The 55,388-nt window shown below is 71.7% G+C and carries 58 protein-coding genes, 1 rRNA gene and 1 riboswitch (1 of these 60 running past the window's edge); of the genes, 25 read left to right on the top strand and 34 right to left on the bottom strand.

The features are described from left to right. A protein-coding gene (gene lnt / locus ACIBG6_RS00295; RefSeq protein WP_399220200.1) for an apolipoprotein N-acyltransferase crosses the window boundary here: on the top strand, positions 1-293 show its 3' portion. 1,480 nt of this gene lie to the left of the window's left edge; the window shows 293 of its 1,773 coding nt (coding positions 1,481-1,773); its start codon lies beyond the left edge, outside the window; its stop codon occupies positions 291-293. Here the strand turns inward: lnt and ACIBG6_RS00290 are convergent. Both ACIBG6_RS00290 and ACIBG6_RS00285 read right to left on the bottom strand, forming a co-directional pair. After that, positions 217-1,122, bottom strand: a complete 906-nt coding sequence (locus tag ACIBG6_RS00290; protein ID WP_399220199.1) for a Gfo/Idh/MocA family protein — start codon at positions 1,120-1,122, stop codon at positions 217-219. The two genes, lnt and ACIBG6_RS00290, sit on opposite strands and share 77 nt — an antisense overlap. A 68-nt stretch (positions 1,123-1,190) precedes the next feature. Further along, positions 1,191-2,384 (bottom strand): FAD-dependent monooxygenase, encoded by a 1,194-nt coding sequence (locus ACIBG6_RS00285; RefSeq protein WP_399220198.1) that lies wholly within the window; start codon positions 2,382-2,384, stop codon positions 1,191-1,193. Positions 2,385-2,486: 102 nt separating this feature from the next. Here ACIBG6_RS00285 and ACIBG6_RS00280 point away from each other — a divergent pair, with 102 nt between their 5' ends. From ACIBG6_RS00280 to ACIBG6_RS00270, 3 genes are all read left to right on the top strand, one after another. Continuing rightward, positions 2,487-3,137 carry a TetR/AcrR family transcriptional regulator gene (locus ACIBG6_RS00280; RefSeq protein ID WP_399220197.1) on the top strand — a complete coding sequence of 217 codons (651 nt, stop codon included), beginning with the start codon at positions 2,487-2,489 and terminating at the stop codon, positions 3,135-3,137. Between the two features lie 64 nt (positions 3,138-3,201). Next, positions 3,202-3,729: a DinB family protein gene (locus ACIBG6_RS00275; protein WP_399220196.1), complete on the top strand. Its 528-nt coding sequence runs from the start codon at positions 3,202-3,204 to the stop codon at positions 3,727-3,729. Positions 3,730-3,834: 105 nt separating this feature from the next. Continuing rightward, positions 3,835-4,347: a hypothetical protein gene (locus ACIBG6_RS00270; RefSeq protein WP_399220195.1), complete on the top strand. Its 513-nt coding sequence runs from the start codon at positions 3,835-3,837 to the stop codon at positions 4,345-4,347. A 134-nt stretch (positions 4,348-4,481) separates the two neighbouring features. Here the strand turns inward: ACIBG6_RS00270 and ACIBG6_RS00265 are convergent, their stop codons facing one another. From ACIBG6_RS00265 to ACIBG6_RS00235, 7 genes are all read right to left on the bottom strand, one after another. Continuing rightward, the gene (locus ACIBG6_RS00265) at positions 4,482-4,955 is read right to left on the bottom strand and encodes a hypothetical protein (protein WP_399220194.1); all 474 of its coding nucleotides are present in this window, start codon (positions 4,953-4,955) and stop codon (positions 4,482-4,484) included. Between the two features lie 70 nt (positions 4,956-5,025). Then, positions 5,026-5,709 carry a uracil-DNA glycosylase gene (ung, locus tag ACIBG6_RS00260; protein ID WP_399220193.1) on the bottom strand — a complete coding sequence of 228 codons (684 nt, stop codon included), beginning with the start codon at positions 5,707-5,709 and terminating at the stop codon, positions 5,026-5,028. A gap of 87 nt (positions 5,710-5,796) precedes the next feature. Beyond that, positions 5,797-7,374, bottom strand: a complete 1,578-nt coding sequence (locus ACIBG6_RS00255) for an ABC transporter substrate-binding protein (protein ID WP_399220192.1) — start codon at positions 7,372-7,374, stop codon at positions 5,797-5,799. 148 nt (positions 7,375-7,522) lie between these two features. Further along, positions 7,523-8,290, bottom strand: a complete 768-nt coding sequence (locus ACIBG6_RS00250; protein WP_399220191.1) for an SDR family oxidoreductase — start codon at positions 8,288-8,290, stop codon at positions 7,523-7,525. A 29-nt stretch (positions 8,291-8,319) separates the two neighbouring features. Then, on the bottom strand, positions 8,320-9,081 hold the full coding sequence (gene fabG / locus ACIBG6_RS00245; RefSeq protein ID WP_125743463.1) for a 3-oxoacyl-ACP reductase FabG: 762 nt from the start codon (positions 9,079-9,081) through the stop codon (positions 8,320-8,322). A gap of 188 nt (positions 9,082-9,269) precedes the next feature. Next, positions 9,270-9,653, bottom strand: a complete 384-nt coding sequence (locus ACIBG6_RS00240) for a DUF3037 domain-containing protein (protein WP_399220190.1) — start codon at positions 9,651-9,653, stop codon at positions 9,270-9,272. Then, positions 9,650-10,495, bottom strand: a complete 846-nt coding sequence (locus ACIBG6_RS00235) for a HipA family kinase (protein WP_399220189.1) — start codon at positions 10,493-10,495, stop codon at positions 9,650-9,652. Before ACIBG6_RS00235 ends, ACIBG6_RS00240 begins: the two co-directional genes overlap by 4 nt. A gap of 224 nt (positions 10,496-10,719) precedes the next feature. On the opposite strand from ACIBG6_RS00235, the gene ACIBG6_RS00230 reads away from it, so the two are divergent. The 4 genes from ACIBG6_RS00230 (at position 10,720) to ACIBG6_RS00215 (ending at position 13,643) form a co-directional block, all read left to right on the top strand. Beyond that, on the top strand, positions 10,720-11,208 hold the full coding sequence (locus ACIBG6_RS00230; RefSeq protein WP_399220188.1) for a DUF1269 domain-containing protein: 489 nt from the start codon (positions 10,720-10,722) through the stop codon (positions 11,206-11,208). Between the two features lie 107 nt (positions 11,209-11,315). After that, complete coding sequence (locus ACIBG6_RS00225) at positions 11,316-12,410, top strand: chemotaxis protein (RefSeq protein ID WP_399220187.1); 1,095 nt, start codon at positions 11,316-11,318, stop codon at positions 12,408-12,410. Between the two features lie 37 nt (positions 12,411-12,447). Continuing rightward, complete coding sequence (locus ACIBG6_RS00220; RefSeq protein ID WP_399220186.1) at positions 12,448-13,089, top strand: hypothetical protein; 642 nt, start codon at positions 12,448-12,450, stop codon at positions 13,087-13,089. A 47-nt stretch (positions 13,090-13,136) separates the two neighbouring features. Next, positions 13,137-13,643, top strand: a complete 507-nt coding sequence (locus ACIBG6_RS00215) for a DUF1269 domain-containing protein (protein WP_399220185.1) — start codon at positions 13,137-13,139, stop codon at positions 13,641-13,643. Between the two features lie 94 nt (positions 13,644-13,737). Here ACIBG6_RS00215 and ACIBG6_RS00210 read toward each other — a convergent pair whose 3' ends face one another. Beyond that, on the bottom strand, positions 13,738-15,006 hold the full coding sequence (locus tag ACIBG6_RS00210) for an arginine deiminase (RefSeq protein WP_399220184.1): 1,269 nt from the start codon (positions 15,004-15,006) through the stop codon (positions 13,738-13,740). A gap of 35 nt (positions 15,007-15,041) precedes the next feature. Then, complete coding sequence (locus tag ACIBG6_RS00205) at positions 15,042-16,502, bottom strand: basic amino acid/polyamine antiporter (RefSeq protein WP_399220183.1); 1,461 nt, start codon at positions 16,500-16,502, stop codon at positions 15,042-15,044. A 280-nt stretch (positions 16,503-16,782) separates the two neighbouring features. On the opposite strand from ACIBG6_RS00205, the gene ACIBG6_RS00200 reads away from it, so the two are divergent. Continuing rightward, the gene (locus ACIBG6_RS00200) at positions 16,783-19,038 is read left to right on the top strand and encodes an alpha-N-acetylglucosaminidase (RefSeq protein ID WP_399220182.1); all 2,256 of its coding nucleotides are present in this window, start codon (positions 16,783-16,785) and stop codon (positions 19,036-19,038) included. A gap of 28 nt (positions 19,039-19,066) precedes the next feature. Next, on the top strand, positions 19,067-19,774 hold the full coding sequence (locus ACIBG6_RS00195; RefSeq protein ID WP_399220181.1) for an adenosylcobinamide amidohydrolase: 708 nt from the start codon (positions 19,067-19,069) through the stop codon (positions 19,772-19,774). Positions 19,775-19,840: 66 nt separating this feature from the next. Here ACIBG6_RS00195 and ACIBG6_RS00190 read toward each other — a convergent pair whose 3' ends face one another. Beyond that, complete coding sequence (locus tag ACIBG6_RS00190; protein WP_399220180.1) at positions 19,841-20,497, bottom strand: alpha/beta fold hydrolase; 657 nt, start codon at positions 20,495-20,497, stop codon at positions 19,841-19,843. A gap of 189 nt (positions 20,498-20,686) precedes the next feature. Here ACIBG6_RS00190 and ACIBG6_RS00185 point away from each other — a divergent pair, with 189 nt between their 5' ends. The 3 genes from ACIBG6_RS00185 to ACIBG6_RS00175 all read left to right on the top strand — a co-directional run bounded on the left by ACIBG6_RS00185 (position 20,687) and on the right by ACIBG6_RS00175 (position 23,402). After that, positions 20,687-21,979 carry an NAD(P)/FAD-dependent oxidoreductase gene (locus ACIBG6_RS00185; RefSeq protein ID WP_399220178.1) on the top strand — a complete coding sequence of 431 codons (1,293 nt, stop codon included), beginning with the start codon at positions 20,687-20,689 and terminating at the stop codon, positions 21,977-21,979. After that, complete coding sequence (locus tag ACIBG6_RS00180; RefSeq protein WP_399220177.1) at positions 21,976-22,881, top strand: RNA polymerase sigma-70 factor; 906 nt, start codon at positions 21,976-21,978, stop codon at positions 22,879-22,881. Before ACIBG6_RS00185 ends, ACIBG6_RS00180 begins: the two co-directional genes overlap by 4 nt. 116 nt (positions 22,882-22,997) lie before the next feature. Beyond that, positions 22,998-23,402 carry a Rieske (2Fe-2S) protein gene (locus tag ACIBG6_RS00175; RefSeq protein WP_399220176.1) on the top strand — a complete coding sequence of 135 codons (405 nt, stop codon included), beginning with the start codon at positions 22,998-23,000 and terminating at the stop codon, positions 23,400-23,402. Here ACIBG6_RS00175 and ACIBG6_RS00170 read toward each other — a convergent pair. Then, complete coding sequence (locus tag ACIBG6_RS00170) at positions 23,389-24,069, bottom strand: cysteine hydrolase (protein ID WP_399220174.1); 681 nt, start codon at positions 24,067-24,069, stop codon at positions 23,389-23,391. The genes ACIBG6_RS00175 and ACIBG6_RS00170 overlap by 14 nt on opposite strands. Before the next feature lie 76 nt (positions 24,070-24,145). Between ACIBG6_RS00170 and ACIBG6_RS00165 the strand changes: the two genes are divergently transcribed. After that, the gene (locus ACIBG6_RS00165; RefSeq protein ID WP_399220173.1) at positions 24,146-24,604 is read left to right on the top strand and encodes a pyridoxamine 5'-phosphate oxidase family protein; all 459 of its coding nucleotides are present in this window, start codon (positions 24,146-24,148) and stop codon (positions 24,602-24,604) included. Positions 24,605-24,656: 52 nt separating this feature from the next. Here the strand turns inward: ACIBG6_RS00165 and ACIBG6_RS00160 are convergent, their stop codons facing one another. After that, positions 24,657-25,559 (bottom strand): LysR family transcriptional regulator, encoded by a 903-nt coding sequence (locus ACIBG6_RS00160; protein WP_399220171.1) that lies wholly within the window; start codon positions 25,557-25,559, stop codon positions 24,657-24,659. A gap of 73 nt (positions 25,560-25,632) precedes the next feature. On the opposite strand from ACIBG6_RS00160, the gene ACIBG6_RS00155 reads away from it, so the two are divergent. Further along, on the top strand, positions 25,633-26,694 hold the full coding sequence (locus ACIBG6_RS00155; RefSeq protein WP_399220170.1) for a DMT family transporter: 1,062 nt from the start codon (positions 25,633-25,635) through the stop codon (positions 26,692-26,694). 30 nt (positions 26,695-26,724) lie between these two features. Here the strand turns inward: ACIBG6_RS00155 and ACIBG6_RS00150 are convergent, their stop codons facing one another. Continuing rightward, positions 26,725-28,059 (bottom strand): aminotransferase class I/II-fold pyridoxal phosphate-dependent enzyme, encoded by a 1,335-nt coding sequence (locus ACIBG6_RS00150; protein WP_399220169.1) that lies wholly within the window; start codon positions 28,057-28,059, stop codon positions 26,725-26,727. 23 nt (positions 28,060-28,082) lie between these two features. Between ACIBG6_RS00150 and ACIBG6_RS00145 the strand changes: the two genes are divergently transcribed. Continuing rightward, positions 28,083-28,823, top strand: coding sequence for a pyridoxamine 5'-phosphate oxidase family protein (locus tag ACIBG6_RS00145; RefSeq protein WP_399220168.1), 741 nt, complete (start codon positions 28,083-28,085; stop codon positions 28,821-28,823). Positions 28,824-28,840: 17 nt separating this feature from the next. Next, on the top strand, positions 28,841-29,485 hold the full coding sequence (locus ACIBG6_RS00140; RefSeq protein WP_399220166.1) for an FMN-binding negative transcriptional regulator: 645 nt from the start codon (positions 28,841-28,843) through the stop codon (positions 29,483-29,485). 14 nt (positions 29,486-29,499) lie between these two features. Here ACIBG6_RS00140 and ACIBG6_RS00135 read toward each other — a convergent pair whose 3' ends face one another. From ACIBG6_RS00135 to ACIBG6_RS00125, 3 genes are all read right to left on the bottom strand, one after another. Then, positions 29,500-30,474, bottom strand: a complete 975-nt coding sequence (locus ACIBG6_RS00135) for a DMT family transporter (RefSeq protein WP_399220165.1) — start codon at positions 30,472-30,474, stop codon at positions 29,500-29,502. Positions 30,475-30,654: 180 nt separating this feature from the next. After that, complete coding sequence (locus tag ACIBG6_RS00130; protein WP_399220164.1) at positions 30,655-31,692, bottom strand: EamA family transporter; 1,038 nt, start codon at positions 31,690-31,692, stop codon at positions 30,655-30,657. Between the two features lie 41 nt (positions 31,693-31,733). Next, positions 31,734-32,414: a Clp protease N-terminal domain-containing protein gene (locus tag ACIBG6_RS00125; RefSeq protein ID WP_399220163.1), complete on the bottom strand. Its 681-nt coding sequence runs from the start codon at positions 32,412-32,414 to the stop codon at positions 31,734-31,736. A 196-nt stretch (positions 32,415-32,610) separates the two neighbouring features. Here ACIBG6_RS00125 and ACIBG6_RS00120 point away from each other — a divergent pair, with 196 nt between their 5' ends. Both ACIBG6_RS00120 and ACIBG6_RS00115 read left to right on the top strand, forming a co-directional pair. Beyond that, positions 32,611-32,835: a hypothetical protein gene (locus ACIBG6_RS00120; protein WP_399220162.1), complete on the top strand. Its 225-nt coding sequence runs from the start codon at positions 32,611-32,613 to the stop codon at positions 32,833-32,835. Between the two features lie 68 nt (positions 32,836-32,903). Beyond that, positions 32,904-33,332, top strand: coding sequence for an SRPBCC family protein (locus tag ACIBG6_RS00115; RefSeq protein WP_329624615.1), 429 nt, complete (start codon positions 32,904-32,906; stop codon positions 33,330-33,332). Between the two features lie 77 nt (positions 33,333-33,409). Here ACIBG6_RS00115 and ACIBG6_RS00110 read toward each other — a convergent pair whose 3' ends face one another. Further along, the gene (locus ACIBG6_RS00110; RefSeq protein ID WP_329624614.1) at positions 33,410-34,036 is read right to left on the bottom strand and encodes a PadR family transcriptional regulator; all 627 of its coding nucleotides are present in this window, start codon (positions 34,034-34,036) and stop codon (positions 33,410-33,412) included. A gap of 196 nt (positions 34,037-34,232) precedes the next feature. On the opposite strand from ACIBG6_RS00110, the gene ACIBG6_RS00105 reads away from it, so the two are divergent. After that, the gene (locus tag ACIBG6_RS00105; protein ID WP_399220161.1) at positions 34,233-34,730 is read left to right on the top strand and encodes a pyridoxamine 5'-phosphate oxidase family protein; all 498 of its coding nucleotides are present in this window, start codon (positions 34,233-34,235) and stop codon (positions 34,728-34,730) included. A 69-nt stretch (positions 34,731-34,799) separates the two neighbouring features. After that, positions 34,800-35,369 carry a GNAT family N-acetyltransferase gene (locus ACIBG6_RS00100; protein WP_399220160.1) on the top strand — a complete coding sequence of 190 codons (570 nt, stop codon included), beginning with the start codon at positions 34,800-34,802 and terminating at the stop codon, positions 35,367-35,369. On the opposite strand, the gene ACIBG6_RS00095 is transcribed toward ACIBG6_RS00100, so the two are convergent. Beyond that, the gene (locus ACIBG6_RS00095; protein ID WP_399220159.1) at positions 35,347-35,721 is read right to left on the bottom strand and encodes a hypothetical protein; all 375 of its coding nucleotides are present in this window, start codon (positions 35,719-35,721) and stop codon (positions 35,347-35,349) included. The two genes, ACIBG6_RS00100 and ACIBG6_RS00095, sit on opposite strands and share 23 nt — an antisense overlap. 148 nt (positions 35,722-35,869) lie before the next feature. On the opposite strand from ACIBG6_RS00095, the gene ACIBG6_RS00090 reads away from it, so the two are divergent. Beyond that, on the top strand, positions 35,870-36,679 hold the full coding sequence (locus ACIBG6_RS00090; RefSeq protein ID WP_399220158.1) for a PhzF family phenazine biosynthesis protein: 810 nt from the start codon (positions 35,870-35,872) through the stop codon (positions 36,677-36,679). 79 nt (positions 36,680-36,758) lie between these two features. Here ACIBG6_RS00090 and ACIBG6_RS00085 read toward each other — a convergent pair whose 3' ends face one another. Together ACIBG6_RS00085 and ACIBG6_RS00080 are read right to left on the bottom strand one after the other, a co-directional pair. Beyond that, positions 36,759-37,541, bottom strand: a complete 783-nt coding sequence (locus ACIBG6_RS00085) for a CPBP family intramembrane glutamic endopeptidase (RefSeq protein ID WP_399220157.1) — start codon at positions 37,539-37,541, stop codon at positions 36,759-36,761. A gap of 149 nt (positions 37,542-37,690) precedes the next feature. Next, positions 37,691-39,190: a glutamate--cysteine ligase gene (locus ACIBG6_RS00080; protein ID WP_399220156.1), complete on the bottom strand. Its 1,500-nt coding sequence runs from the start codon at positions 39,188-39,190 to the stop codon at positions 37,691-37,693. A gap of 482 nt (positions 39,191-39,672) precedes the next feature. Between ACIBG6_RS00080 and ACIBG6_RS00075 the strand changes: the two genes are divergently transcribed. Next, a complete protein-coding gene (locus ACIBG6_RS00075) occupies positions 39,673-40,263 on the top strand; it encodes a hypothetical protein (protein ID WP_399220155.1) in 591 nt (196 codons plus the stop codon). A 333-nt stretch (positions 40,264-40,596) separates the two neighbouring features. Continuing rightward, a complete protein-coding gene (locus ACIBG6_RS00070) occupies positions 40,597-40,803 on the top strand; it encodes a DUF5999 family protein (RefSeq protein WP_024756896.1) in 207 nt (68 codons plus the stop codon). Between the two features lie 96 nt (positions 40,804-40,899). Here ACIBG6_RS00070 and gcvP read toward each other — a convergent pair whose 3' ends face one another. Beyond that, on the bottom strand, positions 40,900-43,785 hold the full coding sequence (gene gcvP / locus ACIBG6_RS00065; protein ID WP_399220154.1) for an aminomethyl-transferring glycine dehydrogenase: 2,886 nt from the start codon (positions 43,783-43,785) through the stop codon (positions 40,900-40,902). Between the two features lie 176 nt (positions 43,786-43,961). Beyond that, a riboswitch (glycine riboswitch) is annotated at positions 43,962-44,061 on the bottom strand. Between the two features lie 113 nt (positions 44,062-44,174). Between gcvP and ACIBG6_RS00060 the strand changes: the two genes are divergently transcribed. Then, on the top strand, positions 44,175-44,549 hold the full coding sequence (locus ACIBG6_RS00060) for a PRC-barrel domain-containing protein (protein WP_399220153.1): 375 nt from the start codon (positions 44,175-44,177) through the stop codon (positions 44,547-44,549). 161 nt (positions 44,550-44,710) lie between these two features. Here ACIBG6_RS00060 and ACIBG6_RS00055 read toward each other — a convergent pair whose 3' ends face one another. The 11 genes from ACIBG6_RS00055 to rrf form a co-directional block, all read right to left on the bottom strand. Continuing rightward, positions 44,711-46,117, bottom strand: a complete 1,407-nt coding sequence (locus tag ACIBG6_RS00055) for a DNA polymerase IV (protein WP_399220152.1) — start codon at positions 46,115-46,117, stop codon at positions 44,711-44,713. Positions 46,118-46,213: 96 nt separating this feature from the next. Continuing rightward, positions 46,214-46,831: a MerR family transcriptional regulator gene (locus ACIBG6_RS00050; protein WP_399220151.1), complete on the bottom strand. Its 618-nt coding sequence runs from the start codon at positions 46,829-46,831 to the stop codon at positions 46,214-46,216. A 211-nt stretch (positions 46,832-47,042) separates the two neighbouring features. Further along, positions 47,043-47,516, bottom strand: a complete 474-nt coding sequence (locus tag ACIBG6_RS00045; RefSeq protein ID WP_015032172.1) for a bifunctional nuclease family protein — start codon at positions 47,514-47,516, stop codon at positions 47,043-47,045. A gap of 53 nt (positions 47,517-47,569) precedes the next feature. Further along, a complete protein-coding gene (locus tag ACIBG6_RS00040) occupies positions 47,570-48,313 on the bottom strand; it encodes a MerR family transcriptional regulator (RefSeq protein ID WP_399220149.1) in 744 nt (247 codons plus the stop codon). 29 nt (positions 48,314-48,342) lie between these two features. Further along, positions 48,343-49,284 carry an FHA domain-containing protein gene (locus tag ACIBG6_RS00035; RefSeq protein WP_399221138.1) on the bottom strand — a complete coding sequence of 314 codons (942 nt, stop codon included), beginning with the start codon at positions 49,282-49,284 and terminating at the stop codon, positions 48,343-48,345. An 81-nt stretch (positions 49,285-49,365) separates the two neighbouring features. Beyond that, positions 49,366-50,373, bottom strand: coding sequence for a DUF881 domain-containing protein (locus tag ACIBG6_RS00030; protein ID WP_399220148.1), 1,008 nt, complete (start codon positions 50,371-50,373; stop codon positions 49,366-49,368). Positions 50,374-50,396: 23 nt separating this feature from the next. Beyond that, positions 50,397-50,729 (bottom strand): small basic family protein, encoded by a 333-nt coding sequence (locus tag ACIBG6_RS00025; RefSeq protein WP_015032176.1) that lies wholly within the window; start codon positions 50,727-50,729, stop codon positions 50,397-50,399. Beyond that, a complete protein-coding gene (locus ACIBG6_RS00020; protein WP_399220147.1) occupies positions 50,726-51,655 on the bottom strand; it encodes a DUF881 domain-containing protein in 930 nt (309 codons plus the stop codon). Before ACIBG6_RS00020 ends, ACIBG6_RS00025 begins: the two co-directional genes overlap by 4 nt. A gap of 101 nt (positions 51,656-51,756) precedes the next feature. Further along, positions 51,757-54,252 (bottom strand): sugar phosphate nucleotidyltransferase, encoded by a 2,496-nt coding sequence (locus ACIBG6_RS00015; protein WP_399220146.1) that lies wholly within the window; start codon positions 54,250-54,252, stop codon positions 51,757-51,759. 116 nt (positions 54,253-54,368) lie between these two features. After that, positions 54,369-54,977: a CDP-alcohol phosphatidyltransferase family protein gene (locus ACIBG6_RS00010; RefSeq protein WP_399220144.1), complete on the bottom strand. Its 609-nt coding sequence runs from the start codon at positions 54,975-54,977 to the stop codon at positions 54,369-54,371. Positions 54,978-55,124: 147 nt separating this feature from the next. Further along, positions 55,125-55,241: ribosomal RNA gene (gene rrf, locus ACIBG6_RS00005) — 5S ribosomal RNA — on the bottom strand. Positions 55,242-55,388 lie beyond the last annotated feature (147 nt).

Here is a 55,388-nt window from a genome sequence, read left to right as displayed (position 1 = left end):
CCGTCGTGCACGCGACGCTCACCGGGGTCAGCGCCGCGTACGGTCCCGACGGCCGCCGGATCGGACCCGTCCTCGGCACGGACGCGAGCGCCGTCGCCGTACGCGAGCTGCCGCTCTCGACGGCGACGACGGGCTACGACCGGTGGGGCGACTGGACGTTGTACGGGGCGGTGGCCGTGGTGGGCGTCGTGTGCGCCGCCGAGGGCGCGGGCGCGCTCAGGAACCCTGGAGCAGGGCTTCGCGGACCACGCGCTCGCACAGCTCGTGGGTCCGCAGGGCGTCGCGCGCGCTGAGCACCCGGCCCTCCCGTACGGAGTCGAGGAAGGCGAGCACGGCCTGCTCGATGCCGCGCTGACGAGCCACCGGCACCCAGTCGCCGCGCTTGCGCACGGTCGGCTGGCCCTTGTGGTCGACGACGTCGGAGAGGTTGAGGACCTGGCGCTTGGTGTCCTGGCCCGAGACCTCCAGGATCTCCTCGGTGGAGCCGTTCATCCGGTTCATCATGCCGATGGCCGTGAAGCCGTCGCCGGAGAGCTGGAGCACGACGTGGTGCATGAGCCCCTCGCGGATCCGGGCGCGCACGTCGACGTGCTCGATCTCGCCGGGGAGGAGGAAGCGCAGGGTGTCGACGACGTGGATGAAGTCGTCGAGGACCAGGGTGCGGGGGTCCTCGGGCAGGCCGATCCGGTTCTTCTGCAGGAGGATCAGCTCGCGCGGGTGCTCGGCGCACTGGGCGTAGGAGGGGGCGAGGCGCCGGTTGAAGCCGACGGCGAGGCTGACCGAGCGCTTCTCCGCGAGCTCCACGATCCGCTCGGAGTCCGCGTAGTCATAGGCGAGGGGCTTGTCGACGTACGTGGGGACGCCGGCCTCGACGAGCCGGCCGACGATCTCGGCGTGGACGGCGGTCGGCGCGTGGACGAAGGCCGCGTCGAGGCCGGCGGCGAGCAGCGAGTCGAGGTCGCGGTGACGCTGCGCGGCGGGCAGGTGGAGGGATTCGGCGACCCGGTCCAGGGTCGCGGCGCTTCGGGTCTGGAGGTGGAGTTCGACCCCGGGGAGGGTGGCGAGGACGGGCAGGTACGCCTTCTGCGCGATGTCGCCGAGTCCGATGCAGCCAACCTTCACGGGGTCTCCCTTGTCGTGTAGCTCGTGTCCACCGGCCGCGCTCGCGCGGGCCGTTCGCGCCGGTCAGCTTACGCGGACCGGGCGGGGGCCACCGGCGGGCGCCAGTCGGCGATGCCGTCGAAACCGCGCAGCATCAGTCCCGGGCCGAAGCGGGAGACGGCGCCGACGAGCGTGGAGCGCAGGGCGACCGCGGGGCGGGCCGAGAGCATGGTCACCGCTCCGGTGCGGGCCGCCTTGCGGACGATGGCGGTGGTGCGCGGCAGCCGGTCGGCGGTGTACGCGGCGAGCGCGCGGCCCGGAGCGAAGCCGGGCGCGGAGCGGGCGTGATGGGCGAGGACGACGGCGTCCTCGATGGCCTGGTTCCCGCCCTGGCCGAGGCTCGGCATCATCGCGTGCGCGGCGTCGCCGAGGAGCGCGACCCGGCCCCGGTGGAAGGCGGGCAGCGGGTCGGGCAGGTGGTGGACGTCGTGGCGCAGGACCTGGCCGGGGTCGACGGCCGCGAGGATCTCGGGGACGGGGTGGTGCCAGTCGCCGAAGAGGCGCAGGAGTTCGGCCTTCTCGTCGTCGGGGGCACGGCCGCCCGCGGGGGCGGCGGCCATGGCGTACGCGTAGATCCGGCCGTCCTTGAGGGGCTGGGTGCCCCAGAGGCGTCCGGCGCCCCAGGTCTCGTGCGGGGCGAAGGGCCGTGCGGGGGCGGGGACGACGACCCGCCAGGTGGTGCAGCCGGCGTACCGGGGTCCGGGGTGCTCGGGGAAGAGCACATGGCGGGCCGCGGACCGGATGCCGTCGGCGGCGACGACGAGTTCGGCCTCGATCGCGCCGTCCGGGGTGGTCAGCCGGGCGGGGCGCAGGTCGTCGCCGGGGTCGGCGAGCGTGGCGGCCGCTCCGGTGCGGACGGTGCCCTCGGGGAGGGCCGAGGCGAGGATCTCGACGAGGGTGGCGCGGTGGAGGAGGACCAGCGGCCCGCCGAAGCGCTCGGTGGCGGCCTGGGCGTTCGTCCGGGCGAGCCAGCGGCCGTCGGGGGCGCGCATGCCGCCGTCGCCCTGCCAGGCGGCGAGGTCGCGGACGCGGTCGCCGAGACCGATGACGTCCAGGGCGCGCTGGGAGTTGGGGGCGAGGCCGATGCCGGCGCCGACGGGGGCGAGGCCGGCGGCGCGTTCCAGGACGGTGACCTGCCAGCCCTCGCGGTGCAGGGCGACGGCGGCGGTGAGACCGCCGATTCCGGCTCCGACGACGACGGCGCGGTGCTGTTGCTGCGGCATGACTGCTCCCCGGAGTACGCAACTACAGATGTAGTAAGTCCGACACCACGACCGTACTACAGGTGTAGTCAGGCAGGTAGTGGGCGGTAGTAGGTTGGCCCCATGAGCGCACCGACCGCCCCCGTCCCGGACACCCCCGCATCGCGCGCCTCCCGCGCCGAGCGGATCGGCGACGCCGCCCTCGACCTCCTCGTCGAGCGCGGCATGCGGGGCCTGACGCATCGCGCCGTGGACGAACGCGCCGGACTGCCGCAGGGGTCGACCTCGAATCACGCCCGCACCCGTCAGGCGCTCCTGGAGACGGCCGTACGCCGCCAGGTCCACTGGGAGGCGCGTGTGCTCACACCGGACGAGCTGCCGGGCAGCAGCGGCCCGGACGCCCCGGGCGGCGCCGGCACGCCCCCGACCGCCGACGCCCTCGTGGACGCGCTCGCCCTCGCCCTGCACCGCTATCTCACGGACCACCGCGCGCTGCTCGTCTCCCGCTACGAACTCGCCCTTGAGGCCACCCGCCGCCCCGAGCTCCGCGCCTTCTTCGACGCCGCGGGCTCCGCCTTCCGCGGCCCGCTGGTCGCGATGATGACGGCGGCCGGCTCACCGGCGCCCGAGCGGCACGCGCTCTCCCTGATCGCCTGGTGCGAGGGCCTGATGTTCTCCTGCGCCGCGGGTTCCTTCCACGCCGCCGTGCCCAGCCGCGCGGAACTGCGCACCTGCTTCGACGAGTTGCTACGGGGCATGCTCGGCACCGCCTAGCGGGTCCGGGGCGCCGCCCGAAAGGGCTGGCGGCGGCCCGTGATCATGAGGGACGATGCCGCGCATGACCACCCAACGCATCGAATCCGTCCCCCGCGTCGACCCGTCCACGACCTCGGGCGAGCGCGAGGCCCTGGAGCAGTGGCTCGACTTCCATCGCGCGACCCTCGCGATGAAGTGCGAGGGGCTCGACGACGCCCAGCTGCGCACCCCCTCCGCTCCGCCGTCCGACCTCAACCTGCTGGGGCTCGTCCGGCACATGGCCGAAGTCGAGCGCGGCTGGTTCCGCCGCGTCCTGGCCGGCGAGGAGGCGGACTGGATCTACTCGACCGAGGAGGACCGGGACCGGGACGTCCACGCCACGGACGAGGACACCTACGAGGAGGCCTACGCCACCTGGCAGGGCGAGATCGCCCACGCGCGCACCCTGGCCGCCCCGTACGGCCTCGACGACTTCGGCGTGGGCAAGCACCGCACCGGGCGGACCTTCAACCTCCGCTGGATCTACCTGCACATGATCGAGGAGTACGCCCGCCACAACGGCCACGCGGACCTGATCCGGGAACGGCTCGACGGCGCCACCGGCGACTGAGGACCGTCCCGCGGGTCAAGGCCGGTCCCGCGACGGCTCACCCGTGCGGGGCATTCCCCACCGGTAGGGGCGCGAAGATCGCCGCCGGACCAGCAGAGTGGCGCGGTGCATGGAACCCGAACCACAGCGAAGATCCTGGTCGGGGCGGCGGTCGCCGCCCTGACGGGGTGCGCCTCGGTGGACGCCCCGCCGACGGCGCCCGCCCCCGCGCCCGTCGCGGAGAGCTCCGTCCGCCCGGCCCAGGAAGTGGCGCCGCAGATCGTCGAGGGCCCGGCCCGCGAAGCCCTCGAAGCGGCGCTGCCCGCTCCCCCGCCCTCCGCCGCGCCGCCGCCGTCCGCCGCGCCGCGCGCGACACCCGTACCCGTATCCGCACCCGAGAGGCACCGGCGAACGGCCGCCCCGCCGAGCCCGCCGGCGCCGCGCCCCACCGCCACACCCCGGCACCGTGAGACACGCCCGGAGCCCTGGCCCGCCGTCCCCGAACTGCCGGGTCTTGCGGAGCTGCCGAAGGAACCGCCGCGCTCCCGGGCGGACGTCTGCGACCTGGGCGAGCGGTACGGGGGCTGGGACCCCGGCAGTGATCAGGCCAGGATCTGCCACGGCACGCACGGCCGGTGAGCCACCCGGACCACCCGACGCCCGCCCGCACGCCCGGTCACCCGACCGGTCACGCGCCCGGCGGCACTCCAGGTAACCCACCCGGCCGCACACCCCGCGACGCACCGCGTTCACGCGCCCGGCCACCCCGCACCTCACATGGCCCGCAGCCGCAGCTCCAGACGCTCGATCGCGGCCCGTACCCCGTTTCCGTAGCCGTCGTCGTCGAGCGTGTCCGACGCCGCGCGGGCCCGGTCCAGATGGACCCGCGCGGCGTCCGGCCGCTGGAGCTTGACGTAGTCGGCGGCGAGGTTGAGGTGGAGCGAGGGGTACAGCGCCCGCAGCGCCACGGCCGAGTCGTGCGCCGCGAGCCGCTCCTCCGCGAGCCCCTCGGCCGCGCCCAGCGCGCGCAGGTCCCAGGCCAGCTCGGTGTCGGGGTCGTCCTGGGCGTCGGCCATGTAGTGGGCGAGGGTGCAGCGGTGCAGTGGGTCCCCGTCGGGTCCGATCTGCTGCCACAGCACCCCGAAGCGGTTGCGGGCCTCCTCGCGGTCGCCACCGTGCAGCAGCATCATGGCCTGCCCGATCCTGGTCATGACCCCGTCGTCCGCCGCCTGCTGCTGCTCGGTCACGCCGACCTCCACCCGCTCACCCAATGGGAGAGCCGACGCTAGCCGCACCCGGCCCCGATCCGGCCGAGGCTCAGCCGAGGTCCGGGATCCGCCAGTCGATCGGGTCGTGTCCCTGGGCCGCGACGGCCTCGTCGATCTGGCTGAAGGGCCGCGAACCGAAGAACTTCTTCGCCGACAGGGGCGAGGGGTGGGCCCCCTTCACGACGACGTGCCGCTCCTCGTCGATGAGCGGCAGCTTCTTCTGCGCGTAGTTGCCCCACAGGACGAAGACGGCGGGGTCGGGCCGCGAGGCGACGGCGGTGATCACGGCGTCCGTGAACTTCTCCCAGCCCTTGCCCTTGTGCGAGTTCGCCTCGCCGGAGCGGACCGTCAGGACCGCGTTGAGCAGCAGGACGCCCTGCTCGGCCCACGGCATCAGATAGCCGTTGTCCGGGACCGGGTGGCCCAGCTCCGCCTGCATCTCCTTGTAGATGTTCCGCAGGGAGGGCGGGGTCTTCACGCCGGGGCGGACGGAGAAGCAGAGGCCGTGCCCCTGCCCCTCGCCGTGGTACGGGTCCTGACCGAGGATCAGGACCTTGACCTTGTCGTACGGGGTGGCGTCGAGGGCGGCGAAGACCTCGTCCTTCGGGGGGAAGACCGGTCCCCTGGCGCGCTCCTCCTCGACGAACTCGGTGAGCTGCGCGAAGTACGGCTTCTGCAGCTCCTCGCCGAGAACACCCCGCCAGGACTCGGGCAGCATGCTGGTGTCGGTCACGGTCAACAACCTCCGGTGGACGTTCCTGTCTACGTCCGAGAACCTACCGGGGGCCACTGACAGTGGCCCCCACAGGCCTTCTCCCTGCTACCAGCTGGCCCGGCGGTGCAGTTCCCACAGCTGCATGACCGTCTGCGGGTCGAGGGCGCGCTCGCCGCCGCCGATGTCCTCACCGGCCGCGATGTACAGCTTGCCCTGCCACAGGGGCAGCAGCCGGACGTCCTGGACCATGATCTCCTGGGCCTCGACGAACTCGTCCGTGACGGTCCCGCGGTCGCTCTCTCGGCGGGACTTCGGGAGCAGTTCGCCGGTGATCCGCTCGCTCACGTACGGCGTGCCGAGGACGTTCTCCTTGCCCAGGAAGGGGGCGACGAAGTTGTCCGGGTCCGGGAAGTCGGGGAACCAGCCACGACCGAAGACCGGGTACTCGCCCGCCTGGTAGCCCGCCTGGAACTCCTTCCAGGGCTTCCCGTGCAGCTCGACCTCGAAGAGCTTGGACTCCTCCAGCTGCCGCTTCAGCTCGGTGAACTCGGCGGCCGTCGAGGATCCGTACCGGTCCGTCGTGTACCAGAAGTCCATCTTCACGGGCGTCTCGACGCCGGCGTCCTTGAGGATCTTCTTCGCCTTCGGGACGCTCGGCATGCCGTAGCGGTCGAAGAACTTGGTGGTGTGGGCGGCGATGCCCTTGGGAACCATCGAGTACAGGGGCTCGGCGGTGCCCTGGTAGACCTTGTTGACCAGTTCGTCGCGGTCGACGAGCTGGGCGATGGCCTTGCGGACGGCCGGCTTGGCGGCCGCGGAGTCCTGGGTGTTGAAGACCAGGTAGCGGATGTCGGCGCCGGTCGACTCGACGATCTGGAGGCCCTTGTTCTCGGGCTTGTCCTCCTGGAGCGCGACGACCTCCTCGGCGGTGAGGCCGCGGTAGGTGGCGTCGATCTCGTCCTTCCGGAGCGCGGCGACCATCGCCTCGGAGTCGTCGTAGTACTTGATCGTCACGCCACCGTTCTTGCGGGCGGCGAAGCCCTTGTAGGTGGCGTTCTTGGTGAGCTCGGCCGTCTTCCGCTCGGCGTACGAGTCGAGGACGTACGGTCCCGAGCCGACGAGCTTGCCGTCCGTGCGGAGCTTGTCCGCCGGGTACTCGGCCGGGTCCACGAGCGACATCGCGGGGGTCGCGAGGACGAACGGGAAGGTGGCGTCCGACTTGTTCAGCCGGAAGACGATCGTGCGGTCGCCGACGGTCTCGATCTTGCCGAGCGAGCCGAGCATCCCGTTCGGGCCGCCCTTGTGGTTGATCGTGCGGATGCGCTCGATCGAGTGCCGGACTGCCTCAGCGTCCAGCTTGTGGCCGTTCGAGAACTTCAGCCCGTCCAGGAGCTTGCACTCGAAGACCCGGCTCGCCGTGTCGGTGAACTTGCAGTCGGCGGCGTCGGACTGCGGCGCCGTACTGCCCGTCGGGAAACTCACCAGGGTCTGGAAGACATTCCGGAAGAGCTCCCAGGAATTGTCCCAGGCGGCGGCCGGATCAAGCGTGGTGGGAGAACTCGTCGTACCGATGACGATTCTCTGATCCCCAGTGGATTCACTGTCCGAAAATACACCGCATCCGGACACCAGGGATATGGACGCAAGGGCTGCAGCGGCCTGCAGACTGGTCCGGTTGAACACGTGCACGCTCCTCGTTCAGCCACGGGTCGGCCGACGATACCGCAGCACCCCGTCAGGTCAATCGTCGAGCCTGACGGGGCACTTGCGTCATTCGGCGTATAACCGGGTCCAATCCGGACATGAATTCCGGAAAGTGTCCGGATATCGGTCAGCCGACTCCGGCGTTCAGGAAAATCCCGCCGTCGACGACGAGGGTCTGGCCGGTGATCCACTCCGACTGCCCGGAGGTCAGGAAGGCGGTGGCGCCGCCGATGTCCTCGGGCACGCCGAGCCGGCCGAGCGGATAGGCTGCCGCCGCCTCCGCCTCACGACCCTCGTACAGTGCCTGTGCGAACTTGGTCTTCACCACGGCCGGCGCGATGGCGTTGACCCGCACGAGCGGCGCGAATTCGTGCGCCAGCTGGAGGGTCAGATTCACCATCGCGGCTTTGCTCATCCCGTACGCGCCGATGAACGGCGAGGCGGAGATGGCGGCGACCGAGGCGATGTTCACGATCGCACCGCCGTGATCCTTCTGCCAGGCGTGCCAGCTCCGCTGGGCGAAACCGAGCGCGGAGATCACATTGGTCTCGAAGACCTTGCGGGCCACTCCCAGGTCCAGATCGGCGATCGGGCCGAAGACCGGGTTCGTCCCGGCGTTGTTCACCAGGAAGTCCAGACGGCCGAAGCCGTCCATGGCCGCCTCGACCGCGGCGGCCTGGTGGGCCAGGTCGTGGGCCTTGCCGGGGACGCCGATCACCCGGTCCGCTCCGAGCCGCTCGGCGGCCTCCTTGAGGGCCTCCTCGCCGCGCCCGGTGATGACGACCCGGTCGCCGCGGGCGACGAGCGCCTCGGCGATGCCGTAGCCGATGCCCCGGCTCGCGCCGGTGACGAGGGCGACCTTGCCGGAGAGCTCCGGCCTTTCCTTCGCGGTCATGTCCGCCTCCTCTCGCTGCTGCCGGAACGTCAGTTGAGCGGGCCGCCGGCCACGTACATGACCTGGCCGGAGACGAAGCCGGCGTCGTCGCCCGCGAAGAAGGCGATCGCGTTGGCGACGTCCTCGGGGCGGCCGACCCGCTGGACCGGGATCATGGAGGCGGCGGCGGCCTGGAACTCCTCGAAGCCCATGCCGACGCGCTCGGCGGTCTGCGCGGTCATCTCGGTGACGATGAAGCCGGGGGCTACGGCGTTGGCGGTGACGCCGAACTTGCCGAGCTCCTTGGCGAGCGTCTTCGTGAGGCCCTGCAGACCGGCCTTGACGGCCGAGTAGTTGGCCTGGCCTCGGTTGCCGAGCGCCGAGGAGGAGGAGAGCGAGACGATCCGGCCGAAGCCCGCGTCCACCATGTGCTTCTGACAGGCCTTCGCCATCAGGAAGGCACCCTTGAGGTGCACGTTCATGACGAGGTCCCAGTCCGACTCGGACATCTTGAAGAGCAGGTTGTCGCGGAGCACGCCGGCGTTGTTGACGAGGATCGTCGGCGCGCCGAGCTCGGCGGCGATCCGCGCGACGGCGGCCTCCACCTGGGCGCCGTCGGAGACGTCGCAGCCGACCGCGAGGGCGGTGCCGCCCGCCGCCGTGATCTTCTCGACGGTGTCCTTGCAGGCCGCCTCGTCGAGGTCGAGTACGGCGACGGCGCGGCCCTCGGCCGCCAGACGGAGCGCGGTGGCGGCGCCGATGCCTCGTGCGGCACCCGTGACGACGGCTACGCGCTGCTCGGTGGTGGACATGCTTGGTTCTCCTCGCCCTTGGATCGTCCCTGATCGCGGACGGACGGGCGTCCCGCTCACGCGTCCCGCACATGAGCGACCGCTTAGTATCGTCCGCAGAACGAGACGCTAGAAGCGATGGCACCCGGTGTCAACGGCCCACCGGGTGCACCAGCTCACTCGCCGTGGCGGAAGGGCGACCGACGGCGTCAGCGCACCAGCAGGTCGAGGAGGCGCTCGACCTCGGCCTCCGGGTCGGCGGTGAGCCCCGTGTGGACGGGACCCGGCTGCACGACCGTGGAGCGCGGCGCGATCAGCCAGCGGAAGCGCCGGCCCGCGTCGTCGCGCGCGGCCTGCCCGGCGTCGTCGCCGCCCAGGCAGATCCCCTCGACGGCGCGCAGCGCGGCGCGGACGCCGGTGACGTCCGCCGACGGATCGAGGACCGCCAGCTTGGCCTCGTCCAGGTGGGTGCGGGCGGCCACATAGGACCGGGCTCGGCAGTAGACGACCACGCCCGCGTTGAAGCACTCGCCGCGCTCGACCCGCGGCACCACGCGCAGCAGCGCGTACTCGAAGACATCGCGCTCGGTCACGTGGTGCTGCCCTTCTCGGTGGAGTGCGTCCGGGGCGCGAGGCGGTCGGCCAGCCAGCCGGGCGGCTGCTGGGGCCGGTGCTCGGTGCGGGGGCCGAGCGTGATCCGCTCGTGGATGGTGGCGGCGCGGGGCAGGAGCGCGTCGACGTAGGCCGCGCGCACCTCGTCCGTACGGGAGAAACCGGGCTCGTCGACGAGCCACTCGTCGGGCACGTCGGCGACGACCTCGGTGAGCAGCTCACGGGTGACGAGCGGCGCGAGTTCGGCGGCCGCGGCGGCGACGTCCGGCGCGAAGGGCGCCAGCGCGTGGTCGGACGCGTCGTACGGCTTGGCGGCGGAGGCCTGCGCGCCCGGCCAGTTGTGGTGCCAGATCATGGTGGCGCCGTGGTCGATGAGCCACAGGTCGCCGTGCCACACCAGCATGTTCGGGTTCCGCCAGGACCGGTCGACGTTGTTGATCACGGCGTCGAACCAGACGACCTTGCCGGCCTCCTCGGGGTCCACCTCGTACGCCAGCGGGTCGAAGCCCAGCGAGCCGGGGAGGAAGTCCATGCCCAGGTTGAGCCCGCCGCTCGCCTTGAGCAGCTCCTGGACCTCCTGGTCGGGCTCGGAGAGACCGATGACCGGGTCGAGCTGGATGGCGACGAGCTCCGGCACGCGCAGCCCGAGCCTGCGCGCGAGCTGCCCGCAGACGACCTCGGCGACGAGCGTCTTGCGGCCCTGCCCCGCGCCCGTGAACTTCATGACGTACGTACCGAGGTCGTCGGCCTCGACGATCCCGGGGAGCGAACCGCCCTCACGCAGGGGTGTGACATAGCGGGTCGCTACGACCTCTTTCAGCACTTTCCCAGGCCATCCATCTCTTCAGCCGTGCAATCCACGGTCAGCTTCCCTCCGGCATGAAGTGAGCATAGTAACCGAGGGTGATCGCGGGCGAGGGTTCCCCGAACCACCGACTCGCGAACCGTCCGATTACGGACAAACATGTCGATGGGTGGACATCAGTGCGTCCCGTGCGCCGCCGAGTCCGCCACGGGCCGGCACGGTGGAACTCTCTGGAGGTAGGGATGTCCGAACTGATCGTCATCGGCTATGACGACCGGGGCGTGGCAGACGCGGCGTTCGCCACCGTGCAGGACCTGCAGCGCGACTACGTCGTCCATCTGAACGGCCTCGCGGTCGTCTCCGTCGACGAGGACGGCCGGACCCATGTCGATACGACCAGCCGGATCGTCGGGGTGTCCGCCGCCTCCGGAGCCCTGTGGGGCGCCATTTTCGGGATCCTGTTCCTGCTTCCCGGCGTCGGTCTCGTGACGGGCGCGGCCGTGGGCGGCCTGATCGGCAGGCTCAGCAGGTCCGGCGTCGACGAGCGGTTCCGCGAGCAGGTGCGGGACCTGCTGAAGCCGGGCTCGGCTGCCGTCGTGGTCATGGCCTCGAAGATCACGGACGACAAGTTCACCGCGGCGATGCGGCCGCACGGCGGCACGGTCCTGAAGACGTCGCTCAGCGACGCGGACGAGAAGGAACTGGCCGAGCAGCTCACCGGTCCGCAGTAGCCGCCCGGCACCGGCCGCGCCCACGGTCCACCGCCGCCTCCCGCCGCCCGCCTACGCCGGTCGCGCCGCCCGTACGGCCCTCGGAACACCCTACGAAAGGCACCCTCATGCACCCCGCTCTGAGCACCGACGTGCTGGCCGCGCTGCGCCGGCCCCGCCCTTACCCGGCGGTGTCGCTCGTCATGCCGACCCACCGTCGCGAGCCGGACAACACCCAGGACCCCGTACGGCTGCGCAATCTCCTGGCCAGGGCGGAGAAGGCCCTCCAGGACGACCCGGACGTGCCCCGGGAGCGCCGCGCGGACGTGCTCGACCAGCTGGAGCGGGCCGTCACCGAGCTCGACCTCGCCCATGTGGAGGACGGGCTGGTGATCTACGCGGCGCAGGACGAGCACCACGTCTGGACCGTGGCCCGGACGGTCCCGGAGCGGGTGGTCGTCGCGGACACGTTCCTCACGCGCAACCTCGTCGCCGCCCAGGCCGCCGAACAGCCCTACTGGGCCCTGGCGGTCGCTGCCGACCGGGTGTCGCTCTGGAGCGGCGGACCGGAGCGGGCCGTCGAGTTCACGGGCGACGGCTTCCCGCTGACGCGGAGCCTGGAGGACCCCGACGCGGAACGCAAGGAACGCGTCGGCGACCTCCCGAGCACCTTCCGGGACGAGGACACCCGCACGTTCCTCCGCGAGGCCCATCAGGCGCTGCGTGCCGTCCTCGCCGCCGAGTCGCGTCCGCTGTACGTGATCGGTGAGGCGCCGGCCCTCTCGGCGCTGGAGGACACGGGCCGACTGGACCCCGGCACGATGACCGTGCAGCGCGGTGGGCTCGCGGACGGCCCGGCCGAAGCCGTACACCGGGCGGTCGAGCCGGTGCGGAGCGCGCGGGAGGAGGCCGCGGTCACCACGGTGGCCGCGGAACTGGACACGGCGCAGGGCCGGCGCGAGTTCGCCGCCGGCCTCGACGAGGTGTGGCGGGCCGCGAAGGACGGCCGGATCCGTCTGCTCGCCGTCGAGGACCACTACCGCGACGTCGTACGCGACCGCGGCGACCACCTGGAACCCGCCTCCGCCGCGGAGCCGGACACGCGGGACGACATCGTGGACGAGATCGTCGAGCGGGCCCTGGAGACGGGCGCCGAGGTGCGGTTCGTACGGGACGACGCCCTGGTCGAATCCGCCCGCATCGCCGCCGTACTGCGCTACTGACGGCGACCGCACTCACCATAGGAACGAGGTAGCCCTCTTGAACACCTCCTCATCCCCTCCGAGACGACCGGTCCGCGCCAGGGCGGCGGGCGCGGCCCTGGCCGTCGTCGCCACCGCGCTCGGCGCCGCCGCTCTCGTGTCCTGTGGCTCCGACGGCGACGACACCGGCGCTCCGACGTTCAGCGAACGCCCCACGGCACCCGACACCGCCGCGTTCTCGGGGGACCTGCCCTCCGCCGTCGCCTCGGCGGGGGAATCGGTGATCGAGTCCGCGCGCGCGGAGGCGTCGTCCGCGGCCGCGTCGGCCTCCGAGCGGGAGGCGTCCCGCAAGGCGTCGATCGGCGCCGATATCGAACGCTCCCGCCAGACGGCCGAGGACGCGCTGGAGGACGTCGAGGGCAGCGGGAACGCCCTGAGCGAGGTCGGGATGACCGGCAAGCCCCGCGCCGACACGGACGGCCGGCTCACCGTCGTCGTGAGCATCACCAACGAGACGAGCGAGCCGGCGTCCTACGCGGCCCAGGTCGACTTCCTCGACCCGTCGGGGAAGGTCGTCGAGACCCAGTTCGTCGGCGCCGAGGACCTCGCGCCGGGCGAGCGCGCACAGCCCCTGGTCATCAGCCGGCAGCCCGCGGAGCCGGTCCTGACGCCGAGGCTCACGAAGGCACAGAGGTACTGACGTCCACGTTCCCCCGCGTCGTGGGGGCCGTACCGAAGGAGAGACTCATGTCCGAACTCATCGTCATCGGCTACGACGACCACGCGGTCGCGAGGGATGCCTTCAAGACGGTCCAGAAGCTCCGCGACGACCACGTCCTCGACCTCAAGGGCCTGGCCGTCGTCCGGGTGGACGAGGAGGGCGAGACCCATGTGGACACCCCCAGGAAGAGCGAGGAGGTCGCCCTCTCCGCCACGGCCGGCGCTCTCTGGGGCCTGGTCTTCGGCATGCTCATCCTCACCCCGGGCATCGGCGTGGTGGGCGCGGCCCTCGGCGGCCTCATCGGCAAGCTGAACCAGATGGGCGTCGACGGCAGGTTCCGGAAGAAGGTCCAGGAGCTGCTGGAGCCCGGCTCGGCGGCCGTCGTCGTCATGGCCTCGAAGATCTCCGAGGACCGGTTCGCCACGGCCATGGAACCCTTCGGGGGAACGGTGCTCAAGACCTCCCTCCCGGAGGAGAGCGAGCGCGAGCTCGCGGAACAGCTCGCCGGTCCCGACGCCGGGACGGCGGCGTGAGGCGCCCCTGAACCACCGACGTACGCCGCCCCCTCCCTGCTCAGGGGAGGGGGCGGCGGCCTGCTGCGGACGACAGTGGGACGTACGCCGAAGCTCAGAAGGAGACCGCGTCGCGGATCAACGGGCAGGTCATGCAATGGCCGCCGCCGCGCCCGCGGCCGAGTTCGGCGCCGACGATGGTGATGACCTCCACCCCCGCCTTCCGCAGCAGCGTGTTGGTCTGGGTGTTGCGGTCGTAGGTGAAGACGACTCCGGGTTCGAGCGCGACGGCGTTGTTGCCGCTGTCCCACTGCTGGCGCTCGGAGGCGTAGACGTCGCCACCGGTCTCGATCACCCGGAGCGCGGGCAGGCCGAGGCCCTTGGCCACGACGTCGACGAACGGGGTGGTGCCCTCGTCGGTGATCTCCACGCCCGGCGCCTTGTCGGCGGGCCGCAGGGAGAAGGTGTGGACGGCGTCCATGATCGTCGGGTAGAGGGTGACGATGTCGCGGTCGGCGAAGGTGAAGACCGTGTCGAGGTGCATGGCCGCCCGCAGCTTCGGCATACCGGCGACGATCACGTGCTCGGCCGCGCCGTTGTCGAAGAGCGCGGCGGCCACCTGGGTGATGGCCTGGCGGGAGGTGCGCTCGCTCATGCCCATGAGGACGACGCCGTTGCCGACGGGCATGATGTCGCCGCCCTCGAACGTGGCCTGTCCCCAGTCCTGTTCGGGGTCGCCCCACCACACGGTCGAGCTCGTGAAGTCGGGGTGGAACGCGTAGATCGCCTTCATGAGGAGGGTCTCGCCGTGGCGGGCGGGCCAGTACAGCGGGTTCAGGGTGACGCCGCCGTAGAGCCAGCACGTGGTGTCGCGGGTGTAGAGCGTGTTCGGCAGCGGCGGCATCAGGTACTCCCGCGCCCCCACGCCTTCCCGGGCCAGGGCCACGTACCCGGAGCGGAAGTCGTCCGGCAGGTCCGCGGTGGACAGTCCGCCGATGAGGAACTCCGCCAGCGCGCCGGGGGCGAGGGAGTCGAGGAAGGCCCGGGTGTCGTCGACCAGCCCGAGTCCGACCTCGTTGGGGACGATCTTCCGGTCGAGGAGCCAGTCCTTGGCCGCCGGGATCGCCATGGTCTCGGCGAGCAGTTCGTGCAGTTCGACGACCTCGACCCCCCGCTGGGTGAGCTTGTTGACGAAGTCCGCGTGGTCGCGCTGGGCGTTCTCCACCCACATGACGTCGTCGAAGAGCAGGTCGTCGGAGTTGGTCGGCGTCAACCGCCGGTGCGCGAGGCCGGGGGAACAGACGAGGACCTTGCGGAGGCGTCCGACTTCCGAGTGGACACCGAAGGCGGACGGGGCGGCGGGACGGGTGTCAGCGGCGGTCATGGTCGGCCTTTCCGATACGGCGGTGGGACGGTGGGTCAGAGTTCGATCCAGCCCGCGGCGAGAGCGACGACGCCGACGACCGCTCCGGCGACGGAGACGGCGCAGATGACGGCCTCCCTCGGGGAGAAGAGGCGTCGGCTCTGCTCGCGGCGGGCCTTGACGAACAGGAACGTGGCCGGGGCGTAGATGATGAAGGAGACGAGGACGAACTTGAGGCCGGCCGCGTAGAGCAGGAACGCGGTGTAGAGCGTGGCGAGGAGGGCGACGAAGAGTTCCCGCCGGGTGGTGCGGCCCTCCGCCTTCTCCTGCGCGGGCCGCAGCGCGATCTTCACGGCGAAGCCGGCGGCCAGCAGGAAGGGGATCAGGCTCAGCGAGCTGGTGAGGTCGAGGGCGAAGTTGAACGCGTCGTCGGAGAACGCCGTGACGACCAGGACGACCTGACTGAGGGCCGTCGTCATGAGCAGTGCGGGTACGGGGACGTCGTCGCCGCTGGACCGGCCGAGGAAGCGCGGCATGTCGTCGTCCTTGGCGGCGACGAAGAGCACCTCGGCCGCCATCAGGGTCCAGGCCAGATAGGCCCCGAGGACCGAGATGATCAGGCCGACGCTGACGAACACCTTGCCCCAGGTGCCGACCGCCGCCTCCAGGACGCCGGCCATGGACGGCTGGCGGAGCTCGGCGATCTCGGCCATCGGCAGGATGCCGTACGACACGATGGTGACCGAGGCGAAGATCGCGAAGACGCTGAGGAACCCCAGGACGGTGGCCCGCCCCACGTCCTCCCGGCGTTTGGCGTGCCGGGAGTAGACGCTGGCGCCCTCCACGCCGAGGAAGACGAACACGGTGGCCAGCATCGTGCCGCGGACCTGGTTGAAGAGGGATCCGGCGTAGTCCGCGCCGCCGAAGTTGTCGGCGAAGACGGACGGTTCGAAGCAGAACAGCGCCAGGATGATGAAGACGATGATGGGGACGAGCTTGGCGACGGTCACGATCCTGTTGATCGCCGTCGCCTCCTTGACGCCGCGGCGGATGAGGAGGAAGAAGCCCCAGAGGCCCGCGGAGGACAGGATGATCGCCAGGGCCGTGTCGCCGTCGCCGAGGGCGGGCGCGATCGCGCCGATCGTCGACATGATCAGCACCCAGTACGTGACGTTGCCGACGCAGGCGCTCGCCCAGTAGCCGAAGGCCGAGAAGAACCCGAGGTACTCGCCGAAGCCCGCCTTCGCGTACGCGTAGACGCCGGCGTCCAGGTCGGGCCTCCGTACCGCGAGGGTCTGGAAGACGAAGGCGAGCATCAGCATGCCGACGCCCGCGACCGCCCAGGCGATCAGCGCGCCCGCGACGCCCGTCTCCTGGGCGAACCGTCGGGGCAGGGAGAACACGCCGGCGCCGACCATGGAGCCGACGACCATCGCGGTCAGCGTCAGGAGGGTCAGTTTGGCGACGGGTGGCGAGCCGACGGGGCTGGTCTCGGTACGGGGATCAGCAGGTTTCATCACGTGCCCTCGCAGACGTGCTCGATCGCCCCGGCAGTTTTCGGACCCCTCACAAGGCGCCCATGGCGCGAAAGGAAAATCTAATCCGGTACGTACCTTTTGTCCTGGTATAGCGGGCATGTCTGCCGACTGTCCCCACGATCGGCGTGCGCCCGCGAGGATGAGCACCGGCCGGTCCGCGGCTGCGCCTGCGTCCCTGTGGGCGCGAGCGGCCCGACACTGAGCGCACGCTTTCGTCGTCCTCCTCGGTCCGGGGGGCCTTCCCCGATCAGGGAGCCGGATGGCCAGTCGTCTGATCCTTCGATGCCGTCACGCCCTCGCCGTCGTCGCGCTCGCCACCCTGACGGCGGTCTCCCCCGCCGCCACGGCGCCCGCGCCCGCCGTGACGACGGCCGCGCCCGCCCCCGGGCCACCCGCTCCACAACCAGCCGTGCCACCAGCCTTCGATCCTGCGCCCGCCCGGGCGAGTCTGGAGCGTCTGCTGCCGTCCGTGGCCGGGCAGTTCCACCTCGTCGCGGTCGACAAGCCCGCCTCCGGCGACTACTTCTCCCTCTCGGGGACGGCCGGGGCGATCCGGGTGCGCGGCACCTCGCCGGCCACGCTGCTCACCGGGGTGGGCTGGTATCTGGAGCGCATCGCGGGGGTCGACATCGGATGGCCGGGCGACAGCCTCGGCCGGCTGCCGTCCACGCTCCCCGAGGTCACCGGCACCGTCACCCGCAGGGCGACCGTGCCTCACCGGTACGCCCTGAACGACACCGACGAGGGGTACTCCGGCGCGTACCGCGACTTCGCCACGTACCGGCACGAGATCGACCTGATGGCGCTGCACGGCGTGAACGAGGTCTTCGTGCCGACCGGGGGCGAGTACCCGTACTACCGCGCTCTCCAGCGGTTCGGCTACAGCGCGGCGGAGCTGCGCGAGTGGATCCCCGGCCCGGCCCATCAGGGCTGGTGGCTGCTGCAGAACATGTCGGGCTTCGGCGGCCCGGTCTCCGCGCAGCTGATCGAGGCCCGCGCGACGCTCGGGAGCAGGATCGCGGGACACCTGCGCGCACTGGGGATGACCCCGGTGCTTCCGGGCTTCTTCGGCACGGTGCCGCCGGACTTCGCCGCCCGGAACCCCGGCGCGGTCACGGTCCCGCAGGGCACGTGGGTGGGCTTCGCCCGGCCGGACTGGCTGGACCCGACCGGCCCGGTCTTCGCGCGGTTGGCCGCGACGTACTACCACTTCCAGGAGCGGCGGTTCGGTGCCGGGGACATGTTCAAGATGGACCTCCTGCACGAGGGCGGCACTCCGGGAGCCGTCGACGTGGCGGGAGCGGCCGGGGCCGTCCAGCGGGCCCTGGAGGCGGCGCACCCCGGCGCCACCTGGGTCATGCTCGGCTGGCAGCGGAACCCCTCGGCGGCTCTCCTTAGCGGTGTGGACCGTCGCCGGGTGCTCGTCGTCGACGGTCTGTCCGACCGCTACGACGGCCTCGACCGCGCGACCCAGTGGGGTGGTACGCCCTACGCCTTCGGCGCGATCGGCAACTTCGGCGGCCACACCAGCCTGGGCGCCAACACCGGCGTCTGGGTCGACCGGTTCCACGCGTGGCTGACCGCGCCCGGCAGCGCGCTGAGCGGCATCGCCTACCTCCCGGAGGGCACCGGCGGGAACCCCGCCGCGTTCGACCTGTTCACCGAACTCGCCTGGCAGCCGGGCCCGATCGACCACCGGACCTGGTTCGCGGAGTACGCCGCCCGGCGCTACGGCGGCGCCGACCCCCACGCCGCCGCCGCGTGGGAGCAGTTGCGCATCGGCCCGTACAGCACGCGATCCGGTACGTGGAGCGAGCCGCAGGACAGCGTCTTCGCCGCGCGGCCCAGTCTGACGGCCGCCAGGGCGGCGCGCTGGAGCCCGACCGCCATGCGCTACGACGCGGCCACCGTGGAACGCGCGCTCGCCGAGCTGCTCCGGGTGGCGCCCGGGCAACGGGCCACGGACGCCTACCGCTTCGACGTGGTGGACGTGGCACGACAGGCGCTCACCAACCGCGGCCGCGTCCTCCTGCCCCGTATCAGGACCGCGTACGAGGCCGAGGACCTCGCGGGATTCCGGGAGCTGGTGGCCGACTGGAACGCCCACCTGGAGCTGCTGGGGCGGCTGGTCGCCGCCGACCGGCGGTTCCTGCTCGGTCCGTGGCTCGCCGACGCCCGCGCCTGGGGCGCCGACCGCGCCGAACGCGACCGGCTGGAGTACGACGCCCGCTCGATCCTCACCACGTGGGGCGGCCGGGGACCGAGCGAGGCGGGCGGCCTGCACGACTACGCCAACCGCGAGTGGGCCGGGCTCGTCCGGGACGTGTACGCGCCGCGCTGGGCCGCGTACTTCGCGAGTCTCGACAGCGCGCTGGTGAGGGGTACGGAGCCGGTCGCCATCGACTGGTTCGCGAGGGACGACGCCTGGGCGCACGGCAACGAGCGGTACGCGACGCGGCCGACCGGAGACCCCGTCGCCCTGGCCGGCGAGGTGCTGGCTGCCCTGACGAGGTGATCCGCGACGGCGTCTCTACTCTGGTGACGTGCTTCCCCGAACCCTGCTCGCGCGCCCGTCCCTGGCCGACGCCGCCCTGCTCACCCACACGGAACAGGGCCGGGCGTGGCCGCTCCTGGTGTGGGCCCCGGGGCCGGGCGTGCGGATGGTGTCGAGCGCGGTCCTGGGCGGGGGCATCGGGGAACGGGCGTGGGTGCTCAACGCTCAGGTCCCGCCCGGCTACGACCGGCTCGATCCCGTCGCCCACCTCGGCGCGCTGGCCTCCGGGGCCGGGCTCGAAGGACCCGGGGTGGGGCTCATGACGGCGGCCTCGGTCGAGAACCGGCGGCACGCGGAGGACGGCGGGGCCGAGGCCGTGGTCACCGCCGGGATCGGCGTACGGGGCTGGGCGGCCGTACCGGGGGCCGGCGGCGTCGTGGCGCCCCGCCCGGGGACGATCAACATCATCGTGTCGCTGCCCGCGCCGCTCACGGACGCCGCACTCGTCAACGCGGTCGCCACCGCCACCGAGGCGAAGGTGCAGGCCCTCGTCGAACTCGGCGCGGACGCCTCGGGCACGCCGACGGACGCCGTCTGCGTGGCCGCTCCCTCGCCCACCGGGAGCGACGCACGGGCATCGTCCCGCGAGCCGGCCGCCGAGGCGTTCGCCGGACCGCGGTCGCTCTGGGGGGCGCGGCTCGCGCGCGCCGTGCACCGCGCGACGTACGAGGCCTGCGCCGGCCTCCTCACCCCCTGAGAGCCGTGCTGAGTGCCGTCCTGAGCGGTGTCCTGAGTGCCGTCCTGAGCGATGTCCTGAGCGGTGTCAGCCGTGGGAGAGCAGCGCCGCCGTGAGCTCCGCCGCGCGCCGGTGCCAGAAGCCGGCGCCCCGGAGCATGGCGTGGCCGCCGGCCAGCATCGGGATGCCCGCCGCGTCCGCGCCGGCCGCCCGCGCCCTGCGGACGAAGTCCCAGGACTCGCGCGCCGAGGTGACGCGGTCGGCCTCGTCGTGCAGGAGGTAGAGGCGTCGGCCGCCGAGGTGGTCGACGGGCTCCCCGGTGGGGCACCAGGGCGCGAGGGCGACGACACCGCGGACGGCCGGGTCGCCGGCGGCGCTCAGCGCGGCGCGGCCGCCCATGGAGTGGCCGAGGAGCACGACGGGCACGGGGCCGACCCGTTCCCGCAGCCGGACGAGGGCGGCCTCGGCGTCCCGGGCGGCGTCGGCACGCGGGCCGTTCCAGCCGCGGTGGCGGTAGCGCACCTCGGCGACCAGCACGTCCCGGCCCCGGACGGCGCGGCTCACGGCGGCGGTGAAGGGCCGCATGCGCAGCGCGGGCAGATTGAGGGCGGGCGGCGGCTCCGGCCCGTCGGCGCGGCCCCCGTGGAGCAGCAGGACCGCGGCGGCGGGAACCGCGGGCGAGCTGCGGACCAGGAGGGTGCCGGGCTCGGTCGGCTTCGCGCGGCAGCAGGTCCCCGGCGTCATCGGGGATCCGCGCCGCTCGTGCGGGCCGCGTGTCCGGGTCGCCGTGCCATGGGTGCCTCCAGAAGTCGAGGGCCGCAGTCTGCCATCACGGCGCCCGCACACCCATCCGAGTGACCTGCGTCACAACATGTCACAGCTGCCGACCCGGCGGTGTCTTGTGCACGAACCGCTGGAAACGAAGGAGACACCATGACCGGGAACATCGATGTGGTCGTGATCGGCGGCGGGTACGCCGGAGTGATGGCCGCGAACCGCCTGACGCAGCGCGACGACGTGACCGTGACGCTGATCAACCCGCGCCCGGACTTCGTCGAGCGGATCCGCCTGCACCAGCTCGTCGGCGGGTCCGACGACGCGGTCGTCGCGTACACGGACGTCCTGCACCAGGGCATCGGCCTGCTGGTCGACTCCGTGACGCGGATCGACGCGGCCGGGCGCAGCGTGACGCTGGCGACCGGCGGGACCGTCCGTTACGACTACCTGGTGTACGCGGTGGGCAGCGGCAGCGCCGACCCCCGCGTGCCCGGGGCCGCCGAGTTCGCCTACCCGATCGGAGATCTGGAGGAGGCGCAGCGGCTGCGGCCGGTCCTCGACGCCGCACCGATGACCGCCCCCGTGACGGTGGTCGGCGGCGGTCCGACCGGCATCGAGACCGCCGCCGAGCTCGCCGAGGCGGGCCGCGCCGTGACGCTGGTCTGCGGGAAGGTGCTCGGCCCGTACCTGCACCGGCGCGGCCGCCGCTCGGTCGCGAAGCGGCTGGCGGCCCTCGGGGTGACCGTGGTCGAGGGCCCCGGGGCGAAGGTGACGGCCGTGACCCGCGATGCGGTACGGCTCGACGACGGCCGCACGCTGCAGAGCGCGGTGACCATCTGGACCGCGGGCTTCGGCGTGCCGGACCTGGCCGCGCGCAGCGGGCTGAGCACCGACGCCCTGGGCCGCCTGCTCACGGACGAGACGCTGACGAGCGTGGACGACGGCCGTGTCATCGCGGCCGGGGACTCGGCGGCGCCGTCGAACCTGCCGGCGCGGATGAGCTGCCAGGCCGCGACGCCGATGGGCGCGCGGGCCGCCGACACGGTCCTCAGCCGGATCGCGGGGGAAGCGCCCTCGTCTCTGAACCAGGTGTTCGCGGGCCAGTGCATCAGCCTGGGCCGGGGCGCCGGCATCTTCCAGTTCGCCCACCGGAACGACATCGCGCTGTGGTTCCACATCGGCGGTCGCACCGGCGCGAAGGTCAAGGAGATCGTGTGCAAGGGCACCGTCAAGCACCTGGCCGCAGAGGCGCACAAGCCCGGCGCGTACGGCCTGCACCGCGTCTCGGGAGGCGGCCAGCGCGAGAAGTTGCTGCAGGCCGGGCGTGACCGCGGCGCCCTGGTGGGTCATGATCACACTCCCACCGACGAAAAGGATCTTGCCGTGGATGCGTACGTGCGGGCAGAAGGCGACCTGGACCGGCCGCGAAGGAGCGAGGTGCAGGCATGAGCGGCCACTCCACCGACGCGGCGACCGAGACGTTCGTCGCCCACCGCAACCTCCTCTTCACCGTCGCCTACGAGATGCTCGGATCGGCGGCCGACGCCGAGGACGTCCTCCAGGAGACCTGGCTGCGCTGGGTCGAGGTCGATCTGGAGACGGTGAGCGACCAGCGCGCCTACCTGGTCCGGGTCACGACCCGCCAGGCGCTCAACCGGCTGCGGACCGCGAGCCGGCGCAGGGAGTCGTACGTGGGCCCGTGGCTGCCCGAGCCCATGCTCACCGCGCCGGACGTGGCCGAGGACGTGGAGCTCGCCGAGAGCGTGTCGATGGCGATGATGCTCGTCCTGGAGACGCTGGCGCCGACGGAGCGCGCCGTCTTCGTCCTGCGTGAGGTCTTCGGCTTCGAGTACGACGAGATCGCGGCCGCCGTCGACAAGACCCCCGCGGCCGTCCGGCAGATCGCGCACCGCGCGCGCCGGCACGTCGACGCCCGGCGACCGCGTCGGACGGTGTCTGCGAAAGAGACCCGGGCCGCCCTGGAGTCGTTCCGGCGCGCGTTCGAGACTGGCGACGTCCAGGGCCTGCTCGACGTCCTCGCCCCGGAGGCCGTCTACATGGGCGACGGCGGCGGGATCAAGCACGCCGCCCTGCGACCCATCCTCGGGGCCGACAAGGTGGCCCGCCTCATGGCGGGCTTCACCGGCAGGGCCGGCGGGGCCGGCTTCACGCTCTCCCTCGGCCCCACCGTGGTCAACGGCAACCCGGCGCTCCTCGTCCGCATGGACGGCGAGATCGACGGCGTGATGGCGGTCCACGTCGAGGACGCCCGCATCTCCGGCATCTACTTCGTCCGCAACCCGGAGAAGCTGTCCCACGTCGGGTCCGAGACGTCACTGACCCTGCGCTGAACTCCCGCGCCCTGGCGAGTTCGTGCGCGAAGACGCGATCCTGTGAACGGGGCACAGGTCGTACCCGTACCGTCGGGTGCCAACACACCAGTGCGCGAAGGAAAGAGGGGCAGCACATGAGCGGAGTGGCACGCAGGACGGTGGTCTCGGCGGCGGGCGCCGCGGGCCTGGCGGCGGCGCTCGCGGCCTGCGGTGGCGGCGGCACCGAGGACAAGGGCACGGAGGAGCAGGCGGGCGCCACCCTCGCGCGGACCGGCGACATTCCGGTGGGCGGCGGCAAGGTCGTCGCCGGTCAGGGCCTGGTGATCACCCAGCCGAAGGCCGGCGAGTTCCACGCCTTCTCGTCCAAGTGCACCCACGCGGGCTGCGCCGTCAGCGGGGTCAAGGACGGCGTCATCGTGTGCCCGTGCCACCAGAGCCACTTCGACGTGTCGGACGGCAGCGTGAAGTCCGGACCGGCGACCGCCCCGCTGCCGCCGATGCCGATCCAGGTGGTGGGCGACGAGATCAGCCTCGGCTGACGGAGTCCCCGGTGGGCCGTGCGCGTCTGGGCGCCTTCCAGCAGCCCAGCACCTCGTCCGTCGTCGTGATCGTGGCGACGAGCGCGAGGGTGTTGCGGATCATCGCGGGGGTGTAGTCGGCCGGCACCCCCGCGATCGCGTCCCCGGGCACGACGACCGTGTAGCCGAGGTTCACGGCGTCGAAGACCGCGTTGGGCACGGCCACGTTGGCGGAGACGCCGGTCACGATCAGTGTCCGGCAGCCGAGGTTGCGCAGGAGAGCGTCGACGTCCGTGCCCGCGAGCGGCGAGAGCCCGTGCAGGCGTCGGACCACGATGTCCTCCTCCGCGACCTCGATCGGTTCGGCGATCCGTACGGCCGTGCTGCCGCTGTGCTGCTGCACCGGCAGCCGGGCGGCGGCCCGGAAGAGGCGCGCGTTGGTGTTGGCGCCGCGTCCGTCGGGGCGCCGCTCGGCGACGGCGTGGATCACCTGGACGTCGGCCTCGTGCGCGGCGGCCACGAGCCGCGCCACGTTCCGCAGGGCGCCCGACGCGCGGGCCGCGGCGGCGAGTTCGGGCAGCGCGCTCTCCGCGCCGACGACTCCCCGCTGGCACTCGACGGTGAGCAGCACGACCCCGCCGTCCGGGCGGATCCACTCCCCGAGCCGATCTCTGGCACTCTCACCCATGGTCTCCCCTTGCCTGCGCGCGATTGGCCCTCCATGCTTTCTGACGTCTCATCAGAAATCCAGAAGGGTGCGGACGATGACCGTCGCACAGCGCCGTGGACGCCGGATCATGATGACCCCGGCCGAGCTCGACTCCTTCCTCGCCGAACAGCGCACATGCCGGGTGGCGACCGTCTCGGCCGACGGCCGCCCGCACGTGAGCGCGCTCTGGTTCGCCTGGGACGGCCGCTCGCTGTGGCTGTACTCGCTGACGCGCAGCCGCCGTTGGGCGGAGATGCGCGCCGATCCGAGGATCGCGGTGGTGGTGGACGACGGCGTGGAGTACGGCGAGCTGCGGGGCGTGGAGCTGTCGGGCACGGTCGAGTTCGTCGGCGAGGCCCCCCGTACCGGCGAGTCGTTCCCCGAACTCGACGCACCCGAACAGCTCTTCGCAGCCAAGAACTTCGGCCTGGACGCGATGCCGCACGACGGTCGCCACGCCTGGGCGAGACTGACCCCGGACGCCATCGCGTCCTGGGACTTCCGCAAGATCTAGGGGCTGTCCGGCGCCGATCGGCACGACACCCTCGGAAGGCCCCGGGCGTCCGTCAGCTTCCGAGCGGTTCGGTCGCCGCCCGCAGCGCCCCGACGACCGCCCGTACGGAGGGGCGGCGGCCCGCGTCGGCGCGCCAGGTGGCGTAGATGTGGCGCCGCATCTTCTGCCGTACGGGAACGAACACGACGCCCTCCGGCAGAGGGCGGCCGAGGCGGGGCGTCACACAGACACCGAGCCCTGCCGCGACCAGCGCCAGCTGCGTGTGGTGCTCGCCGGCGAGGTGCCCGATGCGCGGCTCGATGCCCTGCGAGCGCAGCGTGAACATCAGCCAGTCGTGACAGAACTCGCCCTCGGGCCAGGACACCCACTCCTCGTCGGCGAACTCCACCAGGTCCACCGCCTCCCGCCCGGCCAGCCGGTGCCCGGCGGGCAGCGCCACGTCGGCCGTGTCGTCCAGGAGGTGCACCCGCTCCAGGCCGCCGGGCACGGGCGCCCGCTTGTTGCTCCACTCCAGGACGATCGCGAGGTCCGCGTCACCGCGCAGCACCGCGCGCACACCCGGCTCGGGCTCCAACTCCGTCGTACGTACGCGGAGTTCGGGATGACCGGTGCGCAGCGAGGCGAGCGCGGCGGGAAAGAGCCCGCGGGCCGCCGTGGGGAAGGCCGCGAGCCGCACCTCGCCGACGACCCGGCCGCTCTGGGCCTCGATGTCGGCCTGGGCGACCTGGACCTGGGAGAGGATCCGGGCGGCGTGCTCGGCAAGCAGCAGTCCCGCGTCGGTGAGCCGCACCCCCCGGCCGTTCTTGGCGAGGAGCTGCTGGCCCACCTCGCGCTCCAGCTTGGACAGCTGCTGGGAGACTGCCGAGGTGGTGACGTGCAGCCCGTCGGCCGCGCCGCTCACCGAACCGTGCCGCGCGACGGCGTCGAGGGTCCGCAGGCGCTCCAGATTCAACATGTAAGCAATACTAAGGGGAGGGGTCGAAGAATTCTCGCTTGTTCTAAGAGGTGGAGGCCGTCACCCTGAGTGCATGAGCCCCGCAGCCCCGCACTCCGCGTCACCCTCCCGCTCCGCTTCCCGGCGCCCCTCCCCCACCGGCTCCCCCGCCGGCTCCCCGCGCGGCGCCCGGCTGCTCGACTGGCGCGTCCGCTTCGGCGTCCTGGCCCTCATATGGGGGTTCAGCTTCCTCTTCATCAAGGTCGGCACGGAGGGCTTCGCGCCCTTCCAGGTGACGTTCGGGCGCCTGCTGTTCGGTACGGCGGTGCTCGCCGTCGCCCTGGTCGTGAAGCGCGACCGGCTGCCGCGCGGCGCCCGGGTCTGGGGCCATCTGACGGTCGCGGCCTTCCTCCTCAACGCGCTGCCGTTCTCGCTCTTCGCGTACGCGGAGCTGACGATCCCCTCGACTCTGGCGGGCATCTGCAACGCGACGACCCCGCTGTGGGGGATGCTGCTCTCGCTCGTCGCACTCTCCGAGGACCGCCCGACCCGGGTGCGCGCCGCCGGCCTGGGCATCGGCTTCATGGGAGTGCTCACGGTGCTCGGCGCCTGGCAGGGCTTCTCCGGGCTCGACGTGACCGGCACGGCGCTGGCCCTGCTGGCCTCCTTCAGCTACGCGGTGGGCTGGATCTACGTCCGCAGGACACTGAGCGACACGGGCGTCTCGCACCTCTCGCTCGCCGGCTCGCAGGTGGGCGTCGCGACACTCCAACTGGCCGTGGTCACCCCCCTGTTCACCTCGATGCCGGAGTCGGTGGAGGTCGTACCGCTGCTCGCCGTGATCGCGCTCGGCGCGCTCGGCACCGGATACGCGATGCTGCTCCAGTACGGCGTCGTGGCGGAGGTCGGCCCGACGACGGCCTCCATGGTCACGTACTTCATCCCCGTCATCGCCACAGCGGCGGGCGTGGCCGTCCTGGACGAGCAGCTCACCTGGAACACGCCGGTCGGCGCGGTGATCGTCCTCGCGGGCGCCGCCCTCACCCAGACCCGCGCCTCCCGCCGTACGACTCCGACGACACCGACGCCGACGCCGGCCGCCGCAGCGGCTCCAGCCCCAGAAGCGGCACCGACCCCGACGGCGACACGCCTCTGAGCACGGTCGACCGCAGCCGACCCCTCCCCCTCACCCGTAACTCCGCGCGGGCGCCGGCCCCGCCGCCCGCGCGACGGCCTCGGCGAGGGCCTCGACGTCCCCGACGGTCAGGCCGGAGACGGTGACCCGGACGGCCGGCCCCGCACTCATCCGGAAGCGCGCGCCCGGCGCCACCGCCCATCCCTCGGCCACGAGCCGCGACACCGCGCCCGTCTCGTCCGCGACCGGCACCCACACGTTCATGCCGCCGCGCCCGTGGGCCTCGATCCCCCGCCGGGCGAGCGCCCGCACCAGACCGTCGCGCCGCTTCCCGTACGAGCGGGCGACGACGGCCGGGTCGACCGCCTCCGCGGCCCAGAGGTGGGCGACGGTCCGCTGGAGCAGTTTGCTGACCCACCCGGGGCCGAGCCGCTGCCGCCCGAGGACCCGGTCGACGGTCTCCGCGTCCCCGGTGAAGGCCGCGATCCGCAGGTCCGGCCCGTACGCCTTCGCGACCGAGCGCACCAGAGCCCAGCGGTCGGTGACCCCGGCGAGGGGATGGAGGGGCTGCGCGACGATCCCGTGCCCGTGGTCGTCCTCCACGAGCAGGACGTCGGGGTGCGCGGCGAGGACCCGCCGCAGCTCCCGCGCCCGCTCCTCGGTCACGCACGCCCCGGTCGGGTTCTGCGCCCGGTCGGTCACGATCACCGCCCGCGCCCCGTCGCGCCGGATCGCCCGCTCGACCTCCTCCGGCAGCGGCCCCTCGTCGTCGACGGCGACGGGCACCGGCCGCAGGCCGAGCGCCGGCACGAGGTCGAGCAGGCTTCCCCAGCCCGGGTCCTCGACGGCGACGGCGTCTCCGGGCCTGAGGTGCGCGGCGAGCACCCGCTCGATGGCGTCGAGGGAGCCCGAGGCGACGCCGACCGGCCCGGCGGGCACGCCGTCCGCGTCGAAGGCGGCCCGCGCGAGCCGCCCGAACTCCTCGTCGACGGGGGCCTCTCCGTACATGCCGGGCCGCTCGGCGTAGCGCCGCGCGACCTCGGCGAAGGCCTCGCCGAGCGGTGGCAGCAGCGCGGGGTCGGGGCTTCCGTTGCTCACGTCCCGGACCCCGGCGGGGGCGTCCACCCGGATCGAGCCGCGCGCGGTCGTGGCGGGCCGTGGCCGCACCCGGCTGCCGCGCCGGCCGTCCGTCTCGATGACCCCGCGCTCGCGCAGGGTGCGGTAGGCGGCGGCGACCGTGTTGGCGTTCACGCCCAGTGTCAGCGCCAATTCCCGCATGGGGGGCAGCAGTTGCCCGGGCTCCAGGGCACCCGTGCCGACCGCGCGCTCGACACTGGCGGCGATCTCCGATGCGCGACGACCTTCGATCCGATACTCTCCTAGCACAAACATGAGTATGCACTAGTGCAATGGAGTTCGCAATGACCGCCGCCGCCGACACCACCGAGACGACCGAGACGACCGAGCCCACCGAGACCGAATCCGAGACCGCCGACACCTACGCGCCGACCGACCGGACCGTCCCCACCCGCAACCGCGACCGCGCGTCGTACGACAAGGCCCTCGTCCACTCGATACTCGACGAGACCTCGATCTGCCACCTCGGCTTCGTCCGCGACGGCGCGCCGGTCGTGCTCCCGACGCTCTACGGCCGTGTCGGCGACCGGCTGTACGTCCACGGTTCCACCGGCTCACGCCCCCTGCGCGCGGCGGGCGACGGCGTGAAGGCCCCCGGGCTGCCCGTCTGCCTGACGGTGACCCACGTCGACGGTCTCGTGCTCGCGCGCTCCGCCTTCCACCACTCCCTCAACTACCGCTCGGTCGTCGTCCACGGCATCGCCCACCAGGTCACCGACCCCGAGGAGCTCCGCACCGCTCTCGACGCGCTCGTCGACCACGTCGTCCCGGGCCGCTCCCTCGACTCGCGCCCGGCGAACGCCAAGGAGCTCGCCGCCACCGCCGTGATCCGGCTCGACCTGGACGAGGTCTCGGCGAAGGTCCGCGCCGGCGGCCCCAACGACGACGCGGAGGACCTCGGCCTCCCCTACTGGACCGGTGTGGTCCCCGTACGCACGGTCCACGGCACCCCGGTCCCGGCCGACGACCTCGACCCGGCCGTGGCCCTGCCCGACTACCTCTCCGCGCTCTGAGGACGGGAGCACCCACGATGCTGATCCACCCGTGGGACGCGGCCCACGACGACGGCGAGTGGCGCGACTGGCTCTCCCGCCACGACTTCGGCCAGCTCGCCGTCAACGGCCTGCCGGGCGACCCGCCGTGGGTGCAGCCGATGCACTTCCGGTACGAGGACGGGCCCGGCCCGTACGGGCGCGTCCTCGCCCACCTGGCCCGGCCCAACCCCCTGTGGCGAGCGCTCGAAGCACAGCCGACGGTGCTCCTGAGCGTGGTCGACGACTACGTCTTCGCGCCGGGCCCGTGGACGGCCCCCGCCGGCACACCGCCCGAGCACGGGACCCCGACCTCGTACTACGCGGCCGTCCAGCTACGGTGCACGGCGCGTGTGATCGACGACCCCGCGGAGAAGGCCGAGCTCCTCAACCGCCAGGTCACGCACTTCCAGCCGGACGGCGCCACCGCCGTCGCGGCCCCTGGAGAGGCCCCGTTCGGCCGCCTCCTCTCGGGCATCCGCGTCCTGAACCTGGAGGTGACCGAGGTGCGGGCCAAGTTCAAGTACGCGGGCAACAAGCCGCAGGACGTCCAGGACCGGATCGCGGACCGGCTGGCGGAGCGCGCGGGCCCCGGCGACCTCGCCGCCCGCGCCCACCAGCTGCGGCGGCGCCCCGCGAGATAACCGGGGGCCACGCCCTACACGGCTACGGACTCCGCAGCCTCCTCCCGCCGCCGAACCGCCGCCGTCCTCGCCTCGGCGAAGGCGAGGCCCGTGACGGCGGCGAGCAGCAGCAGGGTGCCGAGGACGATCGCGGCCGTGAGCCGCTCGCCCAGCAGCGAGACCGCGATCAGGGCCGCGCTCACCGGTTCGAGGAGCATGATCACGGAGACGGTGGCGGCCCGGACGACGGCCGCCCCGGCGAAGTAGAGCGCGTACGCGAGGGCGGTCGGCACGGCCGCCACGTACACCAGCAGGAGCACGACCCGCATCGGCGATCCGGTGTGCGGTACGAGCCCCTCGGCGGCGGCCGACGGCAGCAGGCCGACCGCTCCGATGGCGAAGGCCCACGTGGTGGTCGCCAGGGCGTCCGTGGCTCCGCCGTCGCGCCCGAGCCACCGGGTGAGCAGCGTGATCGCGGCGTACCCGGACGCCGCAACGACCGCGAGGATCACACCGAGCGGCCGCACCTCCGCGGCCCCGCCGCCCAGGACGAGGACGGCAAGCCCCGCGAGCGCCCCGCCGGCGGCGAGGAGCCCGCCGCGGCCGAGGCGTTCGCCCATGGTCAGCCGGGCGCCGACGGCGATGAGAACGGGCCCCGCCCCCAGGGTGACGACCGTGCCGACGGCGAGGCCGGTGTCCTGGACGGCCGCGAAGTACGCGCTCTGGAAGACGTTGAGCCCGATCCCCGTGCCGAGGATGCGGGCCGTCCGCCGGCCGCGCGATTCCCCGGCCGTACGGGCGACGGCGCGGCGGGGCCGCAGGGCCAGCGCGCCGAGCAGCAGGACGAGCCCGCCGACGCAGCGCCAGAAGGAAAGGGCCAGCGGGCCCATGTCGCTGACCCGGAAGATCAGCGAGGCGGCGGCTCCGGCCGTGCCCCAGGCGATCCCGGCGACGATCAGATAGAGGAGGCTCCGCCCGACGGGCAGGGCGGATTCCGAGGAGTTCGGCACGTGAGTTCTCCGAGGAGGAAGAGGGAAGGGTGGTCGCTCGGCTCCGCGCGCGGGCAGCGACGAACCCCTCGGGGGCGGAGTTCCGCCCACCCGAGCCGGGTCCTCGTCGGGAGATGTCGCCGCGCGCGCTAGACGGTGGGCGGCGGCAGCAGAAGTGCGATCACGTGCATGAGCGGCACGCTAGGGGGCGGTCCGCCCGGCCGGCAACTGCTTTTCGCCCGAGTCCTTCTCGCCCGAGCCCTCCTCTGCCCGCCCGACGGCTCCCGTCCCGGCATCGCCCGCGGAGGTCGCGACGGGATCGGACGGCGGCGCCTTCGGCGTCGAGGACTGCGCGATGAAGGCCCCGACCAGGACCAGCGCCCCGCCGAGGATCTGCGGCGCGTCCAGGTGTTCGCCGAGCAGCACCCAGGCCAGGACGGTCGCGACGACGGCCTCCAGGCAGGCCACGACGCCCGCGACCTGCGGAGAGAGCCGACGCACGGAGATGACGCCGGTGACGTACGCGAGGACCGTGGCGATCAGCACGATCCAGCCGAGCAGCAGCCACGCGGGGACGCTGCTGCCGTCCATGTCGGCGCTGCCGCCGAGGATCGCCCAGTCCATGCCCCACGGCCGGGCCACGACGGTGAGGACGAGCGCGCCGATGAGCAGCCCGTACGCGATGACGCCGAGCGGATCGGCCTGCTCGGCCTCGTCGGCCCCCTGGTCGGAGAGGACGAAGTAGCCGACCTGGCAGCAGGCGGCGGCGAGCGCCAGAAGCAGGCCGACGAGGTCGAAGGTCAGCCCGGACCAGACCTGGACGACGCACGAGAGGCCGCCGACGGCCAGGACGACGCCGAGCGCGGCGGCGCGGGTGACGGGCCGGCGCTGGACGAAGCGGACCCAGCCGAGGACGAGGGCCGGGGCGAGGTACTCGATGAGCAGAGCGACACCGACGGGGATGCGGGAGATCGAGGCGAAGTAGAAGGCCTGGACACCGGCGACGGCGAGCAGGCCGAAGCCCACGAGGAGGGCGGGTTTGCGGCGCAGGAGGTCCCGGTGGCGCCAGGCCACGGGGAGCATGACGAGCGCGGCGCCGGCCACCCGGAGCCACACCACGTGGAGCGGGTCGAGTCCCGCCTCGATGAGCGGCTTGGCCGCCACTCCTGAACCACCGAATGCGAAGGCCGAGGCCAGGGCAAGTCCCAGGCCGGCGCTTCTCCCCTGAGACGCGTGCATCGGGTCATCATGACAGGACGCGGTCAGGTGCGTAACCCCCGTTACACCTGTTGAGACGGCTCCTCACCGAAGGCGTCGATCCGACCACCGATACCGGGGTCGACGCGGGCCTCGACACTCTCGTCGATACGCGCGACCAGCGCGACCGGATCGACCCCGGCCCGCCGCAGCACCTCGACGGCCCGGCTCTCGGGGTCGACGGCGACACCGACGAGCAGATCGAGCCCGCGCGCGCGTTCGTCCCCGCGCCCGGCGGCCCGCCGGAAGGCACGCTCCAGGGCGGCGGCGGCAGCGGGCGACCAGCCGGACGCCCGGCCGTCGCCGTCCTGCGGCTCGACCTCACGCGGCTCGACCTCACGCGGCTCGGCCGCCCGCGGCTCGGCCTCGCGTACGGCGGGCAGGAGGCGGCGGGCGCCCGTGTCCTCGACGGAGCGCTGCCAGCGCAGGCCGTAGCCGATGGACCGCTGGGCCAGGTAGCCGAGCACGCGGGCGAGCTGATGGCCGCTCTCGAAGACGGCGCCGACGTCCGGGTCCGACTCGACGAGCGAGTGCAGGAGGTGCGCGGTGTCGATCTGGCGGTCCCCGTCCCGGAGGGCCCTGCGGCGCGCGCCCGTCACGGCGGTCGCGAGCGACGGCGTCAGGAAGGACGTGAGCGACGTGAGCTCGGCGCGGGGGGCGGCGGGCTGCCGGAGCGGCTGCGGGAGGGGAACAGGACGGTGCACCCTTCCACCTCATCAGGCCGGGGCGGCCGGAACATCACCGGGGAGAAGCATGTCCGCATCCCACCGGAGTTGGGCACAGGCGCACGGTTCCTCCTCCTTACGGAGGAGATTGCCCGCGTTCGCCTCCGGGGGCGCGCGCCGCCTTGCCTTGCGCCCCCGTTGCAACCGCAGGCCCGTTGCCGTTCGTCCTCCGATCGTGTTCTGGATGGTGGCTCTGCTCGCGCGCGACGGACGGCAGTACGTCTACCGGGTGTACGCACCCCGGGAAGCACTGCCCGCCGACCTGTTCTGGGCCGCGTTCCACTGCCACGAGGAGGACGGGGCGCCGCGCGCCTCCGACTGCTTCGACTCGGCCGAGATCTGGTGGATCGGCGACGGCGCGGGACCGGCCGCCGCAGAACTGACGGTTCATCAGTATTGAATGTTCACGCCCACCCGGCTACGTTCCGCGACACCGGAACCAGTTGGCACGCCAGAAGGGGTGGTCGCATGGCCGAAGTCAGCGCGGAGGCACGGATCGAGGCGCCGGCCGGAAAGGTCTGGGCGCGCCTCACGGACTTCTCCTCGCACGGCGAGTGGAACGCCACGCACACCAGTTTCCCGAACGGCGGCCCGGCGACCCTGGAGACGGGCGCCACCTTCACCGAGAACATGAAGCTGATGGGCTTCCCCGCCGAGGTGCTCTGGACGGTCGAGGAGCTGGAGACCGAGCGGGCGTTCGCGATCAAGGGCAAGGGCCCGATGGGTGTGATCGTCACCACGCGCTACTCGCTCGCGACGGACGGGGACGCGACGACGCTGCGGATCGACGGCGGGTTCACGGGCGCGGCGGTCTCCCTCATGGCGGGGAAGCTCAAGGACTCGGCGACGGCGGCGCTGACGGAGTCGCTCCGCAAGCTCTCAGGCCTGGTCGCCTGACCCGAAAGCACAGGAAAGGGCCCCGCGGCATACAGCCGCGGGGCCCTTTCCCCTACTCACCCTCAGCCCTCGTCGACTCAGTCCTCGTCGGCCAGGATGAGGTACAGCTTCTTGCGGGCTTCGTTGATCACGCCGACCGCCTTCTGCCGCTGCTCGGCGCTGCCGGTCTTCCAGACCTGCCCGAACGCCTCCATCAGACCGAAGCCGGCCTGCCGGATCTCGTTCACGGCGTCCCAGTCGACGCCGCGCCCCGCCTCCTCCCACGGGGCCTCCGGGCCTTCCTCGGCCTCGGCGCGCCCGGTGTCGGTGAGCGTGAACAGCTTCTTGCCGCCCTCGCTCGCGCTGGTGATCAGCCCCTCGTCCTCCAGCATCTGGAGGGTGGGGTAGACCGAGCCGGGACTGGGCTTCCAGGCCCCGTCACTGCGCTCGCCGATCTCCCGGATCATCTCGTAGCCGTGCATGGGGCGGTCCTTCAGGAGCGCGAGGATCGACGCACGGACGTCACCGCGCCGCGCCCTTCCCCGACCGCCGCCACCGCGGCCACGACCGCCGAACCCGCCCCCGAAGGGCCCACCGCTGCCGAAGCCGGGCCCGAACGGCCCGAACGCGGCCCGTCGCCCCTCGAAGTCCCCACGAGGTCCGGGGCCGCAGGCCCCACGACCGGCTCCGTGTCCGTTTCCGTACTCGTGTCCATGTGAACGCATCGCAACGCTCCTTCCATCGAGATTCCATCGTTGAACTGTCGCGATGCCTCAACGATATATCGGAACTGTTCGCTGAGCAAGAAGCGATATCCGTGTGTCCTTTGGCGAGCGAAACCGGGGCCGCCCTAGGGTGGAGGGGTTCTGGAGGGGTTCTGGGGGGACGCCGGGGGGCGACCGCGAGAAGGTGGATGCGACCATGCAGCCGAGCGAGATCACCGAGATCCTGAACCGTCCGGCCAGCCAGGAACTCCTGGCCCGCGACCTCACCCGCCTGGCCTACGTGGCCCAGGACGGCACGCCCCGCGCCATCCCGATCGGCTTCGCCTGGAACGGCACGACCATCGTCATGTGCACCCCGAAGAACGCGCCGAAGCTGCCGGCCCTGCGCCGGAACCCGGCTGTCGCCCTGACCATCGACACCGAGGTGCACCCGCCGAAGATCCTGCTCATCCGCGGCACGGCCGAACTGGACGTCGTCGAGGGCATCCCTGACGAGTTCCTCCAGACGAACAACACGTACGAGATGACGCCCGAGCAGCGCGCCACATGGGAGGCCGAGGTCCGCTCGCTCTACGACGGCATGGTCCGGATCGTCGTGACCCCGACGTGGGCGAAGCTGATCGACTTCGAGACGACCCTCCCGAGCGCGGTCGAGGAGCTGATCCAGCAGCGCGAGGAACGCCGACGCACCTGACCGCCGGGGTCACCCGAGGGACCCCACCCCCACTCCCAGGCCCACCGGCGGCATCCCCACACTCCTGCCATGATCACGACCATGACCACGGCCACGACCGGCGACAACGCCCTCCTCTACACGCAGCTGGTGACCCCCGACGCCGCCACCGACGCACTCGTCTCGGCCCTCACCGAGTGCTGGACCGAAGTGAGCGACGCCGGCGGCGCCGCCGGATTCCCCTTCCCACCGGTCGACCCCGCCGAGGTCGCCGCATCGGTCGACCGCATCGTCGCCGACCTCGACCCGGCAAGCAGCCGCCTCGTCGTCGCGACCCTCGACGGAACCCTCGCGGGCTGGCTGAACCTCCGCCGCGACCCGCATCGCCTCGTCGCGCACTGGGGCACGCTGCACCACGTCCAGACCCGCCTCCGGGTACGCGGACAGGGCATCGGAGCGGGCCTGGTGCGGCAGACCCGGATGATCGCCCGCGACGAGATGGGTCTGGAGCAGCTACGGCTCGCGGCGCGCGGCGGCGTCGGCCTGGAGGAGTTCTACGGCCGCCTCGGCTGGCAGGAGGTCGGCCGCTGGCCGGGCGCCCTCCGGCTGGCCCCCGGCGACGACCGCGACGAGGTCCTCATGGTCCTGGCACCCCTGTGACCGCACCCGCCGCTTCCCGCCGCCGCGCCCGTGCGGCCCGTACCGCGCGCACCGCGCGAGTGATCCCCCACCCCAGCAGCCACGGCAGCACCGTGATGCCGAGGACGTACACCAGGAGATAGCCCACGAGGTCGTCGGTACGGAGCGACTTGCCCAGCGGCATCACCATCGCGATCGCGGAGACCGTCACCGGCAGCAGCGGCAGCAGCACCGACCACAGCCGCGCCCGCGGACCGGGCCGGAACGCGCACCACACCCCCATCCCGCCCATGGCGAACGGTCCGAACGGCACCCACAGCACCACCGGAACGAAGAACAACGCCCACCAGTCGTCCGAGTACCCGAACATCATCGAAGCCCCCCGAGGTCTGCGGTCCGAAGTCCGCCGACAGTCCCACTCGGGGACGCCGGACAGCCCGGCGCAGTTCTCCGTCGGACCGGTCCAGTTCTCCGCGATTGGCCTTGGTCCACGCGTTTCCGCACCTTGTACGGTCAGCGGCATGCGGATCCGAATCGTCGACGCCTTCACCCACCAGCCCTTCTCCGGAAACCCGGCCGGAGTCCTCCTCCTCGACTCCTTCCCCGAGGACACCTGGCTCCAGAAGGTCGCGGCGGAGGTCAATCTCTCCGAGACGGCCTTCGCCCACCCTCTCCCCGCCGGCGGCGAGGCGGACTGGGCCCTGCGCTGGTTCACCCCGACCACCGAGGTCGACATGTGCGGCCACGCCACGCTCGCCACGGCCCACGTCCTGCACACCACCGGCACCGCGAGCGGCACCGTCCGTTTCGCCACCCGGTCGGGCGTCCTGGGCGCCACCGCCGCCGCGGACGGCACCATCACGATGGACTTCCCGACCTCCTCCCTCACTCCCCTCCCCGTCCCCGACGGCCTGGAGAAGGCGCTCGGCGCCGAGGTCGTCGCCGTCCACGACACGGCCGCGCACGTCGGCGACATCCTCGTCGAGCTCCGCGACGAGGCCACCGTGCGCTCCCTCACGCCGGACTCCGCCGCCCTCGTGAGCCTCGCCACGCGGGGAGTCATCGCCACCGCTGCCGCGGACGACCCCGACAGCGGCTACGACTTCGTCTCCCGCTGCTTCTTCCCCGCCGTCGGCATCGACGAGGACCCGGTGACCGGCAGCGCCCACACCGCGCTCGCCCCCTACTGGTCGGCCCGCTTCGGCCGTGACGAGCTCACCGGCTTCCAGGGCGGCGCCCGCACCGGCCTCGTCCGCACCCACCTGCGCGGCGAGCGCACCCTCCTGACCGGCCACGCCGTGACGGTCATCGAGGGCGACCTGCACGCCTGACGGCAGAGAACCAAAGGGGTGAGGGGCGTACGGCTCAAGCCGACACGCCCCTCACCCCTCCCCCACGTCCTTCATCCCGTCACCCGGTAGGCAACCAGCCCACCTTGCCCGCCAGCAGCCCGTATCCGACGAACGCCACGATGTCGAGCAGCGCGTGCGCCACGACCAGCGGCCCGACCCGCCCCCAGCGCCGGTACAGCAGGACGAAGACGACGCCCATCACCACGTTGCCGAGGAATCCGCCGATCCCCTGGTAGAGGTGGTAGGAGCCGCGCAGCACCGAACTCGCGACGAGGGCCGCCATCGGAGTCCACCCCAACTGCCCGAGTCTGCGCAGCAGATATCCGACGACGACGACCTCTTCCAGGACGGAGTTCTGCACCGCCGAGAGGATCAGCACCGGATACTTCCACCACACCTCCGGCAAGGACTCCGGCACCACCGTGAGGTTGAACCCGGTCGCCCGCGCCGCGAGGTAGAAGGCGAGCCCCGCGCTCCCGATCCCGGCCGCGACCAGCGCCCCTCGCCCCAGGTCGGGCCAGGGCCGGGTCCGGTCGAAGCCGATGGCCCGGAGCCCGGCGCCCTCCCGCAGCAGCAGATGGGCGACGAGGACGACCGGTACGAGCGCCGAGGCGATACCGAAGAGCTGCCAGGACAGGTCGAGCCACGGCCGCCCCGGCGCGTACGAGCCGTTGAGCGTCGCCGCCTGCTCCTTCAGCGACCCGGGCCTGGTCAGGGATCCGATGAAGCTGATGAGCGACGACAACGCGCTCGCGCCGAGCGAGAGCGCGAGCACGATGAGGGTCTCGGACCGCAGCAGTCTCCGCGGCAGGCCTCCGGGGGGCAGGGAAGCGTCCCTCACGTCTTGCTCCGACACCACACCTGTCTCCACTTCCCGGTCGTGGGCCCATGCCGTTCCGGCAGTCGCGTCCCGCCTCGACTACCTTGACATGATCACCCATGCCCGGGGATGCCGCCCCGGACCGCCGCCCGGAGCGCGCGGGCCAGGCGTCAGCCGATCCCCACGGGCCAGGTGTGCACCGGCTCGCCCTCGTGCATCAGCGTCCGGTAGCGGCGGGTGGTCGCGGCGAGCGCCGCCTCCCGGTCGAGGCCCGAATCCAGCGCCTGGTGGAAGGTGTCGGCCTGCCAGGAGGCCCCGTTCACCTTCCGCAGACAGCGCTGCTCGATCACCCCGAGGTAGAAGTCCCGGTCCGCCGGCTCGATGTGCCAGGCGTCCAGTCCGGCCGCGGCGAGCGGCAGCAGCTCGTCGAGGACGAGACGTACCGCCGGCAGGGTCGCGACGCCGCCGGCGCGGCCCGATCGGGGCCAGCGCAGCTCCGCCTCGATGCCGTGGCGGCAGGCGGTGTCGAAGTTGGCCTCCGCGTCCTCGAAGGCCATCCGCTTCCAGACCGGCCGCGGTTCGTCGGCGAGCGAGCGCACGAGCCCGTAGTAGAAGGCCGCGTTCGCGATCACGTCGGTCACGGTCGGCCCCGCGGGCAGGACCCGGTTCTCCACCCGCAGGTGCGGGACCCCGTCGACCCAGCCGTACACGGGCCTGTTCCAGCGGTAGACCGTGCCGTTGTGCAGGACGAGTTCCTGGAGCTTCGGCACACCGCCCTCGTCGAGGACGAGCAGCGGGTCCTCCTCGTCGCAGATGGGGAGGAGGGCGGGGAAGTAGCGGAGGTTCTCCTCGAAGAGGTCGTACACCGAGTCCACCCACCGCTCCCCGAACCAGGTGCGCGGCCGGACGCCCTGGGACTGCAGCTCGGGCGGCCTGGTGTCGGTGGCCTGCTGGAACAGCGGCGGCCGGGACTCGCGCCACACCTCACGGCCGAAGACGAAGGGCGCGTTCGCACCGAGGGCGATCTGGACGCCCGCCACCGCCTGCGCCGCGTTCCAGACGGCGGAGAACCTGGCCGGCGTGACCTGGAGGTGCAGCTGGACGGAGGTGCAGGCGGCCTCCGGCACGATCGACTCCGAGGTGCACAGGAGCCGTTCGACTCCATGGATGTCGAGGGTGAAGTCCTCGCCCCTGGCGGCGAGGATCTGGTTGTTGAGGAGCGCGTAGCGGTCGGCGGCCGACAGGTTCTCGAAGACCAGGTCGCTCTGGGCGAGCGTGGGGAGTATGCCGATCATGACGACGCCGGCGTCGAGTTCCGCGGCCTTGCGGTCGGCATATCCGAGCCCGGTCCCGATCTCCTCGGCGAGCCGGTCGAATACCCTGCCGCCGAGCCGGTGGGGAGCGATGTTCACTTCCAGGTTGAACAATCCGAGTTCCGTCTGGAAATCGGAGCTCGCGATCCTTTCCAGAACCGGCGCGTTGAGCATCCGGGGCAGCCCGTCGGCACCGGCGAGATTGAGTTCGATCTCCAGACCCATGAGATTGCGGGGCCGGTCGAACCTCTTCTCCGCCAGCAGCCTCGCGAGCCCCGCGAGACACTGCTGGAGCTTTCTCCGGTACTGCTGTCGGTCGGCCGGGCCGAACCCGTCCGCATCGACCTTCTCCCCCATCGAAGCCGTCCCTCCCACCATGGGCGGCCGCGACGACGGCCGCGCGTCACGGACCATGATGCCCACCTCGCTGATCCACAACGCCTGCGGAACGGGGCCGCCGGAGGATAGGCTGGAAGGAGCTCTCCACAGGCACATTCCGAAGGCATGACACGTTCGACATATACCAATGTCCTATTGTCTCGTGACGGAGGATCACAATTCAGCCGTCCGGCCCGGCGAGGAATACGCAGGTGAGCGCCGCGCGGCCGTCATGATTCCGCTTGAACAGCCCCCGGAATAAGGCCTGATGAGGCCTTGCCAGGAATATCGGCGCCGTCTAGCGGAAACACTCTGTGAACACGTGTCGTATAAACTCCGCGGACGAGGCAGAGTGTTGGTGCCCGGTCATGGCCCCATGGCCCCTCTCTGGCCGCGCCGCCGACAGCGCCGTCGTACCTGCCCACGCATCACCGTGTCTCCTGAGTGAGAGGCGACCCACCATGCTCCGACCCTCTCCGGCCCCCGCGCCGGCCCTCCGCAGTGTTCTCGCGGCCCTCGGCTCACCGACCGCCGTCCGCGAGGCCCGAACTCCCGCCCTGCGGGCCGCGCAGGGACCACTGAGCCCCGAACTCCCGTTGCCCGTACACGTCCTCGGCGTCACGGGAGCACCTGGACGGTCGCCCCGCACCCGGCTCGTCGGCTGGCGGTTCCTGATCCGGAACGGGGAGCGGGCGATCGCCGCCGCGGACACCATGCTCACCCCGGACGGCTGGACCTTCTCGCACTTCTTCGAGGGGCCGTACGTCACCGCGACGGAACGGGCCCTGCTCCAGGCCGAGGCGCTGCCCACCCCGTACCAGCCCCGGCTGCTCTCCGTACCCGAGCTCTACATGCTGACGCTCTGGCTGCACGCCGAACCGGAGGCGGACGGCACGACCGACGCCCCGGCCGCGGCCGATCTCCTGGTGCCCCTGGCCCCCGCGCCGCCGGGGATCGCGGCCCACCGGCCCTACCAGGTCGCCGATCTTCTGCCCGTGCTCAGTACGCGTCTCGCGCCGCCGCCCCTCCTGGGCTCGGCGGCGCCCGCCTGATCCACCCCGCCTACGGCTCCCGCCCCGTGACCCGCCCGGGTCACGGGGCGCACTGCTGTCCGACGACCGCGCCCGAACGGCCTTACCGAACGCCGCTCCCGTACGGACTAGCCCGCTCGGACCACTCCGAACCACCCGAAGAGACGGTGCACTTGACCTGAACCGCCCCTGCGGGTGATGCGTCTTCCCCGGAGAGGACGAGCTGACGCGAAATACCTGCGGAAGACCGTCCATGGGGCAAGACTGGGACCGGAACCGAACCGACCGACGGGGGCGGCGATGAGCGCGAAGAGCCGCAGGACATCCACCACGACGCAGCGAAAGAACCCACCCATGTGCCAGCACCAGCCTGCCTGTCCCACCGCCGACTCCAACGACCGGGAGGCGGCCCGCCTGATGGCACACCATCCGGAACAGGGCTGGAGCCTGCTGTGCAACGGCGTCCTGCTCTTCGAGGACACCGGTGAACTGCTGCCGGACGGGCAGATCATCGCCCCGCACCGGCCACTGACGGCGGGACAGGTGACGACCGCCGCCTGAGCGCGCGGGGAGTACGTACGAGGAAGAGAAACGCCGAGGGCCGGCCCGGAGGAGATCCTCCGAACCGGCCCTCGGCTCATGCTCACCGACTCATGCTCAGGCGTCGTACTCGTCCATCGGCGGGCAGGAGCAGACCAGGTTCCGGTCGCCGAAGGCGCCGTCGATGCGGCGGACCGGCGGCCAGTACTTGTCGGCGGCCGAGACACCGGCCGGGAAGACCGCCTCGTCACGGGTGTACGGGTGGTTCCACTCGCCGCCCAGCGCGGCCGCGGTGTGCGGGGCGTTGTGCAGCGGGTTGTCGTCGGCGGGCCACGCGCCCGAGGCGACCTTCTCGATCTCCGCGCGGATCGCGATCATCGTGTCGCAGAAGCGGTCGAGCTCGGTGATGTCCTCGGACTCGGTGGGCTCGATCATCAGCGTGCCGGCCACCGGGAAGGACATCGTCGGCGCGTGGAAGCCGTAGTCGATCAGACGCTTGGCGATGTCGTCGACCGTGACGCCCGTCTCCTTCGAGAGCGGACGCAGGTCCACGATGCACTCGTGGGCGACCAGACCGGCCGGACCGGTGTAGAGCACCGGGAAGTGCGGCTCCAGGCGCTTGGCGATGTAGTTCGCCGCGAGCACGGCGACCTGCGTGGCGCGCTTGAGGCCCTCGCCGCCCATCAGACGCACGTACGACCAGGAGATCGGCAGGATGCCGGCGGAGCCCCACGGGGCCGCCGAGATCGGACCGACGCCGGTCTCCGGGCCCGCGGTGGGCTGGAGCGGGTGGTTCGGCAGGTACGGGGCGAGGTGCGCCCGCACACCGACCGGACCGACACCGGGGCCGCCGCCGCCGTGCGGAATGCAGAAGGTCTTGTGCAGATTGAGGTGCGAGACGTCGCCACCGAACTTGCCCGGCTTGGCGAGCCCGACGAGCGCGTTGAGGTTGGCACCGTCGACGTACACCTGACCGCCGGCGTCGTGGACCTCGGCGCAGATGTCGGCGACGTGCTCCTCGAAGACGCCGTGCGTGGACGGGTAGGTGATCATCAGCACGGACAGCTCGTCGCGGTACTGCTCGATCTTGGCGCGCAGGTCCGCGATGTCGACCTCGCCGTCGTCGGCGGTCTTGACGACGACGACCTTCATGCCGGCCATCACCGCGGAGGCGGCGTTGGTGCCGTGCGCGGAGGACGGGATGAGGCAGACGGTGCGCTGGAGGTCGCCGTTGGCGCGGTGGTAGGCGCGGACGGCCAGCAGACCGGCGAGCTCGCCCTGCGAACCGGCGTTGGGCTGGATCGACACCTTGTCGTATCCGGTGACCTCGGCGAGGCGCTCTTCCAGCTCGGTGATGAGCGTGACGTAGCCCTGTGCCTGGTCGATCGGGGCGAAGGGGTGGATCTGGCCGAACTCGGGCCAGGTCACCGGCTCCATCTCGGTCGTCGCGTTCAGCTTCATCGTGCAGGAGCCGAGCGGGATCATGCCGCGGTCGAGCGCGTAGTCGCGGTCGGCGAGCTTGCGCAGGTAGCGCAGCATCGACGTCTCGGAGCGGTGCGCGTGGAAGACCGGGTGGGTCAGGTACGCGTCGGAGCGCAGCAGCCCGGCGGGCAGCGTGTCCTCGGCGGCGGCGTCCAGGGCCTCGACGTCGCCGTCGACACCGAAGGCGCCCCAGACGGCGGTGAGCTGCTCGCGTCCGGTGGTCTCGTCACAGGAGATCGAGACGACATCGGCGTCGACGCGGTAGAGGTTCACTCCGGCGTCGCGGGCGGCGGCGACGACCTCGTCGGCCTTGCCGGGCACCCGGACGGTCAGGGTGTCGAAGTACGAACCGTGCACGACCTCGACGCCACCGGCGGTGAGACCCGCGGCGAGGATCGTGGCGTACCGGTGGGTCCGCTGCGCGATCCCCTTCAGTCCGTCCGGCCCGTGGTAGACGGCGTACATGCCGGCCATGACGGCGAGCAGCACCTGAGCCGTACAGATGTTGCTGGTGGCCTTCTCACGGCGGATGTGCTGCTCGCGGGTCTGCAGGGCGAGGCGGTACGCGCGGTTGCCGTCGGCGTCGACGGACACACCCACCAGACGACCGGGCAGGGAGCGGGCGTGCTTGTCCTGCACGGCCATGAAGCCGGCGTGGGGACCGCCGAAGCCCATGGGCACGCCGAAGCGCTGCGTCGTGCCGACGGCGATGTCCGCGCCCAGCTCGCCGGGCGAGGTGAGCAGGGTCAGCGCGAGCAGGTCGGCGGCGACGGTGACGACGGCACCGAGCTCGTGGGCGGCGTCGATCAGCGGCTTGATGTCGCGGACGGCACCGGAGGCACCCGGGTACTGGATCAGCACACCGAAGACACCACGCGCGGCGATCTCGGCGGGAATCCCGTCGCTGAGATCCGCGACGACGACCTCGACACCGGTCGGCTCGGCGCGGGTCTCGATGACGGCGATCGTCTGCGGCAGGGCGTCGGCGTCGATGAGGAAGACACCGTTCTTGACCTTGCCGACGCGCCGGGAGAGGGCCATGGCCTCGGCGGCGGCGGTGCCCTCGTCGAGGAGGGAGGCGCCCGAGGTGGGCAGACCGGTCAGGTCGGCGACCATGGTCTGGAAGTTGAGCAGCGCCTCCAGGCGCCCCTGCGAGATCTCGGGCTGGTACGGCGTGTACGCCGTGTACCAGGCCGGGTTCTCCATGACGTTCCGGAGAATGACCGGAGGCGTGAAGGTCCCGTAGTACCCGAGGCCGATCATCGGGGCGAGGACCTGGTTGCCGTCGGCGAGCGTGCGCAGCTCGGCCAGCACCTGGGCCTCCGTGCGCGCGGCCGGCAGGCCCAGCGCCTCGGCGTTCTTGATCACGTCCGGCACCGCGGCGGCGGTGAGCTCGTCGAGCGAGCCGTAACCGACCTGAGCGAGCATCTTGGCGCGCGCCTCGGCGTCGGGCCCGATGTGCCGCTGCTCGAACGGGATGCCCTGTTCGAGCTCGGAGAGCGGAATGCGGTTGGCGGTCATGTACGGAGGCCTCCTGGTCGTCACGACCTGCGAGGGGCACCACGGCGCGGGTACCCGGACGGCCTCCCCCTCTGTCATCTCAACCTGAGAGTTTCACCGGCACGCCTCGCGGCACGCCGGCTTTCACCGTCGGTGAGAGCGCATGCCGTGGACACCGCTCTGCTTTCCAGAGTGACCTCGTCCGCGCGGTACAGGGGCCTGAGAGATTCCGGGGAGGATTTGCTCCTTCGGCGCCCTCCGGAAGGTTTCTCCGGGGGACTCTCCCGCACAGGGTCGACAGCCACAGCCAGCCTACCAGCGAGGTTGCGGCTCCCATCGCTCAAGTGGCCGATATCCCAGATGTGCACTTTCGTAGGGGTGTAGAGCAGTTGCGACCAGTTGGAGGGACCGTGCAGACCGACATCGATCCGCGCAGCCTGATCGGCCGCAAGGCGTTCGACCGGAGCGGACACAAGATCGGAACCGTGGACGAGGTGTACCTGGACGACGCGACCGGCATCCCGGAATGGGCCGCGGTCCGCACCGGCCTGTTCAGCCGGGACGCCTTCGTCCCCCTGGAGCCGAGCGACCTCCTGGAAGACGGCCTCCACATCCCGTTCGAACGCGCACTCATCAAGGACGCCCCGGACTTCGGCGTAGGCCGCCACCTCTCCCCGGAACAGGAGCTCCAGCTCTACCGCCACTACAGCCTCACGCTCCCGCCCTCACCCCAGAACCCCCAGGACACGGACTTCGGCCGCCTGGCAGGCCAAGAGGGCCCCTGACCGAGGCACGCCCGCAGAAGACCCCACTCGGGTAGGCGCCCCACAGCCGCACCCGCACCTCCCCCCACCGCACCGCACCGCACGGGCGGCGAAGGCGGGAGCCCAAAGCCCGGCCGAAAGGCCGGGCGCCCCCCTACACCCCGCCCCCGACCACCGAGCCGTCACGCCCCCGCCCGACACTCCCCCCGCACCAAGGGCAACGGCTCGGAGGGCTCCAGGTCCGGATCGTCCACCGAGAACGTCCGCACCCGCCCCGGCGCCGACCACGGCTCCTCGAACCGCACCGTGACCCGCCCGACCCCGCTCCCCTGCACCCACCCTGCCCCGTGCACGGCGTGCCGTACGTCGTGCCCGGGCGCCCACCGCCGCTCGACGGCGACAGCCCCGGCAGACCCAGCCTCATGAGCCGCACCGCCTGCGTCGGCACCGGAACCGGCCCCCGCCGACCCCACCGCCTCCGACTCCGCCGCCGCCACCGCGACCGCCGCCCGCTCCTCCTCGGCCTGAGCGAAGAGATCCTCCTGCGTGTAGTCCGCGAGGCCGCTCACGCCCACCCCGAGCAGCCGCACGCCCCCGGTCGTGTCGACCGCCTCCAGGAGCCGCCCTGCGGCCTCCCGGACGACCACGGGGTCGTCCGTCGGCCCCCGCAGCGTCTCGGACCGGGTCAGCGTCGAGAAGTCGTACCGCCGCACCTTGAGGACGATGGTCCGCCCCGAGTGCCCCGAGGCCCGCAGCCGCCCCACGCACCGCTCGGCGAGCCGCTCCACCTCGGTCCTGATCCGCACGCGGTCGTGCAGGTCGACGTCGAAGGTGTCCTCGACCGACACCGATTTGGCGTCCCGCTCGGCCACCACGGCCCGATCGTCGTACCCCTGGGCCATCCGGTACAGCGAGGCCCCGTGCGCCCGCCCCAGCAGCCGTACGAGCTCGTCCTCGCCCGCCTCGGCCAGGTCGGAGACCGTGGTCATCCCGGCGCGCCGCAGATGCTCCCCGGTCGCGGGCCCGACGCCGGGCAGGATCCGCACGGACCGGGGCCCGAGCAGCTCCCTCTCGGTCCCCGGCTCGATGAGGACGAGCCCGTCCGGCTTGGCCTCCTCCGAGGCGATCTTCGCGATCATCTTCGACCCCGCGAGCCCCACCGACCCCGTCAGCCCCGTCGTCGCCAGGATGTCGGCCCGCAGCCGCTCGCCGACGACCCGCGCGCCGGCGCTGTCGTCGGCGAGGCCCCCGGCCTCCAGGTCCACGAAGGCCTCGTCGAGGCTGAGCGGCTCCACGAGCGGCGAGAGGCGCCCGAGGAGCTCCATGACCTGCTCACTGATCGACCGGTAGAAGGCGAAGCGCGGGACGAGATACGCGGCGTTCGGCGCGAGCCGCCGCGCCTGGCCCATCGGCATGGCCGAGTGCACCCCGAAACGGCGTGCCTCGTACGAGGCGGTGGCGACCACTCCGCGCGGCCCGAGACCCCCGACGACCACGGGTTTTCCGCGCAGGCTGGGCTTCGCCGCCTGCTCGGCGGCGGCGAAGAACGCATCCATGTCGAGATGCAGGATCGTCGGCGCGGCTCTCACACTTCCGATGCTGCCCCATGCCACTGACAACGGGGCGGCAACCACCCGGCACCACCACCCCCGAAAGCGCCGCAGAGACGCCCCCTGGCAGAGGGCTCAGACCGCCTTGTCGCGCCGCCGCCGGGCGAGCTCGTCACCCGGGTTGTGCCCGACGAGCGTCTCGCCCGTGTCGACCCGCTCCCCGTGCAGCTGCGAGAGTGCGGCCTCCACGTCCCGCCAGACGACCCCGACGGCGATCCCGAAGACGCCCTGACCGCCCTGGAGCAGGTCGACGACCTCGTCGGGAGAGGAGCACTCGTAGACCGTGGCCCCGTCGCTCATGAGCGTCATCCGCTCCAGATCGCGGAAGCCCCGGGCGCGCAGGTGCTGCACCGCCGCCCGGATGTTCTGCAGGGCCACCCCGGTGTCGAGGAAGCGCTTGACGATCTTCAGGACGACGACGTCGCGGAAGCTGTAGAGCCGCTGGGTCCCCGACCCGTACGCGGGCCGCACGCTCGGCTCCACGAGTCCGGTGCGCGCCCAGTAGTCCAGCTGCCGATAGGTGATGCCGGCGGCCGCGCAGGCCGTGGGGCCGCGGTAGCCGACCACGTCACCCGCCGGGCCCGTACTCTCGTCCGCCCCGAAGTCGCCCACACTGCCGTGAAGCGGATACGGACCGGACTCCCCGGACACGCGTCCGAGCGAGCTCCCTGCCGTACCGTCCGCGCTGCTCATCACGCCGACCCTCCGTCCTTGACCTGCCCACACGAAGGTAGGCAGTCACTCGGGGTGCGTCAACGATCGCCACACTCGGCACGCCGAGTGATAATCACCCTGAGAGTGGTTTGCCGTGTCTCTCCCCGGGGAAAGGCTACTCGAATGCTCTGACGGCACCCCGCGAACGGCCCGCACGACCGGCCTCGCAAGCGGCCTCCGGCCGCACGTCTCACTGACTGTTGGTCCCGAAGTCCTCCGGTGAGATCTGGTCGAGAAACTCGCGGAACTTCTCCACCTCGTCCTCCTGCTCGTCCGGAATCGCGATACCGGCGTCGTCCAGCACACCGTCACTGCCGTAGATCGGCGTTCCGGTCCGCAGGGCCAGTGCTATCGCGTCGGACGGCCGGGCGCTCACCTCGACGCCGCTGGCGAAGACCAGCTCGGCGTAGAAGACCCCGTCACGCAGATCCGTGATGCGGACCTCGGTGAGCTCCTGCCCCACGGCCTCCAGCACGTCCTTGAAGAGGTCGTGCGTCAGCGGCCGCGGAGGGGCCATCCCCTGCTGGGCGAAGGCGATCGCGGTCGCCTCACCCGGTCCGATCCAGATGGGGAGGTACCGATCGCCTCCCACTTCCCGCAGGAGCACGATCGGCTGGTTGGAGGGCATTTCCACCCGGACACCCACAACGTCGAGCTCGTTCACACAGCAACCCTAGGACGTGCCCGACCGGTTTGGATAGTCGGGCCCGTCCAAGATCACTGGAGCCGGATGCCCAGAGCCGTCTGTACGAAGGCCGCGTGCAGCCTCACGGAGAGCTCGGCGAGCTCCTTCGCGGTGGCCTCCGCATGTGCTCTGGTCTGCGGATTACGGTGCCGGCGCAGCGGCGCGACCATCTGTTCGAGGAGTCCGGCCTCGCGGTCGGCGGCCGCCTTCATGCCCCGCAGGTGCCGGGGTTCGAGACCGAATCTCCCCAGATCCGCGACAAGTCTGGCGATGGTGACGGCCTCCGCGTCGTAGCCGCCGCCCCGCACCTCGGCGATGAGACCGAACGACTCCCACGCGGCGAGCTCGGCCTCGGTCACCTCTGCGGCGGCGATCAGCTCGGCCCGGCCGATCCGCGTGGCGGTGGGCGGTTCCCCGTCCTGTTCCCAGGGTCCGTCCAGCAGCTCTCCCCGGCGCCCGGGCGCCGGGAGGCTGACCTGCTCGCCCCGGGCGAGAGCGTCGAGATGCTCACGGATGACCTTCAGCGGAAGATAGTGGTCCCGCTGCATCCGCAGGATCTGAGCGAGCCGCTCCACGTCCTGCGGGCTGAACTTCCGGTACCCGGACGCCGTCCGCCGGGGCTCCACGAGCCCCTCGGCCTCCAGGAACCGGATCTTGGAGATCGTCACTTCGGGAAATTCGTCGCGCAGCTGGTTCAGCACCGTGCCGATGCTCACCAGCCGGTCGCCCGCGGTGGCGGTGCCGTTTCCGGCACCGCCCGTCGGTGTTCGCAGCATGGACCTTCCCTGAAGGCTTCTCCGAGGCGTCACACGCCTCGCTGGCTCGAATAGAAGACCAGCCGGTACTTGCCGATCTGCACCTCGTCGCCGTTGGACAGCACGACCGATTCGATCGGCTCACGGTTGACGTACGTGCCGTTGAGGCTGCCGACGTCGGCGACGGTGAAGCTGCCGTCCTGTGCCCGCCGGAACTCGACATGGCGCCGGGAGACGGTGAAGTCGTCCAGGAAGATGTCGCTCTGCGGGTGACGGCCGGCCGTCGTCAGCTCTCCGTCGAGCAGGAACCGGCTGCCGGAGTTCGGCCCCCGGCGCACCACGAGGAGCGCGGACCCCAGAGGCAGGGCCTCCACGGCCGCGAGCGCCTCGGGAGACAGCGACGGAAGCTGGGTCTGGCCCGTGACCTCCGCGTCGTACGCCTCAAGCCCCGAGATGGAGATCGTCGACGTCGTCTCGGACGCACGCTCGGCGGCGACCCCGCCTCGCAGCGGCGTGCCGCAGTGAGAGCAGAAGCGGCTGTCGGCCGCGTTGCGGTGACCGCACCTCGTACACACCGGCATGGACGCATCCTCCTGCCGCGGCAGCCCCGCGGAGGTCTGTGTCGCGTACGGGTCGGGGGTAAACCCTCCACCCGTACTTGAGGTTGATGGTTCCCCGAAACCTATGCGTCCGGCCCCGGCGGGGTCAACAGAAGACGCGCCCTGCGCGCCCGAAATGTCACCGCCCTGACCGTCGACCTCATCGCGGAAGAGCGGGCGCTCGCCGCCCTGCTCCTCGCTCTGGGCATGGCGCGGCGCGCGGTGCCTGGCGTTGCCGCCGTCCTCGCGTGCGCTCTTGCCGAACAACTTCGCAAACAACTTCACGGGCGATTCCCCTTGACCGAAACAGACCCGCCCGTGGGGCAGGACGAACCGAGATCCATCACACCTGCCGACCCGGACACCTTCACAACGTCCGTATCCTCCGGACAGTTTCCACCACGCACCACCGTTGTGGTGCGCCGACCCCCCGCAACGTCATGCCCTTGTCGCGGGACCCCCTCGTCCCCCGCGTCACTGCGAGGACGACTGAGCGTAGTCAGGCCGCTTCGCGGGTCGCAAGGCGTCGACGACGATCTTCGTCGACCGCTCCACCGTGGCCGTGGCCTGCTCCTTCTCGAGGGTCTGCACGACACCGCCGGGGATGTTGAGCGCGGGCTCGAGATCCTCCGGCTTGCCGATGACCTTGAAGACGTACGGAGCGGCCACCTTCGTTCCATCGATTCGCATGTCGTCACCGCTACCGGTGAAATAACTGTCCGCCACCACGCGCACACCGTTGACCTGGATCGCCTCGGCACCCGCCGCGCGCAGCTCCTGGATGGCGTCGAGCAGCATGTCGGACTCGACGGCGCCGGTGGGATCGCCGACGGTCAGGGTGATCCCCGGCCCCTCGGCGGCTACCGTGCCGGCCAGGATCCCGAGCTGCCGCTCCTTCTCCTGGGTCTGCTTGCGGGCCTCCTCGGCCTGGTCCGAGCTGGACTCGAGCTCGGAGCGCTGCTTTTCGAGCCGAGCCTTCTCGTCCTCCAGGCGCTGTGTGCGGTCGTCGAGCTCGTCGAGGATCCGCACGAGGTCCTCCTGCCGCGCCCCGCGCAGCGCGCTGTTCTCGCTGGTCGAGGAGACCTGGATGGCGAGCCCCAGACCGAGCACGAACAGCAGCAGCGCGACGATGAGTTGGGCCCGGGTGACCCGCGGCGGCCACACAGCGGCGGCGAGCCTCCGCCGCCCACTCGGCTCGGCCACGCCGGGAGCGACGGGCGCGTCCACGGCCTCGGCGGTCTCCGGACTCCGGGACCCCCCGGGCTGCTCCGCCTTCTCGTCCGGCGCGGACCTCTGCGAACTCTGAGGGCGCTGCGGCTCCTGAGGGCTCTCAGCGCTCCGCGGACCCTGAGGGCGCTGCGGCTCCTGAGGGCTCTGAGCGCTCCGCGGACCCTGAAGGCCCTGTGGCTCCTGAGAGCTCTGCGGCTCCTGAGGCTTCTGAGGGTCTTGGGGGCTCTGGGGCGTGTCGGGGTTCTCAGGCATCTGAGGGTCCTCGCTCATCGGCCTCACGCCCGGAACACGTGGCGCCGGATGGCGGCCGCGTTGGAGAAGATCCGGATACCGAGCACGACGACCACACCGGTCGACAGCTGCGCGCCCACGCCCAGCTTGTCGCCGAGGAAGACGATCAGCGCGGCCACGACCACGTTCGAGAGGAACGACACCACGAATACCTTGTCGACGAAGATCCCGTCGAGCATGGCCCGCAGACCGCCGAAGACCGCGTCCAGGGCGGCGACCACGGCGATCGGAAGGTAGGGCTCGACCACCGCCGGCACCTCGGGCCGGACCAACAGTCCGACCACGACTCCGACGATCAGGCCCAGTACGGCGATCACGATGTGCCCTTCCCTGTGTCGGCCGTGGCCCGACCGGACGGCGTCGCCGCCCCGGCCCCCCTCGGCTCTGCTGTACGTACGGTCAGGCTCGGCGCGGCCGGCAGGCGTACGTCGCCCTCGGCCGAGATGCTGCTCCTGATCCCGAAGTTCTCCACCAGCGCGTGCAGATACTGTCCGTCGGCGCTGTCCTGGAACGCTGTGCTCAGCCGCTGTCCGTCCCCGATCGCGAGGACGACGTACGGCGGCACCAGCGGCTTGTTGTCGACCAGTATGGCGTCGCCGGCGGCCCTGATCGCGGACAGCGATGTCAGCCGCTGGCCGTTGATCGAGACGGCCTCGGCGCCGGACTCCCACAGGCCGTTGACCACGCGCTGCATGTCCCGGTCGCGGACCCGGCCGGTGTCGGAGAAGCCACTGCTCTCCCGCGGTCCCCCGCCTCCGGTGTCGGTGCCCTTGGCGTCGTCGACGACCAGCTTCACGCCAGGTCCGTGCACCGGCGTCGCGCCCGACAGCAGGCCGACGAGCTCGGCCTGGTCCCCGCCGTGCTGCTCCAGCGCCTGCCGCTGGCGTTCCCCGACCTCGGTCCGGATCCGCTCGACGTCACGCTCCAGCTGATCGGCGGCCGAGGTCTCGCCCTCGATCCGGTCGATCAGGTCCTGCCGTTCCTTGGCGACCACCGGCGCGGAGATCCGCGCCTCGGCCGCGCCCACCGTCACCACGGCCGCGGCGAGCACGAGGCCCGCGGCGACACCGAGCTTGGCGCGCAGACTACGGGGCAGACCACCACCCTCGGCCTCGCGCCGGGCCGTGGCCTCCGCGTAGCCGTCGTCGAGCGCGTGGTCGATCACGTTGTTCAGCAGCGACATCGACGCGTCCGGACGCGGCGGCGGTGATCCGGTGCTCCGAACGGGGGGCTGCTGCGACATGCCGCACATCGTCGCACGTCGCACGGCCTACCACCGAATGGCCCCCGCAATGGGCCGGGAGGCGCCCCGGCGGGCGCCTCCCGGCCGTACGGTCCGCTCCGTCAGCGACCTGCGCTGTCGACCACCTCGGTCCACTCGTCGAGCAGGGCCTGCGCGGAGGCGTCGTCGGGGCCCTCCGCCCACAGATGGGTGACGGCCTCCGCGGGGTCGGGCAGCACCATCACCCAGCGCCCGTCGGCCTCGACCACCCGCACCCCGTCGGTGGTGTCCACGGACCGGCTGCCCGCCGCCTCCACCACCCGACGCATGACCAGCCCCTTCACCGCCCACGGGGTCGCGATGTCCTTCTTCAGGACGTGGGCACGCGGAATCCGCGCGTCGATCTGGCTCAGCGTGAGCTGAGTCCGCGCCACGAGACCGATGAGCCGCACGAAGGCGGCCGCCCCGTCGAAGACACTGCTGAACTCGGGCACGATGAACCCACCGCGCCCGTCACCGCCGAAGATCGTCGATTCCTCACGGCCCACTCGCGTGAGGTCGTCGGGCGAGGTCGTCGTCCACTCCACCTGTGTGCCGTGGTACGCGGCGACCTGCTCGGCGATCCTCGTGGTCGTCACGGGCAGCGCGACCCGCCCCGAACGCCGCTCGGCCGCCACCAGGTCGAGCATCACCAGGAGCGCCCGGTCGTCCTCGATGATCCGCCCCCGCTCGTCGACGAGCGAGAGCCGTTCGCCCACGGGGTCGAACCGCACCCCGAACGCCGCCCGCGCCGACGCCACGATCTCCCCCAGGCGTACGAGCCCGGCCCGCCGGCTCTCGGCCGACTCGGTGGGCCGGGACTCGTCGAGCCCCGGGTTGATCACCAGCGAATCCACCTGGAGCCGGCCGAGCAGACTCGGCAGGACGAGCCCCGCACTGCCGTTGGAGGCGTCCACGACGACCTTCAGCCCCGCCTCCGCGATGCCGGTGGTGTCGACGTTCCGCAGCAGCGACCCGGTGTACGAGTCGAAGACGCTCGCAGGGAAGGAGAGGTCACCGATCTCCCCCGGGAAGGCCCGCCGGTACTCCTGCCGCGCGAACACCCGGTCGAGCTTCCGCTGCCCGGCCTGCGAGAGGTCCGCCCCACGCTCGTCGAAGAACATGATGTCCACGGAGTCCGGCACACCCGGCGAGGTCCGGACCATGATCCCGCCGGCACTCCCCCGCGCGGTCTGCTGCCTTGCCACGGGCAGCGGTACGTTCTCCAGGTCCCGTACGTCGATGGCACTGGCCTGCAACGCCGAGATCACCGCCCGCTTCAGCGCCCGGGCACCCCGGGAGTGGTCACGAGCCGTGGTGACGGTCGCACCCTTCTTGAGCGTCGTGGCGTAGGCCCCGGCGAGACGTACGGCCAGCTCCGGCGTGATCTCCACATTGAGGATGCCGGACACCCCGCGCGCCCCGAAGAGGTGCGCCTGCCCCCGGGACTCCCAGATGACCGAGGTGTTGACGAAGGCACCGGCCTCGATCGTCTTGAACGGATAGACCCGGACGTTCCCCTGCACGATCGATTCTTCGCCGACCAGGCACTCGTCCCCGATCACGGCCCCGTCCTCGATGCGGGCCGCCCGCATGATGTCGGTGTTCTTGCCGATCACACAGCCGCGCAGATTGCTCTGCTGGCCAATGTAGACGTTGTCATGCACGACGGCCTTGTGCAGGAAGGCCCCGCTCTTGATCACCACGTTCGAGCCGATGACGGTGTGCTCACGGATCTCGGCACCGGCCTCGACCTTGGCGTAGTCCCCGATGTAGAGCGGCCCGCGCAGCACGGCGTCCGGATGCACCTCGGCGCCTTCGGCGACCCAGACACCGGGTGAGATCTCGAAGCCGTCGATGTCGACCTGGACCTTGCCCTCGAGAACATCCGCCTGTGCCTTCACATAGCTCTCGTGGGTGCCGACGTCCTCCCAGTAGCCCTCGGCGACATAGCCGTAGATCGGCTTGCCCTCCTTCATGAGCTGAGGGAAGACGTCACCCGACCAGTCCACCGAAACGTCGGCCGCGACGTAGTCGAATACCTCGGGCTCCATCACGTAGATGCCCGTGTTCACCGTGTCGGAGAAGACCTGTCCCCAGGTGGGCTTCTCCAGGAAACGTTCGACCTTTCCCTCTTCGTCCACGATGGTGATCCCGAATTCCAAGGGATTCGGAACCCTGGTGAGGCAGACGGTGACGAGGGCGCCCTTCTCCTTGTGGAAGGCGATGAGATCGGTCAGATCGAAATCTGTGAGCGCGTCCCCCGAGATGACGAGAAAAGCGTCGTCCTTCAACGCTTCTTCGGCATTCTTCACGCTGCCCGCTGTACCGAGCGGTTTCTCCTCGTTGGCGTAAGTGAGCTCCATCCCGAGCTCTTCGCCGTCGCCGAAGTAGTTCCTGACGAGAGAGGCGAGAAACTGGACGGTGACGACGGTCTCATTGAGACCGTGCCTCTTGAGCAGTCGCAGGACGTGCTCCATGATCGGCCGGTTTGCCACCGGCAGAAGAGGCTTGGGCATGCTCGAGGTCATGGGGCGAAGTCGGGTTCCTTCGCCACCGGCCATCACGACGGCCTTCATGTCGGAAGCGTCCTCCTTGAAGAGACGACGGTCCTGCCGACTTCACCTGTCCGCTCGGTGGCCCTCGGGCGTCCTCGTTCCTGCCGGCGACGTTGCTCGGCACGGGACGGACGGGCTCAATCGGCCGCGGTATCCGCCTTCACGAGTCGACGGACCTGGACCACGTAGAGGATCCCTGCCCACCAATACAGAGTTGTACCCCATCCTGCGAAGGCCCACCCGAAAACTTCAGCGAGTGACGAGAGCCAGCCCGTTCCGTTACTGAGAAGCAGCAACGGGAACGCGTACATCAAGTTGAATGTCGCAGCTTTCCCGAGGAAGTTCACCTGCGGCGGCGGGTAGCCGTGCCGCCGGAGGATTCCCACCATGACCAGCAGCATCGCCTCACGTGCCAGCAGGGCGGCGGTCAGCCACAGCGGCAGGATCTCGCGCCAGGTGAGCCCCACGAGCGTGGACAGGATGTACAGCCGGTCGGCGGCCGGGTCGAGCAGCCGGCCGAGGTTGCTGATCTGGTTCCAGCGCCGGGCGAGCTTGCCGTCGAGATAGTCGCTGACGCCGCTGAGCATCAGGACGAGCAGCGCCCACCCGTCGCTGTTGGGTCCACCGAACTCGGGGCGGAGAATGAGCCACAGAAACAGCGGCACGCCGAGAAGACGCGCCATGCTGAGAATGTTGGGGATGGTGAGGACCCGGTCGGTCTGAACGCGAGTCTCCTGGACCTCCACCCGGGGGCCTCCTGCTGGGATGGTGCCGACGTTGCCCCCTGACCCTACCCGCAGCCATGACACAACCGCGCACAGGGTCCCGACTGCCGGCAGAACGCAAAAATGCCTCAACCCCCGGACAAAGTCCGGGGGTTGAGGCTAAAAATTGTTCGGCGGCGTCCTACTCTCCCACAGGGTCCCCCCTGCAGTACCATCGGCGCTGAAAGGCTTAGCTTCCGGGTTCGGAATGTAACCGGGCGTTTCCCTAACGCTATGACCACCGAAACTCTATGAAGATATGAACCGCCGCACCACCCAAAGGGGGGCGTGTTCGTTACTTCAGAACTAACACAGTGGACGCGAGCAACTGAGGACAAGCCCTCGGCCTATTAGTACCGGTCAGCTCCACCCATTACTGGGCTTCCACATCCG

Source organism: Streptomyces sp. NPDC050842, from assembly GCF_044456565.1.
Lineage (GTDB): Bacteria > Actinomycetota > Actinomycetes > Streptomycetales > Streptomycetaceae > Streptomyces.
The sequence above is the reverse complement of the archived record's forward strand: the minus strand, read 5'-3'. Positions and strand labels throughout refer to the sequence as shown.

Coding starts and splice junctions, on each gene's coding strand:
- ACIBG6_RS00285 (WP_399220198.1), bottom strand. CDS start 2,384: ATGCCGCAGCAACAGCACCGCGCCGTCGTCGTCGGAGCCGGAATCGGC.
- ACIBG6_RS00280 (WP_399220197.1), top strand. CDS start 2,487: ATGAGCGCACCGACCGCCCCCGTCCCGGACACCCCCGCATCGCGCGCC.
- ACIBG6_RS00275 (WP_399220196.1), top strand. CDS start 3,202: ATGACCACCCAACGCATCGAATCCGTCCCCCGCGTCGACCCGTCCACG.
- ACIBG6_RS00250 (WP_399220191.1), bottom strand. CDS start 8,290: ATGACCGCGAAGGAAAGGCCGGAGCTCTCCGGCAAGGTCGCCCTCGTC.
- fabG (WP_125743463.1), bottom strand. CDS start 9,081: ATGTCCACCACCGAGCAGCGCGTAGCCGTCGTCACGGGTGCCGCACGA.
- ACIBG6_RS00230 (WP_399220188.1), top strand. CDS start 10,720: ATGTCCGAACTGATCGTCATCGGCTATGACGACCGGGGCGTGGCAGAC.
- ACIBG6_RS00225 (WP_399220187.1), top strand. CDS start 11,316: ATGCACCCCGCTCTGAGCACCGACGTGCTGGCCGCGCTGCGCCGGCCC.
- ACIBG6_RS00215 (WP_399220185.1), top strand. CDS start 13,137: ATGTCCGAACTCATCGTCATCGGCTACGACGACCACGCGGTCGCGAGG.
- ACIBG6_RS00210 (WP_399220184.1), bottom strand. CDS start 15,006: ATGACCGCCGCTGACACCCGTCCCGCCGCCCCGTCCGCCTTCGGTGTC.
- ACIBG6_RS00205 (WP_399220183.1), bottom strand. CDS start 16,502: ATGAAACCTGCTGATCCCCGTACCGAGACCAGCCCCGTCGGCTCGCCA.
- ACIBG6_RS00200 (WP_399220182.1), top strand. CDS start 16,783: ATGGCCAGTCGTCTGATCCTTCGATGCCGTCACGCCCTCGCCGTCGTC.
- ACIBG6_RS00190 (WP_399220180.1), bottom strand. CDS start 20,497: ATGACGCCGGGGACCTGCTGCCGCGCGAAGCCGACCGAGCCCGGCACC.
- ACIBG6_RS00185 (WP_399220178.1), top strand. CDS start 20,687: ATGACCGGGAACATCGATGTGGTCGTGATCGGCGGCGGGTACGCCGGA.
- ACIBG6_RS00180 (WP_399220177.1), top strand. CDS start 21,976: ATGAGCGGCCACTCCACCGACGCGGCGACCGAGACGTTCGTCGCCCAC.
- ACIBG6_RS00175 (WP_399220176.1), top strand. CDS start 22,998: ATGAGCGGAGTGGCACGCAGGACGGTGGTCTCGGCGGCGGGCGCCGCG.
- ACIBG6_RS00170 (WP_399220174.1), bottom strand. CDS start 24,069: ATGGGTGAGAGTGCCAGAGATCGGCTCGGGGAGTGGATCCGCCCGGAC.
- ACIBG6_RS00165 (WP_399220173.1), top strand. CDS start 24,146: ATGACCGTCGCACAGCGCCGTGGACGCCGGATCATGATGACCCCGGCC.
- ACIBG6_RS00160 (WP_399220171.1), bottom strand. CDS start 25,559: ATGTTGAATCTGGAGCGCCTGCGGACCCTCGACGCCGTCGCGCGGCAC.
- ACIBG6_RS00155 (WP_399220170.1), top strand. CDS start 25,633: ATGAGCCCCGCAGCCCCGCACTCCGCGTCACCCTCCCGCTCCGCTTCC.
- ACIBG6_RS00145 (WP_399220168.1), top strand. CDS start 28,083: ATGGAGTTCGCAATGACCGCCGCCGCCGACACCACCGAGACGACCGAG.
- ACIBG6_RS00140 (WP_399220166.1), top strand. CDS start 28,841: ATGCTGATCCACCCGTGGGACGCGGCCCACGACGACGGCGAGTGGCGC.
- ACIBG6_RS00130 (WP_399220164.1), bottom strand. CDS start 31,692: ATGCACGCGTCTCAGGGGAGAAGCGCCGGCCTGGGACTTGCCCTGGCC.
- ACIBG6_RS00115 (WP_329624615.1), top strand. CDS start 32,904: ATGGCCGAAGTCAGCGCGGAGGCACGGATCGAGGCGCCGGCCGGAAAG.
- ACIBG6_RS00110 (WP_329624614.1), bottom strand. CDS start 34,036: ATGCGTTCACATGGACACGAGTACGGAAACGGACACGGAGCCGGTCGT.
- ACIBG6_RS00105 (WP_399220161.1), top strand. CDS start 34,233: ATGCAGCCGAGCGAGATCACCGAGATCCTGAACCGTCCGGCCAGCCAG.
- ACIBG6_RS00100 (WP_399220160.1), top strand. CDS start 34,800: ATGATCACGACCATGACCACGGCCACGACCGGCGACAACGCCCTCCTC.
- ACIBG6_RS00095 (WP_399220159.1), bottom strand. CDS start 35,721: ATGATGTTCGGGTACTCGGACGACTGGTGGGCGTTGTTCTTCGTTCCG.
- ACIBG6_RS00090 (WP_399220158.1), top strand. CDS start 35,870: ATGCGGATCCGAATCGTCGACGCCTTCACCCACCAGCCCTTCTCCGGA.
- ACIBG6_RS00080 (WP_399220156.1), bottom strand. CDS start 39,190: ATGGGGGAGAAGGTCGATGCGGACGGGTTCGGCCCGGCCGACCGACAG.
- ACIBG6_RS00075 (WP_399220155.1), top strand. CDS start 39,673: ATGCTCCGACCCTCTCCGGCCCCCGCGCCGGCCCTCCGCAGTGTTCTC.
- ACIBG6_RS00070 (WP_024756896.1), top strand. CDS start 40,597: ATGTGCCAGCACCAGCCTGCCTGTCCCACCGCCGACTCCAACGACCGG.
- gcvP (WP_399220154.1), bottom strand. CDS start 43,785: ATGACCGCCAACCGCATTCCGCTCTCCGAGCTCGAACAGGGCATCCCG.
- ACIBG6_RS00050 (WP_399220151.1), bottom strand. CDS start 46,831: ATGAGCAGCGCGGACGGTACGGCAGGGAGCTCGCTCGGACGCGTGTCC.
- ACIBG6_RS00040 (WP_399220149.1), bottom strand. CDS start 48,313: ATGCTGCGAACACCGACGGGCGGTGCCGGAAACGGCACCGCCACCGCG.
- ACIBG6_RS00030 (WP_399220148.1), bottom strand. CDS start 50,373: ATGCCTGAGAACCCCGACACGCCCCAGAGCCCCCAAGACCCTCAGAAG.
- ACIBG6_RS00020 (WP_399220147.1), bottom strand. CDS start 51,655: ATGTCGCAGCAGCCCCCCGTTCGGAGCACCGGATCACCGCCGCCGCGT.
- ACIBG6_RS00015 (WP_399220146.1), bottom strand. CDS start 54,252: ATGAAGGCCGTCGTGATGGCCGGTGGCGAAGGAACCCGACTTCGCCCC.